Origin of the sequence: Anaerobium acetethylicum (assembly GCF_900096945.1) — a bacterium.
GTDB classification, from domain to species: domain Bacteria; phylum Bacillota; class Clostridia; order Lachnospirales; family Lachnospiraceae; genus Anaerobium; species Anaerobium acetethylicum.
On the sequence record NZ_FMKA01000012.1, the window covers coordinates 1 to 57,671 of the forward strand.

At 45.6% G+C, this 57,671-nt stretch carries 46 protein-coding genes and 1 pseudogene (1 of these 47 running past the window's edge); 36 read left to right on the top strand and 11 right to left on the bottom strand.

What is annotated here, in order from left to right; translation table 11 throughout:
- The first annotated feature begins 181 nt into the window (after window positions 1-181).
- The 6 genes from BJR36_RS10485 (at window position 182) to BJR36_RS10510 (ending at window position 9,004) form a co-directional block, all read left to right on the top strand.
- Complete coding sequence (locus BJR36_RS10485; protein WP_091233836.1) at window positions 182-889, top strand: LytR/AlgR family response regulator transcription factor; 708 nt, start codon at window positions 182-184, stop codon at window positions 887-889.
- Entirely contained in the window at window positions 889-2,175 is a 1,287-nt protein-coding gene (locus BJR36_RS10490; RefSeq protein WP_091233841.1) for an ATP-binding protein, read from the top strand. The genes BJR36_RS10485 and BJR36_RS10490 overlap by 1 nt, the downstream gene beginning before the upstream one ends.
- A 272-nt stretch (window positions 2,176-2,447) precedes the next feature.
- Window positions 2,448-4,880, top strand: coding sequence for a glycoside hydrolase family 2 TIM barrel-domain containing protein (locus BJR36_RS10495; protein ID WP_091233846.1), 2,433 nt, complete (start codon window positions 2,448-2,450; stop codon window positions 4,878-4,880).
- On the top strand, window positions 4,877-5,467 hold the full coding sequence (locus BJR36_RS10500) for a hypothetical protein (RefSeq protein WP_091233848.1): 591 nt from the start codon (window positions 4,877-4,879) through the stop codon (window positions 5,465-5,467). Before BJR36_RS10495 ends, BJR36_RS10500 begins: the two co-directional genes overlap by 4 nt.
- A 118-nt stretch (window positions 5,468-5,585) precedes the next feature.
- Entirely contained in the window at window positions 5,586-8,600 is a 3,015-nt protein-coding gene (locus BJR36_RS10505) for a beta-glucosidase (RefSeq protein WP_091233850.1), read from the top strand.
- The gene (locus tag BJR36_RS10510) at window positions 8,597-9,004 is read left to right on the top strand and encodes a hypothetical protein (RefSeq protein ID WP_091233852.1); all 408 of its coding nucleotides are present in this window, start codon (window positions 8,597-8,599) and stop codon (window positions 9,002-9,004) included. The genes BJR36_RS10505 and BJR36_RS10510 overlap by 4 nt, the downstream gene beginning before the upstream one ends.
- 209 nt (window positions 9,005-9,213) lie before the next feature.
- Here BJR36_RS10510 and BJR36_RS10515 read toward each other — a convergent pair whose 3' ends face one another.
- Complete coding sequence (locus BJR36_RS10515) at window positions 9,214-9,549, bottom strand: hypothetical protein (protein ID WP_091233854.1); 336 nt, start codon at window positions 9,547-9,549, stop codon at window positions 9,214-9,216.
- Between the two features lie 246 nt (window positions 9,550-9,795).
- Between BJR36_RS10515 and BJR36_RS10520 the strand changes: the two genes are divergently transcribed.
- Window positions 9,796-10,962 carry an MFS transporter gene (locus tag BJR36_RS10520; RefSeq protein WP_091233856.1) on the top strand — a complete coding sequence of 389 codons (1,167 nt, stop codon included), beginning with the start codon at window positions 9,796-9,798 and terminating at the stop codon, window positions 10,960-10,962.
- A gap of 157 nt (window positions 10,963-11,119) precedes the next feature.
- Window positions 11,120-11,398 (top strand): hypothetical protein, encoded by a 279-nt coding sequence (locus BJR36_RS10525; RefSeq protein ID WP_091233859.1) that lies wholly within the window; start codon window positions 11,120-11,122, stop codon window positions 11,396-11,398.
- Between the two features lie 220 nt (window positions 11,399-11,618).
- Here BJR36_RS10525 and BJR36_RS10530 read toward each other — a convergent pair whose 3' ends face one another.
- From BJR36_RS10530 to BJR36_RS10540, 3 genes are read right to left on the bottom strand one after another with little or no spacing between them, the layout of a single operon-like run.
- Window positions 11,619-12,002 carry a DUF1048 domain-containing protein gene (locus BJR36_RS10530; RefSeq protein ID WP_330387891.1) on the bottom strand — a complete coding sequence of 128 codons (384 nt, stop codon included), beginning with the start codon at window positions 12,000-12,002 and terminating at the stop codon, window positions 11,619-11,621.
- A complete protein-coding gene (locus BJR36_RS10535) occupies window positions 11,983-12,327 on the bottom strand; it encodes a DUF1048 domain-containing protein (protein ID WP_091233862.1) in 345 nt (114 codons plus the stop codon). Before BJR36_RS10535 ends, BJR36_RS10530 begins: the two co-directional genes overlap by 20 nt.
- Window positions 12,324-12,650 (bottom strand): PadR family transcriptional regulator, encoded by a 327-nt coding sequence (locus BJR36_RS10540; protein WP_091233865.1) that lies wholly within the window; start codon window positions 12,648-12,650, stop codon window positions 12,324-12,326. The genes BJR36_RS10535 and BJR36_RS10540 overlap by 4 nt, the downstream gene beginning before the upstream one ends.
- A gap of 453 nt (window positions 12,651-13,103) precedes the next feature.
- On the opposite strand from BJR36_RS10540, the gene BJR36_RS10545 reads away from it, so the two are divergent.
- The 6 genes from BJR36_RS10545 (at window position 13,104) to BJR36_RS10565 (ending at window position 17,849) form a co-directional block, all read left to right on the top strand.
- Window positions 13,104-13,937: a DUF5685 family protein gene (locus tag BJR36_RS10545; RefSeq protein ID WP_091233867.1), complete on the top strand. Its 834-nt coding sequence runs from the start codon at window positions 13,104-13,106 to the stop codon at window positions 13,935-13,937.
- Window positions 13,938-14,058: 121 nt separating this feature from the next.
- A complete protein-coding gene (locus tag BJR36_RS10550) occupies window positions 14,059-14,703 on the top strand; it encodes a DnaJ domain-containing protein (RefSeq protein WP_091233870.1) in 645 nt (214 codons plus the stop codon).
- On the top strand, window positions 14,694-15,230 hold the full coding sequence (locus tag BJR36_RS10555) for a hypothetical protein (protein WP_091233872.1): 537 nt from the start codon (window positions 14,694-14,696) through the stop codon (window positions 15,228-15,230). The genes BJR36_RS10550 and BJR36_RS10555 overlap by 10 nt, the downstream gene beginning before the upstream one ends.
- A 248-nt stretch (window positions 15,231-15,478) precedes the next feature.
- Entirely contained in the window at window positions 15,479-16,060 is a 582-nt protein-coding gene (locus tag BJR36_RS10560; protein WP_242875530.1) for a transposase, read from the top strand.
- Between the two features lie 140 nt (window positions 16,061-16,200).
- On the top strand, window positions 16,201-16,335 hold the full coding sequence (locus BJR36_RS20890; protein WP_278276585.1) for a hypothetical protein: 135 nt from the start codon (window positions 16,201-16,203) through the stop codon (window positions 16,333-16,335).
- A gap of 347 nt (window positions 16,336-16,682) precedes the next feature.
- Window positions 16,683-17,849 (top strand): iron-containing alcohol dehydrogenase, encoded by a 1,167-nt coding sequence (locus BJR36_RS10565; RefSeq protein WP_091233874.1) that lies wholly within the window; start codon window positions 16,683-16,685, stop codon window positions 17,847-17,849.
- A gap of 69 nt (window positions 17,850-17,918) precedes the next feature.
- On the opposite strand, the gene BJR36_RS10570 is transcribed toward BJR36_RS10565, so the two are convergent.
- On the bottom strand, window positions 17,919-18,281 hold the full coding sequence (locus BJR36_RS10570) for a winged helix-turn-helix transcriptional regulator (RefSeq protein WP_091233875.1): 363 nt from the start codon (window positions 18,279-18,281) through the stop codon (window positions 17,919-17,921).
- A 103-nt stretch (window positions 18,282-18,384) separates the two neighbouring features.
- On the bottom strand, window positions 18,385-18,834 hold the full coding sequence (locus BJR36_RS10575) for a hypothetical protein (RefSeq protein ID WP_091233877.1): 450 nt from the start codon (window positions 18,832-18,834) through the stop codon (window positions 18,385-18,387).
- A 331-nt stretch (window positions 18,835-19,165) separates the two neighbouring features.
- Here BJR36_RS10575 and kduI point away from each other — a divergent pair, with 331 nt between their 5' ends.
- The 7 genes and pseudogenes from kduI to BJR36_RS10610 all read left to right on the top strand — a co-directional run bounded on the left by kduI (window position 19,166) and on the right by BJR36_RS10610 (window position 25,063).
- Window positions 19,166-20,008, top strand: coding sequence for a 5-dehydro-4-deoxy-D-glucuronate isomerase (gene kduI, locus BJR36_RS10580; protein ID WP_091233879.1), 843 nt, complete (start codon window positions 19,166-19,168; stop codon window positions 20,006-20,008).
- A 63-nt stretch (window positions 20,009-20,071) separates the two neighbouring features.
- The gene (locus tag BJR36_RS10585) at window positions 20,072-21,079 is read left to right on the top strand and encodes a TRAP transporter substrate-binding protein (protein WP_091234025.1); all 1,008 of its coding nucleotides are present in this window, start codon (window positions 20,072-20,074) and stop codon (window positions 21,077-21,079) included.
- A gap of 73 nt (window positions 21,080-21,152) precedes the next feature.
- Entirely contained in the window at window positions 21,153-21,647 is a 495-nt protein-coding gene (locus BJR36_RS10590) for a TRAP transporter small permease (RefSeq protein ID WP_091233880.1), read from the top strand.
- A 2-nt stretch (window positions 21,648-21,649) separates the two neighbouring features.
- Window positions 21,650-22,957: a TRAP transporter large permease gene (locus BJR36_RS10595; RefSeq protein WP_091233882.1), complete on the top strand. Its 1,308-nt coding sequence runs from the start codon at window positions 21,650-21,652 to the stop codon at window positions 22,955-22,957.
- A gap of 38 nt (window positions 22,958-22,995) precedes the next feature.
- Window positions 22,996-23,100: pseudogene (locus BJR36_RS21030) on the top strand (gluconate 5-dehydrogenase); the annotation flags it as partial.
- A 178-nt stretch (window positions 23,101-23,278) separates the two neighbouring features.
- Window positions 23,279-23,971 carry a GntR family transcriptional regulator gene (locus tag BJR36_RS10605; protein WP_091233883.1) on the top strand — a complete coding sequence of 231 codons (693 nt, stop codon included), beginning with the start codon at window positions 23,279-23,281 and terminating at the stop codon, window positions 23,969-23,971.
- A 345-nt stretch (window positions 23,972-24,316) separates the two neighbouring features.
- Window positions 24,317-25,063: an alpha/beta fold hydrolase gene (locus BJR36_RS10610; RefSeq protein ID WP_091233886.1), complete on the top strand. Its 747-nt coding sequence runs from the start codon at window positions 24,317-24,319 to the stop codon at window positions 25,061-25,063.
- 82 nt (window positions 25,064-25,145) lie between these two features.
- On the opposite strand, the gene BJR36_RS10615 is transcribed toward BJR36_RS10610, so the two are convergent.
- Window positions 25,146-26,123 (bottom strand): AraC family transcriptional regulator, encoded by a 978-nt coding sequence (locus BJR36_RS10615; RefSeq protein WP_091233888.1) that lies wholly within the window; start codon window positions 26,121-26,123, stop codon window positions 25,146-25,148.
- 313 nt (window positions 26,124-26,436) lie between these two features.
- Here BJR36_RS10615 and BJR36_RS10620 point away from each other — a divergent pair, with 313 nt between their 5' ends.
- Together BJR36_RS10620 and BJR36_RS10625 are read left to right on the top strand one after the other, a co-directional pair.
- A complete protein-coding gene (locus BJR36_RS10620) occupies window positions 26,437-27,855 on the top strand; it encodes an MFS transporter (protein ID WP_139133539.1) in 1,419 nt (472 codons plus the stop codon).
- A 206-nt stretch (window positions 27,856-28,061) separates the two neighbouring features.
- Window positions 28,062-31,250 (top strand): glycosyl hydrolase, encoded by a 3,189-nt coding sequence (locus BJR36_RS10625; RefSeq protein WP_091233890.1) that lies wholly within the window; start codon window positions 28,062-28,064, stop codon window positions 31,248-31,250.
- A gap of 188 nt (window positions 31,251-31,438) precedes the next feature.
- Here BJR36_RS10625 and BJR36_RS10630 read toward each other — a convergent pair whose 3' ends face one another.
- A complete protein-coding gene (locus BJR36_RS10630; RefSeq protein ID WP_091233892.1) occupies window positions 31,439-31,903 on the bottom strand; it encodes a hypothetical protein in 465 nt (154 codons plus the stop codon).
- 238 nt (window positions 31,904-32,141) lie between these two features.
- Here BJR36_RS10630 and heR point away from each other — a divergent pair, with 238 nt between their 5' ends.
- From heR to BJR36_RS10675, 9 genes are all read left to right on the top strand, one after another.
- A complete protein-coding gene (gene heR / locus BJR36_RS10635) occupies window positions 32,142-32,933 on the top strand; it encodes a heliorhodopsin HeR (RefSeq protein ID WP_091233894.1) in 792 nt (263 codons plus the stop codon).
- Window positions 32,934-33,213: 280 nt separating this feature from the next.
- Window positions 33,214-33,999: a hypothetical protein gene (locus BJR36_RS10640; protein WP_091233897.1), complete on the top strand. Its 786-nt coding sequence runs from the start codon at window positions 33,214-33,216 to the stop codon at window positions 33,997-33,999.
- Between the two features lie 240 nt (window positions 34,000-34,239).
- Window positions 34,240-35,256, top strand: a complete 1,017-nt coding sequence (locus BJR36_RS10645; protein WP_169823664.1) for a LacI family DNA-binding transcriptional regulator — start codon at window positions 34,240-34,242, stop codon at window positions 35,254-35,256.
- 48 nt (window positions 35,257-35,304) lie between these two features.
- The gene (locus tag BJR36_RS10650; RefSeq protein ID WP_091233901.1) at window positions 35,305-36,180 is read left to right on the top strand and encodes a carbohydrate ABC transporter permease; all 876 of its coding nucleotides are present in this window, start codon (window positions 35,305-35,307) and stop codon (window positions 36,178-36,180) included.
- Window positions 36,181-36,212: 32 nt separating this feature from the next.
- Window positions 36,213-37,025, top strand: coding sequence for a carbohydrate ABC transporter permease (locus BJR36_RS10655; RefSeq protein WP_091233904.1), 813 nt, complete (start codon window positions 36,213-36,215; stop codon window positions 37,023-37,025).
- Window positions 37,026-37,037: 12 nt separating this feature from the next.
- Window positions 37,038-38,312: an ABC transporter substrate-binding protein gene (locus BJR36_RS10660; RefSeq protein ID WP_091233907.1), complete on the top strand. Its 1,275-nt coding sequence runs from the start codon at window positions 37,038-37,040 to the stop codon at window positions 38,310-38,312.
- Window positions 38,313-38,356: 44 nt separating this feature from the next.
- Complete coding sequence (locus BJR36_RS10665; RefSeq protein WP_139133540.1) at window positions 38,357-40,216, top strand: glycoside hydrolase family 15 protein; 1,860 nt, start codon at window positions 38,357-38,359, stop codon at window positions 40,214-40,216.
- An 11-nt stretch (window positions 40,217-40,227) separates the two neighbouring features.
- Window positions 40,228-43,263: a glycoside hydrolase family 31 protein gene (locus BJR36_RS10670; RefSeq protein WP_091233911.1), complete on the top strand. Its 3,036-nt coding sequence runs from the start codon at window positions 40,228-40,230 to the stop codon at window positions 43,261-43,263.
- A 1-nt stretch (window position 43,264) separates the two neighbouring features.
- A complete protein-coding gene (locus BJR36_RS10675; RefSeq protein WP_091233914.1) occupies window positions 43,265-44,875 on the top strand; it encodes a glycoside hydrolase family 13 protein in 1,611 nt (536 codons plus the stop codon).
- 123 nt (window positions 44,876-44,998) lie between these two features.
- Here the strand turns inward: BJR36_RS10675 and BJR36_RS10680 are convergent, their stop codons facing one another.
- Entirely contained in the window at window positions 44,999-48,211 is a 3,213-nt protein-coding gene (locus BJR36_RS10680) for a glycoside hydrolase family 2 TIM barrel-domain containing protein (protein WP_242875531.1), read from the bottom strand.
- Window positions 48,212-48,483: 272 nt separating this feature from the next.
- On the opposite strand from BJR36_RS10680, the gene BJR36_RS10685 reads away from it, so the two are divergent.
- Window positions 48,484-49,383, top strand: coding sequence for an AraC family transcriptional regulator (locus BJR36_RS10685; RefSeq protein ID WP_091233916.1), 900 nt, complete (start codon window positions 48,484-48,486; stop codon window positions 49,381-49,383).
- A 214-nt stretch (window positions 49,384-49,597) separates the two neighbouring features.
- Here the strand turns inward: BJR36_RS10685 and BJR36_RS10690 are convergent, their stop codons facing one another.
- Window positions 49,598-49,951, bottom strand: a complete 354-nt coding sequence (locus tag BJR36_RS10690; protein WP_091233919.1) for a hypothetical protein — start codon at window positions 49,949-49,951, stop codon at window positions 49,598-49,600.
- 212 nt (window positions 49,952-50,163) lie between these two features.
- On the opposite strand from BJR36_RS10690, the gene BJR36_RS10695 reads away from it, so the two are divergent.
- The 3 genes from BJR36_RS10695 (at window position 50,164) to BJR36_RS10705 (ending at window position 56,473) form a co-directional block, all read left to right on the top strand.
- Window positions 50,164-50,739 carry a hypothetical protein gene (locus BJR36_RS10695; protein ID WP_091233921.1) on the top strand — a complete coding sequence of 192 codons (576 nt, stop codon included), beginning with the start codon at window positions 50,164-50,166 and terminating at the stop codon, window positions 50,737-50,739.
- A 399-nt stretch (window positions 50,740-51,138) separates the two neighbouring features.
- Window positions 51,139-54,285, top strand: a complete 3,147-nt coding sequence (locus BJR36_RS10700; RefSeq protein WP_091233924.1) for a polysaccharide lyase 8 family protein — start codon at window positions 51,139-51,141, stop codon at window positions 54,283-54,285.
- A gap of 166 nt (window positions 54,286-54,451) precedes the next feature.
- Entirely contained in the window at window positions 54,452-56,473 is a 2,022-nt protein-coding gene (locus BJR36_RS10705; RefSeq protein ID WP_091233927.1) for a DUF2264 domain-containing protein, read from the top strand.
- A gap of 131 nt (window positions 56,474-56,604) precedes the next feature.
- On the opposite strand, the gene BJR36_RS10710 is transcribed toward BJR36_RS10705, so the two are convergent.
- On the bottom strand, window positions 56,605-57,671 hold the 3' portion of the coding sequence (locus BJR36_RS10710; RefSeq protein ID WP_091233929.1) for a response regulator transcription factor. It continues 547 nt past the right edge of the window; only the last 1,067 of its 1,614 coding nucleotides appear in the window; its start codon lies beyond the right edge, outside the window; the stop codon is at window positions 56,605-56,607.

Here is a 57,671-nt window from a genome sequence, read left to right on the forward strand (position 1 = left end):
AGCGTTGGAATATAAATTGTAGAGCCGTATACGAGACCCGTACGTACGGTTCAATGAGAGGGAAATAATACTAGCTATTATTTCTCTACTCTATTGATATACTAATGTAGCAGTTTATCATACCAGATGGTCTTGGCAGTTAAGGATAGTGCTGTGCAAATTATATCTTGGGGGAAGAAAAATGATTCATATTGCAGTCGTAGAGGATGACAGGAATTATCAGGAGCAGATCGCTGAGTATCTGAACAGATACCAGGAGGAGTTTTCGATAGAGATTGAGACTTCCGTCTTTGAAGATGGGAAAAAGATTGTGGAACATTACAGGCCTTATTACGATATCATATTGATGGATATTGAAATGCCGAATATGGACGGCATGAAGGCGGCAAAGAAAATCCGGGAGATTGACTCGGAAGTAATGATCATCTTCATCACCAACATGGCAAGGTATGCGATAAAAGGTTATGAAGTAAAAGCGCTGGATTTTGTGCTGAAACCGATCAACTATTTCCTTTTTTCTTTAAAGATGGAAAATGCCATCAAGATGCTGAAACGCAGGGAAGCGAAAAGCATACTGCTGACCACGGAAAACAGCATTAAAAAAGTGAATACATCAGATATATATTATATTGAAGTCATGCGGCATGATCTGTATTTTCATACCATTGACGGAGTGATCAAACAGCAGGGCTCCCTGAAGGAGATTGAACAGGTATTGGCGGGAGAGCCTTTTAAACGGTGCAACAACTGCTACCTGGTCAATCTCAGGTATGTTACAGGGATCATGCAGAATACAGTGATGGTGGCAGGCGAGCCGCTGCAGATGAGCCGCCCAAAAAAGAAGGAATTCATGCAGGCGGTAGCTGATTATATAGGGGGGATCAAGTAATGTTCGGTTATGGATTTTTGGAAGGCGCCAATTATATGTTGGAACTGTTTGCGGCCTGCAGCATGTTCATTTTCCTGCTGGAGAAAAGGCCGCATTTCTGGAGGCGTTATATTGTAGCGACATTGGCAGGACTGGCGGCAGCCGGCTTCCTGTGGCAGCTTTATCCTGTTTCCGGCCTGACGGGCATATCCTTTTTGTTCTGGGCGGTATTTTTCTTCTTCTGCATTCCCTACATCTGGTTCAGCTGCGCGCTGACCCTGGCAGAGTCTGTTTACTGCGCCATCTGCGGGTTTGCCATACAGCATTTTGCTTCCGAGAGCAGCCTGCTGTTTAAGCTTGCCGTTGGCGAAACGAAATGGATACTCGGCATTTATTTGATGATTTATATCATCATTTACACGCTGTTCTATCATGTGGTCGTGAAGAAGCTGGTCGAGCGTGGAAAGGTGGATTTCAGGGCAAAAAAATCAGCAGTGCCCCTGATCGCCATCATATTGATCGTCCTCATTATCAGCGTGCTCAAGAAGCATTTTTATACGGAAGACACAAGGTATCTGGGAATGGTCTGCCAGATTTATGATATGTTTGCCTGCGCATTCCTTCTGTGGGGACAGGTAAGCCAGAAGGAAGCCCTCCATCTGCAGCATGAGCTTGATCTGATGGATTATATGTGGCACCAGCAGCAGGATCAGTTCCAGCTCACCCAGGAAAATATCGATATCATCAACCGGAAATGCCACGACCTGAAACATCAGGTGAGGGCCCTGGGCACCATGAAAAATGGCGCGCAGAAGGATGCTTTTATCAGCAGCATGGAGGACGCGATCATGATCTATGATTCTTCCGTAGATACGGGAAATAAGGCCCTGGACACGGTCATCATGGAAAAAAGCCTGTTTTGCAGGGAACACGGGATTACATTATCCTGCATCGCGGACGGGACGGAGCTTGACTTTATTGACATCATTGACTTGTACACCATCTTTGGAAATGCCCTGGACAATGCAATTGAAGGCGTGGATAAGCTTGAAGACGAAGAGAAGAAAGTGATTGTCGTTAAAGTTTTTACAAAGAACGATCTTCTCATGATCCAGGTTGAGAATTACTTTGACACAGAACTGACTTTTCAGGATGACCTTCCCCTTACCACGAAGGAGGAGACATACTTCCATGGGTACGGCATTAAGAGCATCCAGTACACGGTCCAAAAATACAACGGGTGCATTACGATCAACACGGAAAGAGGCTTGTTCAGGCTGCAGATACTGATTCCCCTGCAGAAGTGAGCAGGTTATGTAGTCGAAAACGACAGGCTGTGCTGAACATATAGAAAATTAAATAGCAGTATTATATACTTCCTTCAACAGTTTCTGCCAGAGAGCAGATGTTGAAGGAAGTTTTTTTATTGTATGACTGTGCCGCAGCTGGCGACTGTGCAAATTGACGAAGCCGAGGTTTACGATGTGCTTTTGACACTCCAATAAAAAAACGCAGGGCTGTTGCTTATTTGCAGGCTAACTGTGCGCCTGTCCAAGAAATAAGAATTTAGGAGAAAGATATGAAGTGTATTAATTTTAATGAAAACTGGAAATTCAAACGCCTGAATCAGGATGGCGATGACAATGAAACAGCTGTAAAAGAAGTGAATCTGCCCCATGATGCAATGCTGTCTGAGAAGCGATCGGAAACAAATCCCGGAGGAGGCAACATCTGCTATTTTGACGGAGGGGATTATCTTTATTCAAAAACCTTTTTTGTGCCGGAGGAATACAGGGACAAGAATGTGATTTTTGAATTTGAGGGAGTATACCGCAATGCCGAGGTATTCCTGAATCGTGAGAAAGCAGCGTACCGCCCTTATGGATATACGAATTTCTATGTGGAGGCAGACCGCTTTTTAAAATATGGCGAGGAGAATCTGATCCAGGTCGTGGCCCGGAATGCAGACCAGCCCAACAGCCGCTGGTATTCAGGCTCCGGAATATACCGCCCGGTGCAGATGTATGTTGCGGATAAAGCCCATATACTGCCGACGGGAATCAGGATCCGTACGCTGGGCATCGAACCTGCAGAGATTTACGTCGAGGTGGCGACAACGGCTCCCGGCGAAGTGAAAATCGAACTCTATGACGGAGATGTGATGGTTTCAGGGGCATCAGCCGTGACCCACGGCAGCTGTTCCGTAAAGATGAAGGTTCCCAATGCGAAGCTTTGGAATCCGGAGCAGCCAGATCTGTACCGGTGCAGGGTTACCTTTGGGACGGACATAAGGGAAGAGCGCTTTGGAATCCGTACCCTGAACTGGGACGGCAACGATGGATTTTCGATGAACGGAAAAAGGGTGATTCTCCGCGGCGCCTGCATCCACCATGACAATGGCCTTCTTGGCGCCTGCTGCTATCCGGAAGCGGAAGAGAGAAAAGTGAGGATCCTGCAGGAAAATGGATACAATGCGATCCGTTCCGCCCACAATCCATGTTCGAAGGCGCTTCTGGAGGCCTGTGACAGGCTTGGAATGCTGGTGATGGATGAATATGTGGACGTGTGGTACATCCACAAGACGGAATATGATTATGCGGGCTATGTGTCTGACTGGTGGAAGGAAGATCTGAGGGACATGGTAAATAAGGATTATAACCATCCCTGCGTGATCATGTATTCCACCGGCAATGAAGTTTCGGAAACGGCCCAGGAGCGCGGCATCGAATTTACGGGCCAGATGACGGAGTATCTGCACCAGCTGGATTCTTCCAGGCCGGTAACCTGCGGAGTCAACATATTTTTCAACTACCTGAGCTCGATCGGGTTCGGCGTCTACAGCGATGAAAAAGCAAAGAAGAATGCGGAGAAAGCCGTGAAAGAAGGCCAGGACGCCGGCAACGGGAAAAAGAAGAAAAAGCCGGTCGGAAGCGAATTTTATAATATGCTCGCCGGCCTCCTCGGGGACAAGACAATGAAAATCGGTGCCACCCTTCACGGGTGCGATGTGAAGACGAGAGATGCCTATGCGAATATGGACATCGCCGGATATAACTACGGAATCCTCCGCTACGAACACGACCTGAAGAAGTACCCGGAGCGCCTGATCCTGGGCAGCGAGACCTTCTGCAAGGACGCATATGCCTTCTGGGAACTGGCAAAAAAGAATCCAAGGATAATCGGCGATTTTGTATGGGCGGGCATGGACTATCTCGGCGAAGTCGGAATCGGTGCGTGGGTGTATGAGAATTATGCGCCAAAGGGCGCGTCCCCTGCCGGATGGATGACTGCAGGAAGCGGCCGCATCGATATCACAGGAAAGCCCCTTGCAGAGGCGGCATACACGAAGACGGCCTTTGAATGTGCAGATACGCCTATCCTGGCAGTACGCCCCCTCGGGCAGAAGGGAAAGCACTCGCCGTCGGCATGGAAAATGACGGATGCAGTACAGTCCTGGTCCTGGGAGGGATGTGAGGGAGAGAAGGCATTCATCGAAGTATATGCCAGGGCATATCAGGTCGAGCTGTACGTCAATCAGAAAAAGATCGGCAGGAAGAAATTCAAAAAAGACTGCGTGGCGCATTTTCAGGCAAGATACGAATCAGGTGAAGTGACGGCTGTCACCTATGACCGTGAGGGAAATGAGATCTCCAGGTCCACGCTGCAGTCGGCAGGGAAAGAGACGCTGCTGCGGGCTGTTCCGGAGGCAGACCATGTGAAGGAAAACGGACTGCTGTACGTAAGGCTCCAGTACTGCGACGGGAAGGGCATTCTAAAACCATTAGAGAGAAATATGCTCCATGTAAAAGTGGAGGGAGGGACGCTTCTTGGGCTTGGAAATGCCTGCCCCTTTAATCCAAAGGGATACCTCCACACCTATACGGATACCTATTACGGGGAGGCTCTGGCAGTGATCAGGTCAGGCGATGCAGGGCAGGTTACAGTCAGCGTTGCCGATGTGACCCGTGATACCAGCGTCACCGTTCCGATCAAAAGGGAGGAAGGGAAATGACCATTTCTGTGAAACTGAAGGACGTGTGGCGGGGATTCCAGGAGAACCATCCCACCTTTGCCGAATTTATCGTGTTCTTCGTGCTGTCGAATCTGATCACAGTGCTTCAGCTGATGCTTATGCCGATCCTGAAAGGGATATTTTTAAAGACGGCACTTGCAGATGTCAGCTTTCAGATCCTGCAGGCGGGCCATAATTTCGATGGAAGCCCCTATTATATCTTTGATTATCCGTCAGGAATACTGGCGGAAGGGGGCGGAGGCGGCCTGGCATATTTTCTGGCGGTGCAGCTGACGCTGGCCGTCGCCCAGGTCATCAATTTTTTTGCACAGCGTAACGTGACCTTCAAATCGAAGGGAAGCATCAGGAGGGCGGCGTTCTGGTACGTCGTAGCATTTTTCCTGATCACCATCGGCGCAGCCGCCCTGCAGGGACTATACAAGGCGCCGGTCTACAACCTTCTGATCAACACCTGGAATATGGGGACGGCAGGCGAGACCCTGGCAGATATGATCTCAATGCTGATCAACTGTGCGGTTTCCTTCTGGGTGTACTTCCCGATCCTGAAGATCATTTTCAAGAAATAGGGGCGGGCTGCAGGTTGTGCGCAAGATATAGAACCTGCAGGAAATCCTGTGTCAGCATTAAAAAATAAGATCCGGAAACTCCGGTTTCTTATATATATATCATGAAAGGGGAAACATTATGAAAAAGAACAAACTGTGGACTGGCCTTGCATCTGTCTTTTCGTTTCTGTTGTGCTTTGCAATCATCGGAACGAATTGTGCAATGAGCTATGCCGGCACAATCAACGGGGCTCTTGGCATCACCACAAGCAAGCTTGTGAGTACGGGAGACGAGGAAGCAGCTGATACCGAATACTACAAGAGCGGGTACGGAGAGCTGAATGGGGAGAATCTGAAGAAACTGATTGCGGATACCCATGAACAGACAGTAACGGAGGAGGAAGAAGGGGCGGTACTGCTCAAAAATGACAACAGTGCATTGCCTCTGTCTTCGGACAAACTCAGCGTCACTTTGTTTGGACACGCAACTGCCCAGCCGCTGTTCAGAAACAGCTCGGCAGGTTCAGGCGCCTCCACGACGGAAGAGGGAGTCGGCCTTTATCAGGCATTAAAGGATGCAGGATTTGAAATTAATGACACCTTATTCAATGCGTATGTGGAAAGCCCGACAAAACGCAGTACGGCAGGCTTTAATTTCGCCACGAAAGAAACGACCACATGGGCATTCGGAGAAGAAGATATCACGTTCTATACGGATGAACTGAAAGCCTCCTGGCAGGACGACTATCATGATGTAGCCATTGTCATGCTGGCAAGACAGGGCGGCGAAGGCAGTGAATTATTCATGGAAGATCCTGAAGAGGGGATCAGCCAGCTGGCGCTGCATCAGAAGGAAAAAGACATGCTGCAGATGATCCAGGATTCTGGCAGGTTTGAAAAGACCATCGTTCTGATCAACAGCGGCAATCCGATGGAACTTGGCTGGCTGGATGAATATGGCGTGGATGCCTGCCTCTGGATTGGCTGTCCCGGCGAAAAAGGATTTGAGGGCGTTGCAAACATTTTGACAGGCGAAGCAAATCCATCCGGACGTCTGACAGAAACCTATGCAGCAAATTCCATGTCTGCACCAGCCTGCGTAAACAACAGCTATAGCAATCAGACCTGGACTAATCTGGATGAAGTGCTGGCCAATACAGGAGATCTGGATAAGGAAGCCTCCTACTACGCAGTCCAGGCGGAAGGCATCTACATCGGTTATAAATATTATGAAACCAGATATGAGGATCTGGTCCTCGGCCGCTACCATGCGGACGGATCAGCAGGATCCTCCACGGGAAATGCCTGGAACTATACCAAGGAAGTCATTTATCCATTCGGATACGGACTATCCTATACCACTTTTGACCAGACGCTGGATGGCGTTGAAGTAGGAGAGGACACGATCACGGCAACGGTTACAGTAACAAACACAGGCAATGCAGCCGGAAAATCTGCGGCTCAGATTTATGCCCAGACTCCTTACGGCGAATACGAGCAGGAAAACCAGGTCGAAAAATCTGCGATCCAGCTGCTTGACTTCGGCAAGACAGGGCTTCTTCAGCCGGGCGAATCCGAAACGCTGACTGTCGAATGCGATAAATACCTCCTGGCAAGCTACGATTATGTCGGTGCAAAAGGGTACATCATGAGCGGGGGAGAGTATTACATTTCCGTTGGCGACAATGCCCACGATGCATTAAACAATGTGCTTGCAGCAAAGGACGCCCAGGGAATGGTCGATTTATCAGGAGCTGCGGCAGCAGGCAATACACAAAAAACCTATACCTGGGAAGAGAAGTTCGACGCAGAAAAGTACAGCACTTCGGAAGCAGGAGTTAAGGTCACGAACCAGTTTGAAGATGCGGACCTGAACCATTGGATTGACGGGGCAGTCACCTATCTGTCCAGAAGCGGGTGGCAGGAAACCTACCCGGTTGCCGTCGAGGTAACCATGACAGAGGAAATGATGGAGATCTACAACGGAGAACTCTACCAGAAACCTGAAGATGCCCCATCAGTAAGTGATTTTACACAGGGCGATAATCAGGGGATCTCACTTGTGACGATGCATGGAGTGGACTATAACGACACCCAGTGGGAGACCTTCCTGAACCAGCTTACGATTGAGGAAATGGCTTCCCTGATCGCGGATAGTTTCGGCACCAAGGAAATCGTATCCATTGACAAGCCGGCAGTAGCGGTAGGCGACGGTCCTGATGGAATCGGCGGCATGGTTTCAGCTTTCGACGAAGCGAAATACGGCTTCACCGCTCCCACAAACTGCTACACAAGCGAGAGCATCCTGGCTTCGACTTATAACAAGGAGCTGATCGAACGCCGCGGCGAGCTGCTGGGCGAAGAAGGTCTGTTCCTCGGAATCATGGAACTCTGGGGTCCGGGCGGAGATTTGCACAGAACGCCTTTCGGCGGACGAAACTTCGAATACTTTTCAGAAGATGCAAACATGAATTATCTCTGTGAGATACCATACATAACTGCAATGCAGTCAAAGGGCGTGAATGCCGGGGCAAAGCATATTGCAGGAAATGACCAGGAAAACAACAGGGAAGGCGTTGCCTGCTTTTTCAATGAACAGGCATTCCGTGAAGGATCTTTAAGAGGATTTGAAGCAGCAGTTACAGAAGCGGATGGGCATGCCCTAATGCAGGGCTTCAACCGCCTCGGCCTCATCGGATGTTCCTCCAGTGCAGCATTGAACAACCAGGTGATCCGCAACGAATGGGGCTTCACAGGACACATAGAAACAGATGCGACAGCCGGAGCGACAGAAGGCTACAAAGCCCACTACACCACAAATCTTACTGCCGGTACTGATTCCTACTGCCTGGATTTCTCCGGAACCAGCGCGCGCGTCATAACAGAAGCTATCACGTCAACAGATGACGGATACCTGCTGGGCAGCCTCAGAACCGCAGCAAAAAACATCCTGTATGTCACTGCAAACAGCAATGTTATGAACGGCTACAGCGCAGATTCAAAGGTCGTATCAGTCACCCCATGGTGGCAGCCGGTGATGTACGGAGCAATTGCATTATTTGCTGTGCTTGATTTATTAAGCATTTTCAAGTTAACACGGATTATTATGAAAGATAAGAAGCAGAGTAGTGAAGAGGAGGTAACGGCAGCATGAAGGAGATTTTAAGTAAAAAAACAGCAGGATTCTATTTTGCGGCATTTGCCGGCCTGATCGCCATCGTCTCGATCATTCGTTATGTAACATGGGCTTCGGCTCACAATGCCATGAACACGATAATCTGGGGTGCATTAATCCTCGGCCTTGCGATAGACATAGTCCTGGTTTTCTACGATAACGACTATCTGATCATCGCCGCTACGGCATGCTACAGCGTGGCCCTGTTCCAGCTCCTGGCGGACTCGGTTGGTTCCTTTGTTGATCTGTTTCAGGGAATCGTCATGTTTGGGGATTCCACGCAGGTTGGAACGATTGTTTCCATCAGCAGCCTGATTGGAGTGAGCATATTGGCTTCGATCATTGCGAGTTTTATGAAGAGGGTACCTGATGTTGGTGCCTGACACCACCACGTTATTGGTACCTGACACCATAAAAAAAATATAAAAAAACCATAAAAAAACCATAAACAAAAACATACCATGAACAAAAAAAGTAATTCCGACCAGGCATATTTATCGTCCCTGATTGGAATTACTTTTTTGTTAATGCAAACATATTGGTACCTGACACCATAAACTTTTCTTTATGGTGTCAGGTACCCGATTATCGTTTATTTTAAAATACTAGCAATCACTGCATCTTCCGTCTGAGATATTCTGTCTTTCTTCCATGCATCCCCAGCATTCCGGGCCGTTTCGTAATTGTGCTCTTCAACACGGCCATTATAATGTTTCACTTTTTTGTAAAAGATCTCCAATTGATTTTTTGTTATGATTACAAGCTCAAAACTATCCTCATCATATTTTGTTATTGTAAACATCTTTGCAATATAAAATAAAAATGGTTTCCACGCAACCTGCTCTCCTGCCAGAGTACACATGAATTTTCTTCTTACGTGATTATTTCCTTTATAAAACCCTGGACCGATCTGCTCTCTATTTTCCATAAGAAGCCTCCTTTTTAGCCTTTTCAAATATTCTAGGCTCATCTAGTATATTAGCCCCTGGCTTATATTAAGTCAAGAATGACATTGGTACCTGACACCATAAACTGGAGTTTATGGTGTCAGGTACCCGATTTGAAAACCAGAAACGAAAATCATTAGCATAAAACAAAAAATGATGATACACATTTGGCGGCCATGATGGTATGGTAATCTTATAGATAAGATTAAGAAAAAGTGGTGAGGACTATGATAGTAAAGCAATTGGATAGGAATCTTAAAATTATATATTTTAGCATGTTCGGCTCTATGGCCTGTTTTTTCCCCTTTTTGGCCGTTTATCTCCAGAGCAAGGGGCTGGATCTGAAACAGATTGGAATCATGTTTGCCCTGTGGTCCGTAACAGGGGTGGTGGCAAATCCGATATGGGGCTTTTTTACAGACCGGTATTCTTATAAGAAAGCCTCCATCATGATCACGATGGGGCTGAGTGCTTTTGCGATATACGCCCTGGTATTCGCGGACAGCTTTTTTGCAATTGCTGTAGCTATCGTGCTGTTCTTTGGCGTTCAGGCGCCAATCAACACGATTACGGATGCCTATACCTATGAGATTATCAGCCAGAATGAGGAATTGCATTTTGGAAAAATCAGGTTCATGGGATCTCTGGGATACGCACTGGTATCTTTCAGTATGGGCATGGTGGTCAAGATGCTGGGAATCAATACGAATTTTATTGGATATTCGATTGCCGTAGTCATTGCCCTGCTTTGCGTCAGCCGCATCAATTATAAGGGACAGACTACAGGTGCGATCCTCCAGGTGAAGGATGTGGGAATCCAGCTTCGGGACAGGCGTTTTCTGTATTATATACTCCTAATCGTATTCCTGAGCATTTCCTTTGGCGCGAACAACGCGTACATGAGCATTCTGATCAACCATAATGGCGGAGATTTTTTTCAGCTGGGACTTGTCGGATTCGTTATCGCCATGAGCGAGTTCCCTTCGCTGCAGATGGGGTCGCGGCTGTTGAAGTGCTTCGGTGATATCAACATTCTGCTTGCGGGCCTGTTCTTCTATGCGGTCCGCTATTTCCTGAATTCTGTCGGCACCACATCGGAGATGCTGATAGCGGTCCAGGCCATGCAGTCCCTGACCTACCCGTTATTCCTGATATCCACCTATGATTTTATTGCGCGGACGACCCCGCAGGAAATGAGGACGACGGCGCTGACTATCAATGCGGCGGCAATGGGGGTAGGAAGTCTGATCGGAAACGTGGGAGGAGGAGCTGTGCTGGAATTTGTGAGCCTGTCCGGGCTGTACAAGATGCTGGCTGTGATCTGCCTTGTGAGCTGTCTTTTCGTATTCGGTCTGAAGAGGCTGGATGCAGGGTATGGAAACGGAGGTACCTGACACTGTGCCATTTGGTACCTGACACCATAAACTGGAGTTTATGGTGTCAGGTACCCGCAAATACGGAAATAGAAACAGTATGCTGAAATGATTGACAACAACCATTGGAAACGGTAAAATGACAGAAAATAAGGCGTGAGAGGAGAGGGTGAGGGGTATGCCATCTGATGACACGGACGGAAGAAAAAGCGGGGAGCGCAGAGAATTCGAAGATACCGTAGAAGAAGAGAAATATGGATTATTGGGTCCTGTAATCATTGGCGTTTTGGTGATGGCAATCGCAGTTGTATTGGCTATGCAGACAGGCTTTATCAAAAAGCCTCCGATCGACAAAATTCTGAAAAGCTGGCAACATGATGCCTGCGAGGAGATATCTGACTGGGAACAGCATATTTATGAGGATTATCGGGACTGGGCGGTTGAAAAAGATGGATAAACGGCGTGCCGGGTTAATGGTGTCAGGTACCAACCATGTCATATTGGTACCTGACACCATTAAAAAAGTATAAACACGCAGGAATATGCTTGACAGAAAATCACAGTGTGTTGTTATGATAATGAAAGTATAAAAAATGTACTCAATGGTGAAAAATACCAGAGTATAAAAGAGAAATATATTAAATAAACGCCATTAAAAAAGAAAAGTTCGCACGCATTTATTTCATTTTCCCCATCATTTTTTTCATAGCCTTATCAACGTCCCGATCAGCAGATTCCTGCCAGCTGTCAGCATAGGTCTTCGAATCCTTGATCAGCTCGTCGCAGAAAGCAGCCACGTCACTGCCCGTCACTTCGAGCACGCCTTTACCCAAGGCCGCACCCTCTTCAAAAAGATCGATAATACCCGAGAGCAGTCCGATCCCACCAGTCAGCTCAACGGGGCCGACCTTGAAGAGATATTTCTGAATCTCTTTATAAACAGTCTGATAATCCTGCGGGAGCTTTTTGACACGTGCCACGTGCGCCCGCCACTTTTTCTTGTCTTCGATGATATCCTTTATGATCATTTTTCTCCCCTTCTCATCTGATTTTTTTTGCAATATTATTGTTGAGCTGCTCGCGCCACTTGTCGCGATAGGAATTTGCCCCCTCTTCGCCTGCCAGCGCTGAACAGAAACCTTTGATATCGTCACCCAGAACCTCCCGGACACTCTGGCCGTCCGCCGCCGTTTCTTCGAGCATGCCAAGCACACCGTCAAGAATTGGAATCAGGTTGCGGCCGGTGAAATCTGCGTGCGGCCAAAGAGCTGCTTTTATTTCCTCCCATGCCGCCTGATAATCGGCCGGCAGCTTTTGTGCCCGCGCTTCAAATGCCTTCAATTCTTTGGTCATATCGCTTCCAGTGGCTTTTTCCCCAAAATTCATGATAATTCCCCCTTTAACCCATTGATTTTTGATGATACGAACTCCCATTTTTCCCAGAACTTCTGTAGTTCCCTGCGTCCCGCGTCATTGAGTGCGAAAAACTTTCGAGGCGGCCCCATATCGGATGGCCTTTTCGTGATTTCCACCAACTTGTTTTTCTCAAGGCGCACCAGGATGGTATAAACGGTCCCGTCCACAACATCCGAAAAGCCAAGTGCGTTCAACCGGCGCGTGATTTCGTAACCGTAAATTTCCTCGTGGCTGATGATTTCAAGAACACAGCCTTCCAACACGCCTTTGAGCATTTCTGTAAGATTCTCCAATGTAACTCCCCCTGTCTATTCTGTATGACTTGTATGCAGTATTACTTATTACTGGTATATAGTAACACGGAATAGCGTGTTTGTAAATAGATGCTGGTGATTGCGTTAAATGTCCAGTCCCCCTGCCACGCAAGTAGCCTGAATAAATTTTAAAAACTTGATTTCGGTCAAGGTAGACGGTCGAAAATTCGATTATTATTGAACTATCACAAAAGCCATTCATTGCATAGGCAATGTAATTGTGAAAAGGCATATGAGAAAAAACGGTACCTGACACCATAAACTGCAGTTTAAAAAACGGTACCTGACACCATAAACTGCAGTTTATGGTGTCAGGTACCAAATCACAATCACAAGGCGCCAAATTTTATTGTTTTTTAATAGCATTCCTGTCGCCATTGGGATTATAATGTCCATGAGGCAGTAAATACGAAAGGAAAAGAATCGGATCTTATGTTTGGCTATGTAACGGTGAATAAACCGGAATTAAAAATGAAAGAGTATGACAGATATCGTGCATACTATTGCGGATTGTGCAATGTTCTTCAACAAAGGCATGGAATAGCCGGACAGATGACGCTGACCTATGATATGACATTTCTGGTCATCCTTCTTTCGTCGTTGTATGAACCTGAGATTGCTTGCGAAAAAAAGCGCTGCATGGTACATCCGGTAAAAAAGCATACTTTTTTTACAAATGAAATCACAGCATATGCAGCAGATATGAATGTTGCGCTTGCCTATCATCACTTCAGGGATGACTGGCAGGACGAGAAAAAAATAAACGGGCTGGCCGGAATTGCGATCTTAAGAAAAAAATACGGCAGGATTGAAAAGCAATATCCACGTCAGTGCGCAGTGATAGAATCTTCTTTGAAGCAGTTGCAGGAATATGAGGAGAAAGGCGAGAAAAGCCTGGACCTGGTAAGCGGATGCTTCGGCACGCTGATGGCAGAGCTGCTTGTATATAAAAAAGATGCCTGGGAGGAAACTCTTCGCAGGCTCGGTTTTTTTCTGGGAAAATATATTTATCTGATAGATGCCTATATGGATCTGGAGGATGATTTGAAAAACGAAAGCTATAATCCATTGATTGATTATAAGGACAGGACAGACTATGAGGAGTTCTGCCACGAAATATTGAAAATGATGATTTCGGAAAGTGCAGCGTGCTTCGAAATGCTTCCCTGTGTGGAAGATGCAGAGATTTTAAGGAATATTCTGTATGGCGGTGTCTGGACCAGGTATTATGCCAAAAAAGGAAAAAAGAAAATAACGGTTCAGTAGCCCGGCGGAAATCGTGTCGCAAAAGCGCCCGAGCCCAGTCCTGGAGTCTGCCAGGGCGAAGCAATTTTGTGCTGCTGACTTTGCATAGAAAACGAAACAGTAATGAGAGGAACGAAAATAAATGACTACAGATCCATATCAGATATTAGGAGTATCACGCAATGCATCGGAAGATGAAATAAAGAAAGCATACCGGGAATTAAGCAAAAAGTATCACCCGGATACAAATGCCAATAACCCGTTGGCACATCTTGCAGAGGAAAAATTCAAACAGATCCAGGAAGCATACCAGCAGATCATTGACGGAAGAGCAAATGGAGGGCAGGGAGCATACAGGTATTCCTCGCAGAGCACATCATCACAGTATAATTCCGGGGCATACCAGTCCGGAGAGGACAGCCAGAAAATGTCTGCTGCCGCCAATTATCTCAATGCAGGGCATTACAGAGAAGCGCTGCGTGTCCTTTCGGAAATATCCAGCCACAGCGCACAATGGAATTACTACAGCGCAATTGCGCAGGCAGGTCTTGGAAATAATATAGAAGCAATGAATCATGCCAGAACGGCTGCCAGTATGGAACCAAACAACCGTGAATACAGCGACCTGCTCAACAGGCTTCAATGGGGAAACGGAAGATATCAAAGCAACAGCACCGGCTACGGTTATGGCGGTTCCTCCTGCGGATCGGGAAATTTCTGCTGTGATTTATGGTGTGCGGATACCTTGTGCGAGTGTATGGGAGGGGATATCTGTTCATGCATGTAAAAGCAAAGCAGGCAGCTGTTCTGGGACTGCTGGCGGCGATTATATCGATAATCCTGGTGCTGTCGGCAGTGATCGAGAGCAATACCTTGTTTTTTCTGGCTGCTGCTTCATATCTTGTGGGAGCCGCAGTGCGCGAATACGGACTACGCATGGGAACGGCTTTTTTTATTGCCTGCGCACTGCTCGGATTTCTCCTTGCTCCAAACAAAATGTATGTTGTAACCTTCGCCGGGCTTTCGGCTTATATTTTAATGAGGGAGGCCATGTATCTTCTGCTTTTGAGAATGGATATCATAAAATCGAAAAGAATTGCATTCTTTTTGACGAAACTGGCTGCATTTAATCTGCTTTACATACCGGCGCTACTTTTTCTTCCGCAGCTTCTATTCGCCGGTGATATAAGCGCAGACCTGCTGGCCATATTCTGGGCTGGAGGACAGATCGCATGGTTTGTCTATGATAAGGCATACGATTATTTTCAGACGCAGATATGGGGAAAATTCAGAGCAAAACGTATTGGTACCTGACACCATAAACTGCAGTTTATGGTGTCAGGTACCAATCGATAGATGCCAAATAAATCACATTTGTTGTTGAAATTTTCAAATTCATAAGGTAATATAAACATATCTACAACCCATTTCTATTCAAATCTTATAAAAATCTTATTAAAATCTTATTAAAATCCAACCAAACCAATCTGAATAAATTATCAGGAGATGATGAAATCACGAGAAAACCAAGAGTGTGGTATCCCGGGGCAGTTTATCATGTAATGAACCGCGGGAACCGTAAAGACCAGATTTTTATTGAGGAAGAGGACTATATAATTTTCCTGAAGATGTTGAAAAAAGTGCAGCGCAAGTATCCGTTTCGTTTAATATCTTATTGTCTAATGACAAATCATATCCATCTGCAGATCCAGACGATCAATACGCCAATCGGCCAAATCATGCAAAGCCTCCTGTTAAATTACACAAAATACTTCAATCAGAAGTACGATCTGAGCGGCCATCTGTTCCAGGGAAGATTCACTTCGGAACTTATCGAGACTGATTCCTATATGATGCAGACCAGCAGGTACATTCATCTGAATCCGGTCAAGGCGAAGATGGTAAAGATGCCGAAGGACTACAGGTGGAGCAGTTACTGTGTCTATTTGGGGAGGCGAAAGTGCGAACTGACTGCCGATGAAAAAATATTGGATTATTTTTCCGGGAACCGGATACTGTATAAGCAGTATGTAGAGAACAATCTGTACGCTGAAGATGTTTCGGAAGAAATATTGAGATATGAGGAACGGGTGGGCCACGATAATGGCGAGGATCAGGAACCGCCTCCCGATATCCAGAATTGAAAAATTGAAGGAATTGAAGGAATTGAAGGAATTGAGGTACTACCTCCAGGGGCAGAGACCGGTATGGTTTTTTTGCAGTCGGCTATGCTATAATAGTTTTGGTGTACAGTCACCGATTAATTATGAAAGGAAATGACAGTATGAAAAAGAAAATTCTTTCTGTATGTATGCTTGCTGTCCTTCTGGCATTCCTTCCGGTCACAAACCAGGGGCTTGTCATTGATGTTCCTTCTGCAGGGCTTGTCATCGACGTCACATCTGCGGGAATCAGGTAAAAAGCGCAAACAAAAAAACGGTACCTGACACCATAAACAATATTTAATGGTGTCAGGTACCAATTTTTTCTTCTGCAGGGCTTGTCATCGACGTCACATCTGCGGGAATCAGGTAAAAAGCGCAAACAAAAAAACGGTACCTGACACCATAAACAATATTTAATGGTGTCAGGTACCATTTTTTTAAAACCCCAGGAATCACGCAATTCACACCTTTTAGTAACTTTCCTACCGAAAAGTGCCCTCTTTTAAAACATCCACAATCGCTCTATACTTACATTTGTAACGAGGACAGTTAAGAAATTCGAGCAGAATTTCAAGTTTATTGATTTAGGAGGAAACAAAAAGTGCAAAGATTTACAATTCCAAGAGATGTTTATTTCGGTGAGAATGCGATAGAGTATTTGAAGTCAGAGAAGGGAACGAGAGCGATGCTGATGATCGGTTCTGAAAGGTTGATAAAGGATGGAACAGTTCCTGCAATACAGGAATTGTTAAAGGAAGCGAATATTGAAACATCCGTATTTTCGGGTGTTGAAAATGACCCTTCTGTTGAAACCGTTCTGAAGGGTTCTGAAGCAATGAAGGAATTTAATCCGGATTTAATCATCGGTATTGGCGGCGGCTCTCCAATCGATGCAGCAAAAGCAATGTGGATTTTCTATGAGTATCCTGAATTCACATTTGAAGAAGCGGCTAAGCCATTTAACCTGCCGGAATTAAGAAAAAAGGCAAGATTTATCGCTATTCCAACCACAAGTGGTACTGGTTCAGAAGTAACAGCATTCTCTATCATCACTGATGAGAAAACAGGCATCAAATATCCAATTGCCGACTACAACATCACTCCGGACGTCGCAATCGTGGATACGAACTTAGTTCAGAGCATGACGCCATTCCTGGTTGCCAATACCGGTATGGACGCCTTAACGCATTCCTTTGAAGCTTACGTTTCGACCGCTAAAAATGCAATCACGGATGCCGTAGCCATGAAATCAATCGAGATGACTGTTGAGCACTTAGTGAAATCATTCAACGGGGATGAAGAAGCCAGAAAAGAGATGCATATCGCTCAGAGTATGGCGGGTATGGCATTTTCCAATGCAATCCTGGGAATCGTTCACTCAATGGCTCATAAGACAGGTAAGATTTTCAACATTCCTCATGGTCTGGCAAATGCAATCTATCTGCCGTATGCAATACAGTTCAATGCAAAATCTGCTAGGGCGGCTTATGCGGATATCGCCAGGAGACTTGGTCTGAAAGGTGAAACAACAGAAGAATTAGTTCAATCCTTAATCCAGATGGTGAAAGAGTTCAGAGTTGCCATGAACATGCCGGCGACTCTTAGGGAATTCGGAGTCTCAGAAGAAGACTTCAAGTCAAACTTAGATCTGATTTCTGAAGGTGCAGTAAGGGATGCCTGCACAGGTACAAATCCAAGAGAGATCTCTGTGGGAGAAATGAAAAAATTATTTGAAGCCACTTACTATGGAACAGAAGTAAACTTCTAAAGTTATGAAAAAGGCTATAGCCGGTATATGAACCAGCTATAGCCTTTCTTTTTCCCAGGATCGTATCACCTAGTGCTTCCGTGTGTGTTTGAAGCTATCAACAAAGTGCTTGCCCCATTGATCCATTGCATCCAGAATGGGAATCAACTCTTTTCCCAGTGGAGTAAGAAAATATTCTACCATTGGGGGAACCTGGGGATAAATCTTTTTCTCAATGAGCCCATTTTTTGCCAGATCTCTTAACTGCTGTGTGAGCATTTTCTGAGTGATCTCCGGAATCAGCCTTTTGAATTCATTGAATCGAATTGTTTCATGATTGTGAAGATTCCAGAGAATCAGGGATTTCCATTTTCCGCTCAGGATTTCCAGGGTAACTTCGATCTCACATCTATAGTTGCTGCAGCTGACTTTATTTAATCTATCTTCGGGCATAAGTTCACTTCCTTATCTGATACGGTATACCAGGGTACGTGACCCCGGGGATTTGGTACCTGACACCATAAACAGTATTTAATGGTGTCAGGTACCTTTTTTTTCAGGCTCGCGGCCAGGCGTATGCGATTCCCACCACAACCGATATCGCCGCAGCATAATAATAGATCCAGGGCTTCTTATACCTGTACAGCAGGAAAAGACAGCAAACTGCGATTGCCGCTGTGGATACTGCCGCTACGACTGGTGTCAGGTAAAATGCCAGGATCACGGCAATGATCAGCATGGTCATCGGACCAATAAAAATGATTGCTTTGATAAGGTCTGATATCTTTGTGCGAAGCAGGGCAAAATAAAGTAAAAGGAGCACAACAGTATACGAATTGCGAATAATGCCTGCAGGTACTGATGTGGGTGCATCATGGAAGAACACAGATTCAATCAGCATGTAGACAGCAAAATAACCGATGTAGCATAAACCAAGTACCAACAAGCCACCAAAAGGAATTATGACCCATGGCGGAATTATGGAATTGGAATCAGGGTTTTTCATAAATGCCTCCTTGTCTTTTCTTCTTGATGTTTACGTTTGTTACAATTCAAGCGTACTACTATTGCTATTGAAATACAAGCGGTATTAGGTACCTGACACCATAAACTACAGTTTATGGTGTCAGGTACCTTTTTGAAACACTTTTTGGTAATATCAACTAAAAATTCAATGATTTTTGTAGCAATATGTACATTGAATGGATAAATACAATATGTTAGTATGTATACAACAAAAGAGACTTGTATACAAACTACATTATAAGAATACAATTAAAACAACCATATACAAAAGGCCGGCGGGATATCATATGGGCTGATTTCAGGAGGGATAAATGGAGATTCGCTATACAGTAAATCAAAAAGATATAAAAAGGTACACAACAGAAGAACTTCGTTCAGAGTTTCTGGTGAACGGCTTGTATGAAGAAAATGAAGTAAAGGCAGTATATTCACACATTGACCGCATGGTTACACTTGGATGCATGCCAACGACAGAAACCGTTGCTATTGACAAGGGAATTGATTGCTGGAAAAACTTTGGGACTCATTATTTTCTGGAACGTCGTGAAATTGGTATTTTCAATATTGGCGGAAAAGGCAGCATTGAGGCAGATGGCGTAGTATATGAAATGGGATATAAAGACTGTCTTTATATAACAAAAGAAACAAAAGAAGTGTTGTTTAGAAGTGATGATGCCAAACATCCTGCAAAATTTTATATGGTAAGCGCACCGGCACACAGGGTCTGCAAGACAAAATTTATACCTATTGAGGATGCAGCAAAGAGACCGCTTGGAGAAGCAAAAACTTCAAATAAACGTACAATCAATCAATTTATTCATCCGGATGTATTAGAGACCTGTCAATTATCCATGGGGATGACAGTATTGGAATCTGGGAATGTATGGAACAGTATGCCGTGTCATACTCATGAACGCCGTATGGAAATTTACATGTATTTTGAAGTGCCGGAAGATCATGTTGTATTTCACATGATGGGCGAGCCAACTGAAACACGTCATATCATTATGAAAAACGAAGAAGCTGTGATCAGTCCATCCTGGGGTATTCATTGTGGAGCAGGAACTTCTGATTATACATTTATCTGGGCAATGGGTGGAGAAAATCAGGCATTTGATGATATGGACAATTTGTTACAGACGGAACTGAAATAAGACCCCACACTTATCTGATGGCAGATAAGTTTTGGATTATAAATGAAAGGGAATAGGGAAAAGATGAAGAAGAAAATAGCGGCAGTATTAGTAGGAATCATGGTGTTGTCTTTAGCAGGATGTGGAGGAAGTGCAAAAACCACAGAAAATGGTGCAGCAAAAACCACAACTCTGAAATTAGCATTTAATCAGTCGGAAAATCATCCGCAGTACAAGGCACTTGCTGAAATGAGCGATGAATTATATGAATTAACCGATGGGGCATATGAGATTGAAATCAGTCCAAATGAATTGCTTGGTTCACAAAAGGATGCATTTGAATTGGTACAAAGCGGAACAATACAGATGGCTATGGTAGCAAATTCAATTGTTGAAAATGTAAACGGTGATTTCGCTGTTCTTGGATTGCCATATGCATATGATAGTACAGAACATCAGAAAAAAGTATTTACAAGTGGTATACTTGATGAATTATTTGCAAGTACATCAGCAAACAAATTCAACGTATTAGCAGCATTTACAGCAGGTTCCCGTTGTATCTATACGGATAAGCCGGTCGAAACGCCAGAAGATTTAGCTGGTTATAAAATAAGAGTTATGGAAGCGCCTACTTCTATTGCTATGTTAAATGCGATGGGCGGCGTTGCAACTCCAATGGCGCAGAGTGAAGTATATACTGCAATTCAGCAGGGTGTAATCAATGGTGGAGAAAATAATGAAATTACATATGCAGATTTAAAACATTATGAAGTAGCTCCATACTTCTCTTACACAAGACATCTTATGATTCCAGACTTATTAGTCATTAATTCAGATATTCTTTCGGGAATGAGCGAAGAACATCAGCAGATCATGAAAGATCTATGTAAAAAATATACTGAAAGAGAATTCGAAATCTGGGATGAACAATTACAGTCAGCAATTGATACGGCAACAGAAGCCGGAACCACTTTTACTGAAGTTGATATTACACCATTCCAGGATGCAGTACAGCCTGTAATCAAGGAAGTTGTAGAAAAGAGCGAAAGCGCACAGGCCTTGTACGATTCAATTAGAACTTTAGCAGAATAAGTTTAATCGATAAATGGATTCCTTCAATTTGAGAATCCATTTATCCTTATAATAGAAAGAGGTAATGAGATTGATGGAATCTATCAAACGAATAATTGATAAAATACTGGCATGGGTTTGTATTTTTCTGTTAGCAGCCATGACTGTATTAGTAACCTATCAGGTTGTCGTACGCTATTTTTTCAATAGTCCTAATTCATATACGGAAATAGTTTCGAAATATATGTTTGTCTGGATGATTATGTACGGTTCAGCTTATGTATTCGGGTTGCGTGAGCATATGAATATTGCATTTGTGAGAGATAAAATGCCCGCAAAAGCACGCATTATTGTTGAGATGATTGGGGAACTGATTATCGCATTGTTTACAGCCATCGTTTTAATATACGGCGGATACACGCAGATGATCGATCAAATGGTACAGTTAGACGCAACGTTACAGATTCCTATGGGAATTATTTATTCAGCAGTACCTGTCAGTTCGATTTTTATATTGTTTTATTTTATATATACAGAAAAGAAACTTTTTAATGAGTTAACATCAAATAGCATGGAAGGGAGAATATAATTATGGATCAGGCGTTGTTTATAGGTTTGATTATGCTGATTTGCGTTGTGATTATGCTGGTTATGGGAGTACCGATCAGTATTAGCATCGGAGCGGCATCAGTAATAGCAATGTTGGTTATTCTTCCTTTTGAAAATGCAATGACTACAGCCTCGCAAAAAGTTTTTTCCGGTGTGAATTCATTCTCCTTGCTGGCGATACCATTTTTTATACTTGCTGGTAATATTATGAATAATGGTGGTATTGCAATAAGGCTTGTAAATTGCGCAAAAGTGTTAAGCGGAAGAATGCCTGGTGCATTAGCGCAGACCAATGTTGTTGCAAATATGCTTTTTGGAGCAATCAGCGGTTCAGGGGTTGCGGCGGCAGCAGCTATCGGAGGTACATTAGGACCGTTAGAGGAAAAAGAAGGATATGCAAAAGAATATGTTGCAGCTGTCAATATAGCATCTGCACCTACGGGAATGTTGATTCCGCCAAGTAATACATTGATCGTATATTCTACTGTTGCCGGCAGTGTCTCCGTATCTGCTTTATTTATGGCAGGATATATACCGGGACTTGTCTGGGGACTTGGTGTTATGGTAATAGCAGGTTTCATGGCTTCAAAACGTGGCTACAGAGCCAATGAAAAACTCACACTGAAAACTGCTTTAATTACTTTTTTAGAGGCAATTCCCAGCCTGCTGCTAATAGTAATCGTAATTGGCGGTATCTTAAAAGGCGTATTTACAGCTACAGAAGGATCTGCCATTGCAGTCGTATATTCGCTGGTATTGAGTTTTTGCTACAAATCTCTTAAAGTAAAGGATCTGCCGCAAATATTATTAGACAGTGCAAAGATGAGCGCTATTGTAATTTTCATGATTGGTGTTTCTTCTATCATGAGCTGGGTGATGGGTTTTGCCCGTATTCCGGAGATCATATCAAATGGATTGATCGGATTAACGGATAACAAGATCATCATTCTGCTTCTCATGAATCTGATTTTACTTCTTGTTGGTACCTTCATGGATCCAACACCAGCAGTATTGATTTTCACTCCGATTTTCCTTCCGATCTGTACAAGCTTTGGTATGCATCCGGTTCACTTTGGTATCATGATGGTGTTTAATCTCTGCATTGGAACAATTACACCACCGGTTGGACCAATTCTATTTACGGGATGCAAGGTGGCAAATGTTAAAATAGAAGAGGTATTTAAGATCCTGATACCTTACTTTGCTGTCACAATAGTCTTGCTATTATTGGTAACATTTGTTCCGGAATTATCTATGACGGTTCCGAATATGCTTGGATTAATAAAATAACAAAATGAAAAGTAAAGGCTGGTGCGTCCCGTGGTATCGGACCTGCTATATTCCTTGCTTCGGATGCATCTGACTTTGTAAATGGACATATACTTTATGTGGATGACGGTGTTTTGCTTAATATTGGAAAACAACTGAAGTAAGCTGAAACTTATATTATCTTATTGGGAGCAAAGAATGAATATTTATTCTTTGCTCCTACTATTTATTTAATAATAGACGAATCTTATCTATAAAATTACGTTCAGGATATGTAACATATGATTGTCGGGCTTAACTGAGTGTGATAAAATATACAAAAATGGGAGTGTGTATAAAGGTATGAGTAAGAGTCTGGTTAAAAGTCGTAACCATTTAGTATATGAAGGATTAAAACGTAAAATTCTGAATTTAGAGTTGATTCCGGGTCAGGCTATTAGTGAGAACGAAATATGTCAGATGTTTGACGTATCAAGAACTCCGGTAAGAGATGCATTTTGGAGTCTTCAGGAGCAAGGTTTTATTGAAACAATACCATATCGTGGAACCTATGTAACAAAATTAAACTATGATGAAATAAAACAACTGATTTATATGAGAATTGCTGTAGAAACCAATGTAATATGTGACTTTGTTGATATTGCAACGCCTATGATATTAGAAGAAGTACGCTATCTGATTCGAAAGCAGGAAGCAATTATCCAGGGAAAAGATTTTACGGCAGAACAATTCTATCATCTTGATTCGCTCATGCATGAGGTCTGGTTTGGAGTAACCGGTAAGAAGAAAATCTGGGAGGTTCTGCAGGAAGCGCAGGTTGATTATAAAAGATATCGAATGCTCGATCTCGAGACTGAAACAAATTTCACACGTATTATCAAAGAGCATAACGGTTTATTTGAACTGATTCAAAAAAAGGATAAGGCTGGGTTGACGGAAGCATTAAAGACCCATTTGTCATATAACATAATACGAATGAAGCATCATGTGGAAGTAGAGTACAAGGATTATTTCGAAGATAATTCGGATAGCTGACCCCTATGGAAAACGGAAAAACGGGTACCTGACACCATAAACTAAAGTTTATGGTGTCAGGTACCCGTTTTTGATGTAGCATAAACCGAGTACCAATAAGCCCCCAAAAGGAATTATGACCCATGGAGGAAGCGAGGAACTGTGATCATCTTTTTTCATAAATGCCTCCTTGCTTTTTCTTCTTGATTTGCAGCTGTTCAGGACGATATCCTTCCTGGCTGCAAAGATGCATACAAACTGGAGTTGGTTTTTTTGAAGTATTTTTGTATAATTCTATTAAGAGTCAATAATGAAAATAGAGTAATAATTCGGTTGGCTGGTTCTGCGTGAAGGAGGAATTGTGATATGAAATTCCATGTATTTGGGAAACAAAATGGAAAAACGGTTATGTTTATTCATGGGCTTGGAACCACATGGGATAAGAGTTTCAGCAAAGTAATTGCATTGCTTCAAGGTGATTTTCATGTTATTGCGGCCGGACTGGATGGGCATGACCCGGAAGAGAAGACAAATTACATAAGTGGAGAACGTGAGGCGGAACAGGTTGAGAGATTTATTCGGGATAACCTTGGTGGAAGGATCGATGTGATTTATGGTTCGTCTCTTGGATGTGTTACGGCACTTTTGACGGCATACCGTAGGAATGTAACAGTAAGCAATATCATCCTTGATGGTACAGTGGATACGTCGCTTGGTATATTAAATAAACCAGTATCAAAATTTGCGGGATGGTTCGGTGAACAAGTACTGAAAGGGAAGATGAATTGGTTTCTAAAACTTGGAGGTGTTACTCCTGAAATGCTTAATGAACTGTTATATAGCGGTATTTCAAGAACAACACTTAAAAATGCTTTCTATGACGGTGCATCAATGTTCACATATGTTAATAAAATGGAACCTTGTAATGGCGTCAGACTTGCTTGCTGGTATGGAACTAACGAAAAGTCGGCTGCCAGGGGTGCAAGAAAAATAAGGAAAGCATTCCCGAAGGGTAAGGATACAATATTCGAGGGGTTTGGCCATGGTGAAATACTGCTCCATCCTGAACAATTCTGCAAAGAATTGCGAAGAATTTTGAATTTTGGTGCCTGACCATATGAAAAAGGGAATGTGAAAAAGGTACCTGACACCATAAACTGTAGTTTATGGTGTCAGGTACCTTTTTGGTTTTTTGCTATTTCCGATATCTCCTCCTGTACTCAGAAGGAGATATCCCATACCGCTTTTTGAAATTCTGGATAAACCAGGTCTGGTTGCTGCATCCTACATCTTCGATGATGTCGGAAATAGACGTGTCGGATTCCGTCAGCAGCTGGCAGGCCCGAAGAAACCGGAAGGCATGGAGCAGTTCGGAAAAGCTGTTCCCGGAATACTTCTTTATGACCGTAGAAAGATAGGCGCAGCTGTAATTGAAGTGTGCAGCCAGGTCCTTCAGGGTGATGTCTTTGTAATGGGCAAAGATATATTCGGTGATTTCCGTGATTTTGTACTTCTTCAGTTCTTCTTTACTGGATGCATCCAGATTGCTTCCGTAAGTTCTGGACAGCTCTATAAGCATCGAAGAGAAAAGAAAATTCAGCAGTACCTCTTTGTGGCTCTTCCCTTCGTAATGTTCATGGATAATATGCTCGATCAGATCCTGGTAGGTGTTATCCGGGCTGTTTTTGAACAGCACATAATTATCCTTAATCTGCTGATTGATCATGGATTCCAGGAAAAAATCGAAGATATATTCGTTGTTCGGCAGGCAGGCAAGACGGAAATAGCTGCTGTTGAAATATTCCGGCTTCACGATAATATTGAAAATGATATTCTCACTCCTGGAATCGACATCGATGCTATGCTTTGCCTGCAGATTGAACAGACACATGTCTCCGGCCTTCAGTTCAATATCTGCTGAATCGATGTGCATTCTGCAGCCGCCACGGTATACATACGCAAATTCAAAGAAGTCATGGCAGTGTGCCCATAAATCAAAGTCGGCAGGGTGCGGATAGATCGTCAGAGGACCTTTATCCGTTGTGAGACTGGCCCATTTCAATTCATAATCAGAAGGTGGATTGTCAAGGCCTAGCTCGTACAGTTCCTGGTGATTTTCAATGTCCCTATATATTTGTTCGACATCCTTGTAATAATAGTTTGTTAAATCCATCCTGATAATCCTCCTGTTAAAGAAATCCCAATACGCCGATTATAGCACAGAAAAATTGAAATTGACATAATGATGATAATTTCTGGCAAACAGCGAATCATTTGATACAAATGACATAATGAAATGACAATGTAAAAGGAAATGAAATGTCTTATTATACAAGTACGAAGCGGATTGATGAATTTCATTGGCAAAACATGACTATTCAGGACTATGTCCTTCATAGTTACAGGGGTTCGGTGGCTGCAGGTACAGAATCTTGAAATCATGAATTGGCGAACGCAAACTGTTAGAATTTTAAGGAGGTTTACAAATGGACAAGAGAGAAAGATTGAATAAAATTTCAGTCAGAGAAAAAGTGGCATTTGGAATGGCAAATATGGGAAACATCCCGATTATGGCTCTGGTAGGCACTTATCTGCTGATTTTCTATACGGATATTGTGGGACTCAACCCTGCTGCAGTCGCAACCCTGTTTATCTTTTCGAGAATTTTAGACGGCATCAATGATCCGATTATGGGATTTGTCATTGACCATCTGCCCAAAAGCAGGATGGGAAGGTTCCGTCCGTATCTGATTATCGGCGTAATCCTGTGTGCGGTCAACTATCTGATGCTGTGGTTCGCGCCTCTGCTTTTTCCGGGAATCAAGCTTGTTGTTGTATATATCACCTATCTGCTGATCGGAATCAGTTTTGATATGATGGATATCCCGTTAAATGCCATGATTCCGGTAATGACGGATGACGAGAAGGAAAGAGGTTCCCTGAGTGCAATCAAAGGTGCCAGCTACATGGTGGGGATTCTTGGCATAGGTATGGCAGCCCCGTTGATCATTCAGAAATTCGGAAACAGCGTAACCGGGTATTTGGTTCTGGTAGGCGGAGCAACTGCAATCGTTTTAATTTTTTCTATCATAGGTGCGCTGGGAATCAAGGAAAGGGTTCAGCCGACCAATGAGGAAAAATATAAGTTCAGGGATCTGTTTTCGATTTTAAGAGAAAGGCCGGTAGTGATAAGCTTTGTAGTCTCTCTTCTTGGCGGAGTTGCAATGACCACGGCAAGCTCTAGCAATATTTATTTTGCGACCTATATACTGGATAACAGAATGGACGTACTGAGTTTTTCCAGCCTGATATCCATGGGCGGCATGTTTGCCGGTATGTTTCTGACTTCCAGGCTGATTGGAAGGCTCGGAAAGAAAACATTATATGGAGGCAGCATTGTACTGTTCGGAATATTCATGCTGATCCGCCTTTTCAGTGTTACCAATATTCCGCTTATTTACCTGACAAGCCTTCTCGGCGGTGTCGGAAGCGGAGGAATGATGGCCCTTTCCTACGGTATTCAGGCAGATAATGTGGATTATATTGATTTCAAGAGAGGGACACGTGCAGAAGGAGCACTGGCGTCTTTGAACTCCTTTGTAATCAAGGCGGGCCAGGGGTTTGGCGGTGCGATTCCCGGATACGTACTGGCAGCAACCGGATATGCGGCAAATCAGGCACAGATCGGCAGCGCAATTACCGGAATCATAGGGATAACCATACTGATACCAGGACTCATCAACATTGTCAGTGGGATTATATTTATAGCGGGATATAATTTGGACAAGGACAAGATGAGTGAGATTACGGATACGCTTCGCGCCAGAAGGAAAAGCATGGAAAAAGAGAAGAAGAATAGAGAAACTGTTAGCGGAAATCCTGCCTTTGAACAGGCTTCTATATAAGGGGAACGGAATAAATAAGGAATGTGAAAATGATTCATAACTATTCAGAACCTCAGTCCTGCGAGGCACTTTTATGCATGTTTTGCATAAAAATCCAAGTTCAGCATGCGCCTAATTGCTGGTTTGGCAATGTGTGCTTCATATTTGACTATGAAGGACATAGTCCAGAATAGTTACAAGAATTTTTAATCGGAAAGGTGAAATATATGGCAATACAGAAAGAACAATTACAGAACCCGGAGATGGTTTACCGCCCGGAGGTCCGCTGGTGGCTTGCAGAAGGCTTCCATACGGACGAAACGTTAAAAAACGATGTGAAACTGCTTCATGAAGCCGGATTCGGCGGGGCAGAATTCCTTGCCATGGGGGAACCGGGGGCCGATTCTTCGGTCTACGGATGGGGATCGGAGGAATGGGTGCATGACTCCCATCTGGTAATCGACCAGGTGACAAAACACGGCATGGGCGCAAGCGTGACCAGCGGCACAAACTGGTCCAATGCGAACCTGACTACCATAACCCCGGACGACAAGGCAGCTGCAAAAGAGCTGGATTTTACGGCGGAGACAGTGAAGGCTGGGGAAACCAGGAAGGGAATCCTTGAAACATGCAGCCTCACCATGCCGAATATTAAGGAGCAGGAGCTGATCGCAGTTGTTGCAGGAAAAGTGTCAGGCCCGGATGGGCAGGGCATGAGGATGGATGAGGACAGTATCGTAGTTCTGACGGATGCGGTCAGTGAAGGAAGCCTGACCTGGACAGCGCCTGATGACGGAGATTACGAACTGCTGACCTTCTGGATTCATGGAACCGGTCAGACGGCGGAACCTTCCGTCAGCACCTCCTATACCGTAAATTATATTGACAAGTATGGCGTAGAGGCGCTTATCGAATATTGGGAAAAGGAAGTGCTGACTCCTGAAATGACCGATGTGATCAAAAAGAACGGCCGCGTCATGATGTACATGGATTCCCTGGAGCTATGCACATTTGGAAAAGGCGGGGTGTTCTGGGGCTATCATCTGCCGGAGGAATTTGAAAAACGGCGAGGATACAGTCTTGTCCCATATCTGCCTTATCTCATAAAAAGTGCACCAGGCATGATGATGCCGGGAATCTTCTATTACGAAGCAGAAGACAAGAGGAAAATTGATAAAGTCAGGAATGATCTATACCAGACAATGACCGACCTGTACATGGAAAATATGCTGAAACCCCTCCAGGAGTGGCTGCACAGCGCAGGTATGGAACTGCGTGCCGAGATTTCTTATGGTATGCCGTTTGAAATATCCCAGCCTGGAAAATACGTGGACGGAGTTGAGACGGAGTCGCTGGAATTCGCATCACAGATTGATGCCTATCGCGGCCTTGCCGGTACGGCCCACCTTTATCAGCATCTTTTCTCCAGTGAAACAGGAGCGACCCTGTTCAATTACATGCTGGGACTGGATTTTTATACGCAGATTATCTATACCCAGTTTGCAGCAGGCGTGAACAAGACAGTTCTCCATGGATATTCAAGCATTGCGGGAGCAGATGAATCTACCTACTGGCCGGGGCATGAAGGCATGCTTCCCATATTCTCGGAAAGATTCGGCTGCAGGCAGCCTGCATGGCAGCATTATAAGGATTGGACCGACATGATGGCAAGATACCAGATGATACTCCGCCAGGGCAAACCCCGAATGGACATAGGAATCCTCAGGCTGGATTATTATTTCAACAACATGTATATGCTCTATGGAAATGAAAAAGATACGTATGAGAATAAGATGATGCGTGCCAACGAGGGCGTTTACTGGAAGGATATGAACCTGCAGAACAACGGCTACACCTATGAGTATTTTGCACCCCAGATCCTGGAAGAAGACGGAATCGGGTTCAGGGATGGCGAAATAGCACCGGACGGCCCGGGATACCGGGCGCTGATCATCTATCAGGAGGCCCTGCCAATCAGCAGCGCAAAACGGATACTGGAGTGGGCGATGGAAGGCCTTCCTGTCGTTCTGGTGGATGGCGTGACGGAAACCATTCATGTCGGGAAAGACAAATTTCACGAGAAAGCCGCAATTATGACTATCTCCAATGATGGAAAAGACAGGGAATTAGAGGCTGTAATCAAAGAGCTTGAGGGACTGGGGAATGTTGCGAGAGTAGCGGATCAGAGCAGGACCAGAGAAGCGCTGGCCGCTCTCGGTATTCTTCCAAGAGTTTCGTTTCTGGAAGAAAACAAGAATCTGCTGACCTGCATGCGTGAGGATGAAGATACGGATTATGTATTCGTATATCATTATATGTATACACAGACAGAAGCATTTTCAGCAAAACTGAAGATAAAAGGAAGCGGAAAGCCTTATATCATTGACTGCTGGAATGGAACGGAAGCGGAAGCGGCAGTCTACGGGCAGGCGGATGGATACACGACGGTTGAAGTTACATTGATGCCCGGCGAAGCGGCAATGGTTTCGCTTCATAAAGATGAGGCGGATGCGGTGCATGCTATAGCGGTTGATAGGGCCGATGCAGTACATGTGGTTGCGGTCAATCGGGCGGATGCGGATGCCTCAGAGACGGATGTTTCAGATGCGGCAGGCATTAAAGTCAGGAATTTCGGCGGTCTGCGCATGGAAAATAACAGGTTCTCTCTTGCAGCGTTTGAGAGCGGTATCTATAAAGTTGTATTCAGTAGCGGAACCTTTTTGGAAAAAGAAATCGGTGTTCCGGACAATATTGTGCTGGAAGAATGGGATCTTGAAGTGGAAGACTGGAACGAAGGAGATAAAGTCACCATAACGGAAGACAGGGGACTTGGCAATATAACAGAGGAAGTCTATTATGAAACAAAAAAAACCAGGATTCCGGTTGGAAAGACTGCATTGAAGCCGTGGAAGGATATTCCGGAAGTCGGTCCGGAGGTTTCAGGGGTGGGCTACTACACGACAACCGTGAATCTTCCCGCGGACTGGGCTGCGCATAACGGAGCAGTTCTGAAAATCGGAAGCACGAATGGCAATTCGGCAGCGGTTTATGTGAATGGCCAGAAAGCTCCGGCAGTGGATTTCAACTGCCGGATGGTGGATATCAGCCCGCTTTTGAAACCGGGTGAGAACAGGATACAGGTTGAAGTGTCGAGCACCCTGAACAACCGGCTGATAGCAAGGAATTATTATGCAGAGAAGGCAAATCCCATGTCGATGCCTGGCAGTGAGATGTTCGGTATGGATGATGAAGCCGTGAAGGAAGCGATGGCAGGGCTGCTTGCCGGATTCCCTACAGCAGAGGTGCAGGATTATGGAATGACTGGAAAGGTGGAACTGATTACTTGTACGGTCCTAACAGTTGGTACTTACCTATTTGGTACCCATTTGGTACCTGACACCATTAAAAAAGTATAAACAAGCAAGAAGATGATTGACAGCTATTGAATGCCAGGTAAATCCAATTATTCGGATTTACCTGGCATTTTTTCGCCCTGGGAAAAACAAATGGCGGAGGGAAAAAAGTCCAAAAAACGGTACCTGACACCATAAACTGCATTTAATGGTGTCAGGTACCGTTTTGTAAATATGTTTGATACTATTTGCTACATAGGAGCTAATATTGCAGCTTCTAATTTTTTTAAATGTGGATAGTATATAATCAGTCTTCTATTTTTTTCGTTAGCTACATCAATGAGAATCGGCATATCTGTCTGGTCTGAAATATCAATAACGGACTCAAATGGAAGAGATTCGATATGCACAAATCTGTCAATCAGAGAAAGAGCGTGCAGATAACGGAGATGTTTTTTACAGTCATCCATATTTGTAAATACAATTAGTTTATTTTCCTCACATAAAACACCATGTACAGATTTAATGCCATTTGTTTGATTTCCAATATTTACCGTTATTATATCATGTGAAGTCAGTATATTTTTAATGATTGTCCAGTCAGATTCTTTGCGATGGCTTTTGCCTAGTTTGATTTTTAACAATGCGGACTCTTCTTTTGAAATAATATTTAATTCTGGTTTGTCTGCGATATATTCATCGAATGATTTTGACATGTTTTTTGATCCCCTTATTATCTTATTTTAAAATTTCACTGTATGTTAATCATAACATCAAAAAAGGTACCTGACACCATTAAATTTTCATAAATTAATGTTGTAATAAGAGGTTTCAGGTGTTAAAATTCAGAATATAAGGCAATTATTTCTTGGTGGTTAACACAACTGGATAAAAGTGTTGAAATCAACAAATAAAATGTCTGAAATATGAAAAATTTTAGAAGGAGGAACACCTATGAAAGAACTATCAACCGTCAAACTCAGAAGATTCAACAGGATCATGGGCAGTTTACATTTCATTCAAGGCTTGATTATGCTCGTTCTGGCGACCAGCGTCATTCAGAATATTGCAGAATTCAAACCGGAAATCGTACAGTTTTATCTGGCTTTTAATCAGGAGACCAGGTCTCTGGAATCTGCATCAAAGGTTTTGTTTGAACTGCCCTTTGGAATTATGGTGGCCCTCTTTTTGTTTATTTCAGCCGCTGCGCATGCCCTGATCTCATTTCCGGAGAGATTGAATGCCAAGTACAATGCGGATCTGGAGAAAGGCATCAACCAGTTCAGATGGTTCGAGTATGCCTTAAGTTCATCCATCATGATTGTGCTGATTGCAACCTTGTTTGGAATTTATGACATTGCGTCATTGCTCCTCATCTTTTTTGTCAATGCGTCCATGAATCTGTTCGGCCTTGTAATGGAACAGCTGAATTCGGGAAAAGACAAGAATCAGGTGAACTGGGGTCCTTTTGTATGGGGGTCGATTGCCGGAATTGCACCATGGATTGCCATTTTGCTTTATATGTTTGGAAATGGAAATTTTGACAGGGTTCCGTGGTTCGTATGGGCAATTGTAGGGACATATTTCGTAGCCTTTAACACCTTCCCTATAAATATGATCCTCCAGTACAAGAAAGTAGGCAAATGGAAAGACTACATCTATGGGGAACGTATATACATTATACTGAGCCTTGTGGCTAAATCCATATTGGCGTGGCTGGTGCTGTTTGGTGCAATGCAGCCATAAAAAAACGAAAAACGGGTACCTGACACCATAAACAAAAGTTTATGGTGTCAGGTACCTTTTTTCGCATTCGTTTTTCGTTATAATATACAAACGGGCAGTTGCCAAATTGTTGCAACTGTAGAAATATTAAATAAACGTAAAAAGTCCATTGCTTTTTTCATAAAGCCGTAGTATAGTTTGAGCATAAAAGTTAACCGGTTAACTAAATGAGCAAAGTAGTTTTTTATCGCCTGTTTATTGATTTCTGGAGACCGAAAAATAGGAAAAGGAGAAGTATCATATGAATAAAAATACAAGAGCGGACATGAGCATCTGTTCTCTTGCCAGAATGGATGAGCTTACAAAATTTTTCAAGCGTTATAATGGGGTAAAAGCAATCATGGGGTTTGGGTCGTTAGGAGATTTGCGGAGATTTGATGATTATTCCGATCTGGATTTTCTGTTGGTCTGTACATCTGAAACAAGGACAGAATTGCTTGAAAACCTTGATAATATGCAGGCAGTTGCGCCGATTGCCTACGCAGGCATTGAGGGCGAAGATACCGTTAAGCTCCTGTTTATGGATGGGGTGTTATGTGATTTCGGAATAGTGACTGAAGAGCAATTGCAGGATATCCCTCATACCAGCGGCCGCTTTCTGTGGAAAAAAGACGGGTTTTCTGATAAATATGCGGATTCAACGGTTACACAAAAGGAAAAAATAGTAGAGGATAACTGGTGCGGAAATGTACTGATTGAAGTTTATGTCGGTCTGCTGAGGGAACTGCGTGGTGAAAAGGCAGCTGCATTTGAAAAAATTCAGTATGAGGCGGTCCGAAAACTATTGTCCGGATTATACGGGAATAAGAATCGCGATCTGGCAGATGAGTTTTCATCTCTCAGGCGTGCTGAACAGCTTGGTGCAGCCGAGAGCATTTTGAAAGAAATCATGCCTGGATATGGAAAAAATGCAGAAGCAGCAAGGGCTATCATAAGGTGTCTGCCGGAAGGTGAAGATCTGCAAAAACTTTTGGAGCATGTAAATGACTTGATAAAGGCATGTGAGGACAGGCAAACGCAGGACTGACCCCAAAAAGGTACCTGACACCATAAACAAAAGTTTATGGTGTCAGGTACCCGTTTCCCCGTTTTGGCAGATGCTAGTGCACGCATTTCATGTGTTGTTAACACTATACAAACAGAGAGCGGATAACTTGTGGAAAGTATACAAAATATAATGGAAACAAAAAATCCTATTGCGTTTTTCAGAATATCGTAGTATAGTTTGAATATAGAAGTTAACCGGTTAACTAAGGAGAATACTGACGTGAAGAGAGTAACGATAAGCGACATCGCTAAAGTGTGTGAAACAACCAAAACAACGGTTTCATATGTGATAAATGGAAAACTGAATAAAGTGTCACCGGAGATGGTGCAGAAAGTAAAGACGGCTATGAAAGAGCTGGGGTATGTGCCGAGCCATAGTGCAAAGTCCCTGGCAGGAAAGGGATCCAACCTGATCGGCGTTATAGTTCCGCAGGTGGATGTCACCCAGAAAATGATTTTTGATAATCCTTTCTACAGTGAATTTATATCAGGAATAGAATATTATCTCAGGAATTCCGGCTACAGCGTTGTGCTCAGCGTTGTGAACAGGGAGAACTGTTTTGAAGACATGATGATGAAATGGAATCTGGATGGTGCAGTCGTTTTCGGAATCGACAATGATGAAATGGTCAAGATTTTAGGGAACTATGCAGTTCCGGTACTGCTTATTGATTCTTATATTACGAGCAGCAATTTTTACAGAATGAATTTACAGGATGAAGAAGCGGCTTATATGGCGACTAAATTCTTGATAGAAGAAGGACATAAGAATATTGCGGTCGTGACAGGGAAAGTTGAAAAAAGCATGCTGCTGGAAGCCAGGCTCGAAGGATACAAGAGGGCGCTTGGGGACAGCGGGATCGCATTCAGACAGGAATCTGTTTTTGAGGGAGACGTAACCTATGAGTATGGTTTCGAGGCGGCAAAGAAAATTGAAGAGGACCCGGATATTACAGGCATACTCGCATCGGCAGACATCGTTGCGTTCGGTGTGATCAATTATCTTCAGTCAAAAGGCAGAAAAATACCGGAAGAGTATTCGGTTGTCGGATTCGATGATACTTACCAGGCAAAAATCATGCATCCGAAGCTGACCACAGTAGGACAGAATATTTCGAAACGCGGGGAAAAGGCAGGAGAGCTTATTTTGAATATTATCATGAACAGACAGAAAGAAAAGGAAACATGGATGAAGTGTGAAATGGTGGTCAGAGAAACCACAAGAAAACTCAAATAGGGTTTTCATGCCGGTTGGTTAACCGGTTAACCAAAGGAGGAAGAATCAATGTATAAATCAAGAAAGAAAATTATTTTAACATTTTTGCTGCCCAGCTTTCTGGGGCTGCTTGTGTTCAAAGTATTTTCGATGCTGTACTCGCTGTATATCAGTTTTACCGACTGGAATCTTTTTGGAGATCCTAATTTTATAGGAATCAGAAATTATATGGATATCTTTCAGGACGAACGCTTTTACCAGGCGCTGAAGAATACCCTGCTTTTTATCACAGGCTATCTTCCTTCGGTACTGATTGTCTCCCTGGGACTGGCCATGCTGCTGAACAGTAAGGTTAAGAAAGTGACGCTGTTCAGAGGGCTGTTCTTCCTTCCGGTTATTTCTTCCTGGGTGGCAATTTCCATGATCTGGAAGGGGATGCTGAACCCGGAATTCGGAATCATCAATACGATCATCCGGTTCTTTGGAGGCAACGGGCCAGCCTGGCTGCAGAATCCATCCTATGTTATGCCGGCGATCATCATGACGAGCGTATGGAAGGATATCGGGTTCCTTGCAATCATTTTTCTTGGCGGGCTGCAGGGGATTTCACAGACATATTATGAAGCGGCACAGATTGATTGCGCAGGGCCATGGCAGCGGTTCACAAAAATAACACTGCCCCTCCTGTCTCCGACTACTTTTTACGTCCTGATTTTATCCATTATCAACTCCTTCCAGGTATTTGATCAGATCTGGGTCATGACATCGGGAGAGCCGACAGCAGATCTGGTTCCGGTTATGGTTACGGAAATCTACAGGAACAGCTTCCGTTATCAGCGGATGGGATATTCGACAGCATTGTCATGGGTCCTGTTCGGAATCATTATACTTGTGACTGTCATACAGAATGTATTGCAGAAGAAATGGGTGCACTATGACGATTAAGGCGAAGAGCATGAATATAGGAGGATATTGAAATGAAGAAGAAAAATGCGATTATCTATATATTGCTTATTCTGGGCGCACTTATGATGATTGTTCCGTTTGGCTGGATGCTTGTCGTGGCCTTTACGAATGCAGACATCACATACAATATGACCCTGAAGAATATCTGGAATTCCCTGTCCCTGAACAGCTTCAGAACAGTGTTCTCCCAGTACAATACAGGCAGATATCTGTTCAACAGCGTTTTTGTATCGCTGATGGCTACGGCAGGACAGATTCTGATCTGTGCCATGTCCGGTTTTGTATTTGCCAGAATCGAATTCAGGCATAAGGAAAAGCTGTTTCTGCTGTACCTGGCAACCATGATGATACCGGTGCAGGCAACCGTTATTCCGCAGTATATTCTGATGAACAAAATGAATCTGATCAATACGTATATAGCTTTGTTTCTCCCGGGAATGTTCAATGCGTTTGGAACATTCCTGATGAGGCAGTATTTTAAAAGCATTCCAGCGGCGCTTGAAGAGGCCGCATGTATAGATGGAGCAGGATTTATCAGGATCTTCTTTCAAATCATGCTTCCGCTTTCCAAACCGGGACTTGCAGTGCTGGCAGTAACCGGATTCATGGGAGCATGGAATGATTTCCTGTGGCCTTTATTGGTCGCTTCAGACGATCTGCATACAACGTTACCACTGTTCCTATCGCAGCTGCAGGGCAGATGGTATGTTGACTGGAGTGTATTAATGTCAGCGACATTAATAAGTGTCTTACCAATTTTACTTGTGTATATTTTTGCACAGAAATATTTTATTGAGGGAATCCAGAACACCGGAATCAAGTAGGAGGAGAAAAGGATGAGAAAGATGAACAAAAGAATGATGGCGGTAACATTGGCATGCGCAATGCTCATAGGAGCAGTGGGACTCACAGGGTGTGGAAAGTCAGCGGATGAAGGCAGCAAGGCAGGGGAAGAAGTTACAATCAAGTATACGACCTATTCGGCAGGACCAGACCATATCCAGGATCTGGAGAGTATGATTGCGGAATTTGAAAAGCAGAACGAAGGAATCAAGGTTGATTATGAAGTGATCGGCTATAGCGACTATTTTACAAAACTGCAGACACAGGCAGCATCAAAGACCCTGCCGGACGTGTTTGAAATCAATTACGAGAATTTTATCAACTATGCCCAGAACGGGGTGCTGCTTGATATGAGCACGCTGGCTGGTGATGATGAGGATTTCAAGCCTGAAATGCTCTCAGGAAATTCTATTGAATATTTCAAGTATGATGAGAAGCTATACGGTCTGACGGAAAAATTCTCTGACGTGGTCATGTACTACAATAAGGATTTATTTGACCAGGCAGGAGTGGAATATCCACAGGCGGACTGGACATGGAAAGAGGAACTGGAGGCAGCACAGGCATTGACAAAGGACGGCGTATACGGCTCCTATTCACCGGTTCAGTATTATGAACTTTACAAAACAGTGGCACAGAACGGCGGCGCTTTATTTGATGAAAAAGGCAATCCGACTATAGATTCAAAAGAAAATACAGAGGCAGTACAGTGGATGATGGACAAGATGTACCTTTACAACATACAGCCTACGCCGGAACAGATGAGTGGAAAATCACCTGAGGACATGTTCAAGAACAGTGAAATCGCCATGATCAGAACAGGAAGCTGGATGCTGTCGACTTTTGCAGATGCAGGGTTCAACTGGGATATCGCGCTGGAACCGGGAAACACAAAGAAAGTCCATCACGTTTTTGTTGACGGAATGGCAGCCAGCAAAACCACGAAAAATCCTGAAGCGGCCTGGAAATTCATCAAATTCATGTCTGTGGATCCAGCAGCTACGAAAATAAGGCTTGAGAGCAACTGGGATCTTCCTGTAGCCAATGATGCGACTGTAAAAGAAAAATTCATCGCCCAGGGCAAACCGGAAAGCAGAGAAGTGATTTTTGAAGCACTTGATACAGGAATCATGCCACCTGTTGTAAAAAACAATTCACAGGTACAGGATGCAGTCAATGAAGAACTCAACAAAGCACTAATCGGCCAGGCAACGGTCGAAGAAGCATTGAGCGCAGCACAGGAAAAAGTAGCTAAGATCATAAAATAAATAGAAGACTCCTACGATAGGAGAAGATGAAGGCAGGATTGGTTATGAAGACGAAAACATATACAGGTGTCGGATTGATTGGAAATGAAAATGTGGCAGCCATTTATACGGTGAATAATGGGATTGCAGATATCAATGGCACAGGGATTTATCACTTGTTTTATAAAAAATATGACCATGATCTGATACAGTCGGCTGCCACCATGGTCAGAGTGGAGGATACGCTCTATTATGGGAACCGGAAATGGCAGGAACATACCCATCCGAATCATCTGGTGCCTGTCCATACACATGTGGAAAAATCATTCCGTTATGTAGATGAATTCGAACTGATTGACCACTGTTTAAGGAAAACGGACAGCGTCTATGCATATGGAAAAAACAGGATTACGTTTGAAACCCGGATATTCAATGAGGGTAATCATGCTAAAACAGTATCCTGTTTCGCCTATGTGGCAGTCCGCAACGACAGACAGATTGAAAGCAGCATTTCAGGCGCAAAAGATATCATGATTCATACTGGAAATGCATATTTTGCTTTAATCACAGAGGATTCCGATGAATTCTATATGATCGAAGACTCACCGACAGATTTCTCCTATCAGACATTTTTAGATATCATGGAAAAGAAAGAACAGCGCAAGGCAGTCAGGACATCCCGCAGGCTGGGTGCAGCCCAGGGAAAGGAATTCGTGATCCCGCCCGGCGGGAGCATTACCTACCAGTGGTCCCTGGTTTTCGGGGATTCGGAAGCGGAGCTGGAACGGGAAATTTCCGGCTTCCATTTTGAAATCCAGAGGACGGAGGCGGAACAGTACTGGGATGAATGGATCAAAAAAGGCGAGAGCCGGGTAGAACATATGCAGGAAAAAGAAGACAAGTTCAGGGAGGCGGCGCATACGAATCTGACAGCAATTAAGGCTGTCTGCCTGAACGGATTCATTCCGGCTGATCTGACGGGACACTACTACAGCAACAGGATGCCCTGCTATTATGCGAGGGATTCCATAATGGTGGCTAGGGCATTTCTGATGGCGGGGCATTATGAAGAATGCGAGGAGATCGTCCAATACCTGATAAAAAGAGAGCGGAAGGGAAACGGGGAGTTCTACCAGCGCTATGACGGACTTGGAGAACCCAACGAAGGAGCCAACAACAACGTATTCCACCAGATTGACTCTGTCGGATATTTCGGGAGAATCGTCTGCGAGTTCTACAGGAAAACAGGCAGGCTGCTTGCGGAGGAAGGACTGCTGGCTGAACTGCTTGGCGTGATCGAGCAGGCTGAGGACCGTAAGGGCATGGCCGGCCCCGAGGGCGGAGTCAATGAAGGCGTTTTTGGAGGAGCCTTCATCACTTCTTCCAATATGTTCATCTACGGCGGGATACTTGCAATGGAGGAGCTGTTTGGAATGCTTGGGAACCAGGAATGTGCCGCAAGATGCCAGAAAGTATGCAGGCGGATCTATGAAGGAATCCAGACGACCTTCAATCAGAAGCTTGGAAGATATGATTACGGATATGTAGACTATTGTGATGCCGTAGTAAGAAAATATGACACACCCCAGTATTTCGGACCTGTCTATGGGTATCCAAATGACGCGCATATGCAGGATACCCACAGGTACCTCCTGAAAAACGCTTCCTTTTTTGAAGATGGAATCGGCTATTCGGAGCAGGAATACCACCACGGGCCATGGCTGTTCAATACGCTGGCCTGTGCGGAATACTGCAAAATGTATGGGGAACATGATGAATATTTAAAGAAAATGGATTGGGCAGAGAAGCATGCGAACGCCTACGGACTGCTTCCGGAAGCGGTAGATGCAAATGATGAAAATATCTGTTTTATTAATCCGCTGACCTGGGCCTGCGCGGAATTCGTGGCAAGCTATTATAGATAGGAGGATATATTTTGAAAAACCGCGAAATAACAATCAAATTATTGAAAGCAATCCACCAGTGCCTTCGAAAGGATATGCCAGGAGTCAGGGAGATCTGCAGGGAATTATTGGAGCGAGGAGGTCTGGATTACCAGGACAACTGCTTCCTGCTGTTTGTGTTTGGCGAATACGTGAGAATTACGGAAGACCTCCGGTTTTTAGAAGAAATGCGCCAGAGGGCAGAGAAGCTGCAGGCGCAAGTCATGGAAGAATGGCAGAAACCCCACAGCAGCCTGTCCGGAGAGGAAGCGGATCATTATGCATCGAATGCAGGCATGGCCTATGGAGGGCTTTACAACAGCAACCTTTACATAAAGAATGAGCAGATCACCAGGATGATCAACGGAATGAAGAATTATGCCTATGCAACTTATACAGATGCAGGAAAACTGGTGAGCGTGAAGGGAAAAAAAGAAGTGAAAGCAGATCTGCTGTGGGTATGCGTTCCTTTCGGGCTTTTCAATCCGGAGGATCTGGTGCTTGTAGAAGCGGTGAAAGAAATGACAGGCCAGCTTTCCGCATATGAAAACGCGCTGCTGGGATGGTATTTTGCGGAGAAGGCTGACTACCCAAGGGCAAAAATGCATCTGGAAAAAGCAGGGGATGATGAAGCAGCGACCGCAGTAAAAGAGATTATTCGTGAAAAGCTCATGCAGGCGGGGGCAATCAAGGAATCTCCGGTCATACATGTTCCTTATGGGAACTTCAACCGATACCAGCCCCGGAATTATGAAAGATGCCCATGGAATCCGAAAGACGGGGAAGAGGTAACCGTCTTTGCAGCTACATGGCCAATCCGTTATGACGAGCCAGTTTACGTTCTGGCAGAAACAGATGGCGGTCAGAGGAAAGAGATACAGGGAATCTACAGGGAAGAGACGGGAAATTACAGCTTTGCACTCGGAGCATTTCAGGGAGGAACGAGGATCAGCTACTCATTCCGGGCAGGGGATTTCCGATCCGAAACGTATGAGTTCCGTGTACTGAAAAAGGAAAGTATCAAGGATATTGAGATTCTGGATATAAAAGAAGACAGGATTGCGCTTCTGCTGACATCCGTTTCAGGAAACGGCTATCTGGGAGAGCTTCGGAATGAAGGCGGCAGGATGGATTTTGGAATCAGGGATGCTGTTGAAAAAGCGGAAGTCAGCCATGTTTATCAGGAAAAAGACTGCAAGATCAAGGCTTTACCTGACGGAAACGGCGGGATGGCAATCGAAAAGGACGGCTTCCGGATCAACATCGAAAACATCTATTTTTGGATAGAAGACCAGACCGTGTTTTCTACCGGAATCAAAATTGCTTCCGGTGAGGAGGAAGGCTTTTATGGATTCGGGGAAAGGTATAACCATATCAATCAACGGGGAAATCTGGTAGACGTATATGTCTACAACCAATACAAGGACCAGGGAATCAAGACGTACATTCCAATGCCTTATTTCCTCAGTTCGGACGGATATGGGATTCATCTTCCTACGAACTGCTATACCACCTTCGACCTGTGCAGGAGCTTTGAAAAATCCTATGTGATCGAGACGCAGATGCAGAACTTTGAAATGAACTGTTTTATCGGGACACCCAAGGAAGTAATCGGGCAGTTCACGGCGCTGACAGGAAAGCCGGAGATGATTCCGGAATGGGCATTCGGACCCTGGATGTCCAGCAACAACTGGGACAGCGAAGCAGAGGTCAGAAAGCAGGTAGAGCTTACCAAACAGCATGATATTCCATCCACAGTGCTGGTCATAGAAGCATGGAGCGACGAGGCGACCTATTACATCTTTAATGATGCGGTATATAAGGAGAATGACGGAGGAAACGCCTTCGGATATGAAGATTTTCATTTCCCGGAATGGGGAAGATGGCCGGATCCGAAAGGAATGGTATCCTATCTCCATGAGAACGGGCTGAAATGCATCCTGTGGCAGATTCCGATTATCAAATATATCAATTCCCTCCACCATCTGCAGAAAGACAAGGATGAGGCCTATGCCACAGAGCACGGCTATTGTGTAAAGAAGAAGGATGGTACGCCTTACCGCATGCCGGAGGGATGGTTTACGAACAGCCTGCTGTTTGACTATACGAGCGAAGAGGCTTCAAAATGGTGGTTCGACAAAAGGGATTACCTGGTCAGCGATATCAAAGTGGACGGATTCAAGACGGATGGCGGAGAATTCGTTTTCGGGGATGAGCTGCAATTTTCAGATGGAACCACGGGAAAAGAGATGCGCAATGAATACCCGAATCTCTATATCAGCAAATATTACGAATATATCAGGGAAGCAAGGAAAGGGATGGTTTTCAGCAGGGCAGGTTTTACGGGAGCTGCGAAGAGTCCGGCACACTGGGCGGGAGATGAAAAGTCCACATTTTCGGCATTTAAGAGAAATTTATGCGCAGGAATCAATGCCGGCATATCAGGCGTGCCTTTCTGGGGATGGGATCTGGCCGGATTCAGCGGAGAGATACCAGGCGCAGAACTGTTCGTACGATCCACCGCAATGGCAGCATTCTGCCCGATCATGCAGTATCATGCGGAAAGCAAGGCCGAATTCAACCAGGACAGAACGCCATGGAATATAGCGGAGCGGAGAAATGCACCATGGGTAATCGAGGATTACCGCTACTTTGCGAAGCTGAGAATGGCCATGATTCCGTACATTATGGAGCAGGCTGAAATTTCCGCAGAAACCGGAATTCCGCTTATGCGGGCGATGATTATCGAATTTCCGGAAGACAGGAAGTGCCGTGACATATTTGACCAGTATCTGTTTGGCAGCGATCTGCTGGTGGCTCCGGTCGTGGAAGAAGGAAAGATGGAAAGAACTGTGTATGTTCCTGAAGGAATGTGGATAAATATCTTCAACAACAAGGAATATGTGGGTAACAGGGAATATACCATGGAGTCAGACGTTCATGAAATTATAGTGCTGCAGAGAGCCGATTCGAAGTGGCATTTTGAAACTGACAAAGAAAAAATGAAGGTTTATAAAAGGGAGAAGTAGTATGGAGTGGTGGAAAAAATCTATCGTATATCAGATTTATCCGATGAGCTTCAAGGATAGCGATGGAGACGGAACAGGAGACATCGGAGGAATCATCGAAAAAGTGGACTATCTGAAGGAGCTGGGGGTAGATGTCATCTGGCTGACGCCGGTCTACGAATCGCCCATGGACGACAACGGCTATGATATCAGCAACTATTACAGGATCAATCCCCTGTTCGGGACCATGGAACAGCTGGAAGAGCTGCTGGAGAAGCTGCACGACAGACGAATGAAGCTGATTATGGATCTGGTCGTGAATCATACCAGCGATGAGCATGAATGGTTCAAAGCGGCAAGGGCGGATAAAAACAGCAAGTACCACGATTATTATATCTGGAAGGATAGTCCGGTTACGGACCAGCAGTCATTCTTCAGCGGCTCGGTCTGGGAATACAATGAGGAAACAAACGAATACTACTACCATCTGTTCAGTAAAAGGCAGCCGGATCTGAACTGGAGCAACAGAGAGGTCAGGGAAGAAGTCTATAAACTGATCAACTGGTGGCTGGACAAAGGAATCGACGGATTCCGCATGGATGTCATAGACCTGATCGGGAAAATTCCTGAAGAGTCCGTCATGGTCAGCGAAAAGAGCCACACCTATCTTCAGGAAATGTACAGGAACTGCTTCGCAGGCAGGGACGTATTCACAGTCGGAGAGACTCCATTTTCAACGCCCGAAACGGCACCGCTGTATTCCGCTAAAGAACGGAGAGAACTTTCAATGGTGTTCGGATTTGAGCATCTGGGACTCGACGAGATAAGGGGAAACGGCAAATGGGATCTGAAAAAAATGGAAGTGAACGAACTGAAGAGGGTGTTCGAAACCTGGCAGAAGGCACTCCATGAAAAAGGCTGGAACAGCCTGTTCTGGTCAAATCATGACCAGCCGCGAATCGTATCCAGGATCGGAAACGATACTGTCTACAGAAAAGAAAGTGCCAAAATGCTGGCAATGATACTTCACGGCATGCAGGGAACCCCCTACATCTACCAGGGCGAAGAAATCGGGATGACGAATGTCAGATTCCCGCTGGAAGACTACAGGGACATCGAAACCATCAATATGGTGAAGGAAAAGCAGGAAGCAGGATGGTCCATGGAAAAAATCATGGAAGGAATCTACGCGAAGGCCCGCGACAATGCAAGAACACCAATTCAGTGGGATGACAGCGAACATGCTGGATTCACGGACGGAACCCCATGGCTGAAGGTCAATCCAAACTACAAAGAGATCAACGTAAAAAGAACTCTTCAGGAAACAGATTCGATATTCGCATTTTATCAGAAACTGATTCAGATCCGAAAAGAGTACGATGTCATTACGACTGGAGATTTTGAACTGCTATGTGGGGAAGACGAACGGATTTTTGCATATGTACGGAGATCGGGAAATGAAAAGCTGTACGTAATCGCCAATTTTACTGATAAGATGGTGGATTGCGGAAATTGCAGCAGCCTTTCGTTTATGGAAGGTGAATGTCTGCTTGGGAACTATGAACCAGAGAAGGGGAAAGACAATCTGCTGTTACGGCCGTATGAATGCAGGATGTACGCTGTGGGATTCTAAAAACGAAAAAGCGGTAAAAAATCGGTACCTAAAATCGGTACCTGACACCATAAACTTTTGTTTATGGTGTCAGGTACCATTTTTGCATTTAATGGTGTCAGGTACCGTTTTATAAGTACCGTTTTAGTTTGGAATCAGGCTGACCGTAAATGAAAACTCCGTCTCATCAAAACGGTATTCCTTAAGCAGTTCGGGGCCGCAGCTGTTGGAGCCGATGCCGTTCTGGCGGTAGTCCACGCAGAAAACGGTGTAAGGCGACTTCTCGAGTTCATAGTTATGCATTTTCTGTGTCAGTTCTTCCTGGGTGTATGGCGATGCATTGAAGGAGAACGGGGTACGGCTGACCGCAGAAAATGCACATCTTGAATCGGAAACGGTCACATAGTCACAGTCGTGGTGGCTTCCGTTTTCCTGGGGGCGGATGTAGTCTTCGTGGAGGTCCGACGTATTCGTGTGGAAAACGCCGTGATAGCCGGCCCTGCATTTGTCGGGATAGCTTTCCACGGGGCCAATGCCGCAGTAGGATACCTCAGACATTTCTTTCGGCAGGAACAGGCGCAGGCCAAACCTTGGAAGCATGGGGAATTCAGGGTCTTTTTTTACGTCCAGCCTGGTTTCGAGGGTGCCGTTTTCATGGATGGTCCAGGAAGCATGGATGTCCAGAATCCGCTGGGTATAGATGGCGGAGACGGATAGTACGGTATTGATTAGGATGTGGTCGCCCTCGGTCGTATAGGTGGTTGTGTATGCTCTTGTGACGGACTTGTCAAAATTTGCCCTCATCCAGGTGTGCCTGATGTTCCGGTCATTGTCCGTAGGCGCCCTCCAGATGTTGATCTCCATAGGCTTTTCCAGGAGCTGGTGGTTTTCAAATACCATGCTTTTCCACATGCCGGTATGTTTTTCGTAAATATAGTGGAAAGAAGCGGTTTCTATATACAGGTACCGGTCATCTTCCGTTACGGTGAAGGGATTCTGGTCACTTCCGGCATTCAAAGGACTTCCGGCAAAATCCGCACTTCCGGCATTCAACGCACTTCCGGCATTCAACGCACTTCCGGCATTCAACGCACTTCCGGCATTCAACGCACTTCCGGCATTCAACATACTTCCGGCACAACCCGCACTTCCGCCGCAATTCCCCCCATCCAGCATTTCCAATACCTTCTGGTTGCGCATATCCCCATTTTCCAGCAGGATTTCATCAAACCCAAGAGAGAACCCTTCGGGCAGCAGGCCTGTCCTTGATTTCAGTGAATAGTGCAGCAGCAGATAGCACTTTCCGGCCGCCGGAAGATCATACTGCAAAGTGACCAGAGCCTGGCCGTGGGGTGCGATAGCGGGCATGTCCTCATCTTCAACCCATCCCTTGTAAACGGCTTCCCCGTCGCAGGTCACGGTATAGGCGATGGAAACATAGTCCTTCAGGTCCAGGAAATCCATTGTATTTTTCAGAAGCACCTGTCTGCTTGCCTGGTCGAAGGAAATGACCCTGGCAGGGCGGTGCGCGTTTTTAAATTCCAGAAGCCCGGTATGGGGCGTCCTGTCGGGATAGACAAGCCCGTCCATGCAGAAGTTGCTGTCGTGGGGATATTCGCCGTGATCCCCGCCGTAGGCGTATTTTTTCCTGCCTTTTTCAGTCCGGCCAAGGTCTATGGCGTGATCGCACCATTCCCATACAAATCCGCCGCAGGCGCCGTCATACTGCTGTATCACCTGGAAATAATCTTCAAAATCGCCCGGGCCGTTGCCCATGGCGTGGCTGTATTCGCACATAATGTAAGGCTTGTCCGGATTGCTGGAAAAAAAATCATGGATTTCTTCCAGCGAAGGATACATGCGGCTGTGAAGATCCAGGTTGGAATAATCATACTTTTTGTCAGAGTTTACATAGCGTGCGCTTTCGTAATGGGTGAGCCTTCCCGGATCGAATTCCTTCGTCCATTTCAGGGCTGCCTCAAAGGTACAGCCGTAGGCGCATTCATTTCCCATGGACCAGATCACGACGCATGGCCTGTTCTTGTCCCGGTGGACACAGCGCATCGTCCTGTCCAGAGTCGCCTCGATAAAGTCGGGATTGTCAGCAATCGGCCTGTTCCAGAGGCTGGCCCGCTCCTCCCAGGAAGCGTCCTGCAGGAAAATGTCGTTGGTGCCATGGCTTTCATTGTCAGCTTCATCGATGACGAAGAAGCCGTATTCGTCGCAGAGCTGGTAGAACTGGGGCGCGTTGGGATAATGGCTTGTCCTGATGCAGTTCATGTTATGCTGCTTCATCAGCAGCAGGTCCTGCTTTATCTGGTCCAGGCTGATGGTAAATCCGGTTATCGGATCGCTGTCGTGGCGGTTTGTGCCGTGGAATTTGATTTTTGACCCATTGAGATACACGACGCCATCCGTCACGCAGATTTCCCGGATTCCGATCCGCTCCGTGATGGCTTCATTTTCCCATTCCAGTGCCAGTTCATAAAGATAAGGCTGTTCCGCGTTCCACAAAATGGGGCTATGGACCAGGAAGACCAGTTCCTCAGCTTCGCTGTCCGTATCCTGAGATGCGATCAGGTTTCCTTCCCGGTCATATAAGGAAGCACAGAGTGGAAGCTTCTGGTCAAAATAGGTGAGGGAAATCCGGATTTCTCCGACAGTCTCGTCCTCCAGGTTGTTGATGGCGGTTTTCACGAAGTAGTCAAAGATGCCCTGCTCAGGCCGCTTCAGCAGATAGACGTCCCGGAAAATCCCGTTCATGCGGAACTTGTCCTGGTCTTCAAAATAGCTGCCGTCGCACCATTTCAACACCAGTACGGCCAGAACGTTGGTCCCTTCCCGTAAAAGGGAGGTGACGTCAAACTCGCTGGTTGAATGGGATACCTGGCTGTACCCCACATAATCTCCGTTCAGCCATACATAGAAGCAGGAATCCACGCCTTCGAAATTCAGGAAGGCCTTTGGAGCTGCGGCATCCTTTTCGTAGGAGAAGCTGTGCAGGTACGCGCCGCATGGATTTTCGTGGGGCACATAGGGCGGATCCATAGGGAACGGGTAGCGCGTGTTCGTGTACTGATGGCTGTCATAGCCGAAATTCTGCCAGCAGGAAGGCACCGGTATTTCATCAAAGCAGTCAGCGTTGTAAGTCTCTTTGAAAAATTCCTCCTTCAGATCATAGATGCTTGGAAAGTATTTGAACTTCCAGGTACCGTTCAGGGAGCAGAAGCGGTCGGAAGCGTCCCTGTTTTCTGAAAGGCCGCCCATCGGCCTGGAAGCGGGGATGTAATAGGAGCGGTTGGGCATTGTATTCTCGTGCAGTATATGCAGGTTTTCATAATGTTTTGGTACTATCATAATATTGACCTCCTGGTATTCCTGGTTGATTTGCAACTATTCAGGACGATGTCCGTTATTGTCGGAAATGGCTTGAACTCTGAACAGTTTCGCTAATTTAATTATAAGACAGAAGTCATATAAATCCATATCCTGTATTAGACAATACATGCACAAAATGATACAATAATAGGCAAAACGGATATCCGGACTCCGCTGAAGCTACTTGTTTGACAGCGTTAAAAACGAGGAAAGAAATGGTCTTGGACCGCACAGGAAAGGAATGAAGGGATATGTATACAAATACGGGTTTTCTGGATAAAGAGGAAGCAGACCTGACAGACCGGGCGCATCCCCTGCGTATCAACAGCTGCGGCAATTATAAAATGATTTCCAGAAGCGTCATGTCGACCTTCAGGCCGGAGGGACGGGAGGATTATCAGCTGCTCTATATCGCCGCCGGGAAAGCATGGTTCATGTTCGGAGAGGAAGAGAAAGAGGTGCAGGCCGGAAATATGGTGCTGTACAGGCCAAATGAACCCCAGTCCTACTGCTATTATCAGAAGGATAAGCTGGAAGTGTACTGGATCCATTTTACCGGTTACGATGTGGAAACCTGTCTGGAGAAATGTGGATTGGGAAGCGGATTCATCTTCCCGATGGGGATATCTTCGGAATATCAGGAACTGTTCCTGAAGATCATCAGAGAATTGCAGATTAAGAGGGCCTCCTTTGGGGAGCTTTGTTGCCTGTATTTCCAGCAGCTCCTGACCCTGATGCACCGCCGGATCCAGGAGGGGCACGGGGAGGACAGCCGGATGCCGAAGGAAATCGAGGGCGCAGTCATTTACTTCCACGAGAATTTCCCCAGGGACATTAAAATCGAGGAGTACGCAAAAAGCCAGCATATGAGCACCTGCTGGTTTATCCGGAGCTTCAAGCGCTATATGGGGATGCCGCCCCTGCAGTACATCACGTCCCTCCGCATAAACCGGGCAAAGGAGCTGCTGCGGGATACGGATTACTCGGTTACGGAAATCGGCAGCCTTGTGGGCTATGAAAATCCCCTGTATTTCAGCAGGATATTCCGGGGAACCGCAGGCATGTCGCTGCGGGAATGGCGGTGCCCCGCGGAGGTACCTCCTGCGGTGGTACCTCCCGCGGTGGTACCTGACACCATAAATAAAATTTAATGGTGTCAGGTACTATAAACTGCAGTTTATGGTGTCAGGTACCAAAATATGAGGTACCAAAATATGGATTCCAAAATAAAAATGTCAGGGTATACGAAAGTCAACTCGTACACCCTGACATTTTTTATCATCTGTTATCAGTGATTAGCTGATAGATTCCTAATCGTGGCAGGAGAAATCCCATTTTTTCGTACCGGACATTTATTGTGGATACCTATTCCGCTGCAGTGTTGTCACAGACCCCATCGCCATTCGCATCTGCAAAATTCTGTCCTTGTCCGCCAGCGCCTCTGCGCATTCCTCTTCCACAGTTTCCGCTTCCCTTGTTGTCACAGACTCCATCGCCATCGGCATCTACAAAGTTGCGGCCTTGTCCTCCAGCGCCTCTGTATTGTCTTCCTTCACAGGTTCCATTTGCCATATTGTCACAGACGCCGTCGCCGTCTTCATCCACATAGCTCTGCTCCTGAGTTACGTCTTCGCTTTCTGCTGCATAGACATTTCCCGCAAATGCTGTTCCAGCAAAGATTAATCCTGCTGCGAATACTCCTACAAATAATTTTTTCATGATAATTGCTCCTTCCGTTATTGGTGATGCTGTTTGTTGTTTGCTATAACTGTATTATAGACGGAAGTTGTGATAGAACTATGATAGAACTATGATGAAAGTAAAAGTTTTTAAACCTGCCCCTAAAAAGGCTGATTTATATATTTTAAAAGCATATAATAGACATATGATTAAACAGGATTTCTGTACATTTGCAAAGGAGGCGGAATACAATGATACCAGTTAAATTTTCAATCCCGGTTTCAATGGATATCTATGACGTCAAAGAAATGTTTTCTCGTTATTATGTCGATCCCGAAATTGCGAGAAAGAATGTGCCTTCAAAATGGAAAATCAAGATTCATGAAAATGGGAAGGCGTTGCTCCTGGTCATGGTTCAGGATTGCAAAAAAATGGTACTCCAGCGCTTGCTCAATATTGGATCGGTCAGGATGTCGCACATCTGGATAGAGTTGGAGGGGCAGCCAGAGCTCATTGACTCCTTGCCGGGAACATCTCGAACGCTGCCGACCTGGTACTGGTATATTCAACCGCATCAACTTGATAAGCGGCTGGCAGTTTTTATGTTCAAAATGGCCGGCGTTTCAGCACAATATGTCAGTCATATTTCCCTGGGAGGCAAGCCGGGCGGAGTGCGATCCGGTAATGTGAATGAGCGTAAAACACCTGATGTTTCTTATAACTGGACAGAGAGAAGTCAGCTCTATCCGGAACCGGATATCATCACTGGAAGCCATCGCTTTTACCGTAAATATGGGAATCGTGAATCGGAAGCCCATGTCACATGATTCACCCATTTCCTTGGGGATTCCCAGGTTGAACTATATACCTCTAAGAATTCAACTGTCAGAAAACTGGGGTTTGGCACCAATCTCAGGGGATTCTCAAATCCAGTGTGGGTCAAACATTGTCATGTCCGGTATCGGGTCAAATTCCGATGAATGCGATGGTACCTGCGGTGGTACCCCCTTATTGGTACCTGACACCATAAACATTATTTAATGGTGTCAGGTACCATAAACAAATCATAAACAGGAAAAAGTAATCAAATATGAATAAAGTAACAGAAAGAAAACCGGCCAAATCCAGATACCCGAAATAATATATGTTTATCATGCCAGAGTATATTCAACTAAAAAAATCCTCCTGATATAATTTTGAAAAAACATATCAGGGAGGATTTTTTTATGAAATGGGAAAAAGCAGCAATTGTCATGTTACTCTTATCCTTAACCGTGGGGATGATTCCTGCATCTGAGATCCATGCAGAAGCGCAGTCGCCAGAAATGCTACAGACGTCAGAAATGCAAACGCAGGATATGGGAGAAGTGTCCCTCGTGAAAGGCGATTCCCTCCAGCTTACGGTTCCGGATGGTTTTCAGGGCGCCGTCACCTGGTTTTCGGGAAATGGGGTCAGGATTGTGGGGGTCAGCAAAATCAAGCGTCCTCTGGCAGATGGCGAGTCCGATGGCGGCAGGACTGCTGGATGGGCAGACATGAACCATATTGCCAGTGTCGAACAGGGAATGGTTACCGCGCATGAAAAAGGAACTGCAATCATCACGGCGACGGATGCGGACGGAAGAGAAGCGCAATGGACGGTTCATGTCCTTTATGCGGATCCGGCCACATTCCCGGCCCCGGAATCCGCGGATTACGCACAAATGCGTACAAAATGGAAAGAGTCCATCGTCGGGAAGGATAATGACCTGACCAATGGAAAGGTTGCGGAAATTATTGCAGGAATCCAGACAGCCTGCGAAAACGAGTGGAATACCTACCTTTACAGGGGGCAGGAGTCCTGTCCCGATGTTCCCTGGGAAGCGCACCTGAAAGACGCAAAGGGAATCGTGCGCACAAAGGAGGAGTATCAATATGATGCGGTGCTTTTCCGGAAATCCTTTGTCAGCGTTGAAAAGATGGCAATCGCTTATGGAACCCCGGAATTGAGTCAGTATTATAAAAATCCCGAACTGCTGAAGGATATCCGGAATATCATGGATTATCTTACCACAACCTGCTATACGAAGCGTTCCCAGACGGAAAACTGGTGGACCTGGGAAATCGGCATACCAAAGAGCATCGTTCCGATATGCCTCTTCATTTTCGATGATGTTGAGCATGAAAAAATCGAGCAGTATACGGAAGCGCTGATGTTCTTCCAGCCGGACCCCTTCCATGAAGGAGCAATCGGACAGGCCAGCACCCATGCCCAGGGTTACAGGATCAATAAAGCGGCAAACCTGATGGACTGCTCGGTTACGGCAATGGGAATGGGAATTCTGCTGGAAGACAGCGAACAGCTTGTCATGGCAAGGGATGCGGCTTCCACGCAGCTTGTCCTCCAGCCGGCAGGGAGCCGCAACAACGGCCTCTATGCCGACGGATCCTATCTGGATCATTTTGTAGTGCCATACATCAACTCCTATGGAATCGAATTCATCAAAGGATCTATAAAACTGCTGACGCTTCTGGGCAACACGCCGTGGTCTCTGCCTGAGGAAAAGGCCGCCATCATGAATACGTTTGCCCTGGAGGGGTGTACAGCGGCGGTATACCAGGGGGCGGCCCTTGACATGTTCCGCGGCCGTGCGGTTGCAAGGCCGGCACTCAGCGACAGAAAGGCGGCAGCCGATATCATAGGCGTCCTCCTGAAACTCGCGGACGCAGTTGATGAAGAGACTTCGCTGAAAATAAAGACTAACGTGAAGAACTGGATCGTCAAAGAAAAGCCGGTCTTTGACTATATGGCGCAGCTGAGCGATATCGAACTGATTTTCAAGGCGCGGGCGCTTCTGAACGACGATTCGATCGGGACATCCGTCGGGACGCTGCACAAGAATTATCCGCTTCTGGACCGTGCCGTCCACCGCCAGGAACATTATCTGGCAGGACTATCCATGTATTCCAGCCGCATTTCCAACTGCGAAATCATGAATCATGAAAACCGCAGAGGATGGCATATGGGCGACGGAATGCTTTATATCTACAACAGCGACCTGAACCAGTTTACCGATAACTTCTGGAATACGGTCAATCCCTACAGGCTTCCGGGAACGACGGTAGTGCCCGTGGATATCGGAAATGGAACGAAAGACTCTTCGGGATTCTACCAGGCGGGCGATTACCTGTCGCGGGAAGACTGGGTCGGAGGCACTTCCATAGGTGATTACGGAATCAACGGCATGGCATTGAACGGGGACACCATCGGGAATGGAGACGGAGCGGCATTGCCCTATGCGCCGGAGTTAAGGGCTTTCAAATCCTATTTCATGTTTGATGATGAGATCGTCTGCCTTGGCGCAGGAATCAGCAACAAGGATGAAAGCCTCCCTACGGAGACAACCATAGAGAACAGAAAGATTAAGGAAGATAATTCAAACAGAGTCACCGTGGACGGCGAAACCGCGGATGTGGAGGTGCAGAAAGAGATTGCTGCCGGATGGGTGCATTTGGAAGGGAATGTCGCAGATTCTGATCTTGGCTATTATTTTCCAGATAAAAGCCAGAAGGTAAATATCCGAAAAGTCGCCAATACGGGAGACTGGACCGATATCGGAACAGGAAGCGGCATTGCATCGAGGAACTATCTGGAGATGTGGATCGACCATGGGACAAATCCAGCTGATGCGGATTATGAATATGTCCTCCTTCCTGGAAAAAATGAGCAGGATATCTCCGGGTATGCAGATGAGCCGGATGTAGAGATTCTGGAAAATACAAAGGAAATCCAGGCCGTGAGGGAAAATTCCCTGCAGATTACAGGGGCAAATTTCTGGACGGACGGAGAAAAAAAGGTTGCAGAAATCACCTGCGACAAAAAGGCATCCGTCATGATGCGGGAAGAGGGGAACGTCCTGACCATTTCAGCATCCGATCCGACCATGAAAGGGGAAGGATTGATCAATCTGGTAATCGACCGGAAAGCAGACCAAGTGATAGCCGCAGATCCTGAAGTGGCTACATCCATCGAGGGAGGAAAAATATCCCTCAGCATCAATTCGAAGGACAAGTTCGGGTATCCTTCAGTGGTAAAAGTAATCCTGGCTGATGAGGAAACTCCTGCACCGGGTACAGAACCGTCAGAGACGCCGCCTGGAGAGCAGCCATCAATAGGGAATCCGGAGAATCCATCCGGTGGAGAAACAGCGCAGAAGCCGGGAGCAGCGAACATATCTGACACCGCTGCAGGAAAGCCATCCGGGGCAAACGCAGAGAACCCTGCAACGGGAGACGGAGCGGACATCCTTTTTTATGTGTTTGGGATTGGGATCGCCCTTCTGTCTTTATTGGTATCTTCTTTATTGGTACCTGACACCATAAACAAAATTTAATGGTGTCAGGTACCATAAAAGGTACCATAAAAGGGACCATAAACAGTATCATAAACACTTCATGCCCCATCAAAAGAAGAGAGTTGGAGAAAAAAATTTAATGGAAATTTAATGGTACCTGACACCATAAACACCTGACACCATAAACAATTGGAGAAAAGAAATCATGAAATACATTATAGAAAAACCCGACTACACCTTGAGCCCCTACACGGGAATGATCAAAAAGCACTGGATCGGGGCATGCCACTTCCTGCTGGAAGGGATTTTTATAAACGTAAAGAGTTTTGAATCCCCGATCGTTCTGCCCGGTGCAGGAGATGCAGTAAGCTATCCAAGGCCCGATTCGCCGGAGTGGAGATATCACGCCGAACGCTTTGAAGGCCTGGCAAGGAGCTTCCTGATTGCGGCGCCGCTGCTTGCAAACGAACCGGATGCAGTGATTGCCGGATACCCGCTGAAGGAGTATTACAGAAATCAGATCCTGGCCTCGGTGACCAGAGACACGGACAGCTACCTGCTCAATCTGCAGGAAATCAAAGAAACTGCGGATAAAAACGAGCATGCCTTCCAGCATACCTGCGAATGCGCATCCCTGGCAATCGGGCTGCAGATGTGCGAGGAAGCGGTATGGGAGCCGTTTACAAAGGAAGAGAAGGACCGGATCGCAGCCTATCTCAGGGAATTTGCAGAGGCACGGACGGGACACCACAACTGGCGCCTGTTCAATATGCTGATTCTGGCTTTTCTTCAAAAGCACGGATACGAGATCGACAGGGGCATGATGCGGGACCATGCCTCCTGCATCCTGTCCTATTATGCCGGCGACGGCTGGTACCGGGACGGCCACAGGTTCGACTACTATTCGGCCTGGGCCTTCCAGGTCTACGGGCCTATATGGAACCAATGGTATGGCTATGAAAATGAACCCTATATTGCAGGCAGGATAGAAGCCTATTCCAATCAACTGATGGCCCATTATGCGAACCTATTTGATGAAAACGGACATTCGATCATGTGGGGAAGAAGTGCCATATACAGGAACGCCGCATCGGCGCCTCTGGCGGCCAACTGCCTGCTGAAAAACAGCGAAGCCGACAGAGGAACTGCCAGGAGGATCCTGTCGGGAAACCTGCTTCAGTTTATTGGGAAAGAGGAAGTCTTTGTGAATAACGTCCCATGTCTTGGATTTTACGGGCCTTTCGAGCCGGCGGTCCAGTCCTACAGCTGTGCGGCCAGTCCCTTCTGGATTGCAAATTCCTTCGTGTGCATGATGCTTCCGGATTCTGACGAGCTGTGGAATGCAGTGGAAAAAAACGGAGAGTGGGAGAACTGGGAAGACGGCAGCAGGAGCAGATCCATTACGCTGGATGGTCCCGGCATGACGGTCACCAATTATAGGACTACAGGAGCTGTGGAATTGCGCACGGCAAAGGTTTTTGCACAGGAGGAGGATCCCATCCTGCAGGCCTACTCCAGGCTGAGCTTCCACAGCGCCTTCCCCTGGGAGGCTTACGGCTATACAGGGCCGGAGGCGATGCAGTACAGCCTCCGGTACAATGGAAAAAACAGGACTGAAATTCCGAATATCATCCTGTACGGGGGCGAACGGGAAGGGGTCCTGTATCGGAAGGCCTATTTCGAATTCGGGGACAGCTTCCAGAACCTGGCCGGCATAGATCTGGCGGATTTTGCCGTTGGAAACGGGCTGGTGAGGGTCGACCGGGTACGCATCCCGGATAAGCCCTATACACTGTATCTGGGCCATTACGGTCTGCCCCTTGACGGTTCGGCTGCCGCAGTAGAGGAACGGGAAAAAGACGGCATCAGGGCCATCATCGTAAAATCAGACAGGCACCAGCTGGCGATTGTGAACTACCGGGGCTTTGACTGCCTCGGATACGAAGAGGCCAGCGGCAGGAATCCGGCAGCAGCCTGCAGCATTCTGCCTTATGCAGAAAGCAGGCGCGATGCGTATTATGAATACAGGGACTATGTGATGATCACTGCATTGCTGCATAAGACATCTATGGAGCCGTGGAGCGACGAAGACCTGTTTCCAATCAGCAGGATTGCCTTCGAAGACAGAGAGCAGTGCGGCGGATATGGTAAAATTGTGATCGAGACCAGGGACGGGCAGAACCGAACGGTCGATTTCGAGGGACTGGAGGGAAGAGTCAGCATATAAGGGTACCCTTATATTGGTACCTGACACCATAAACAGAATTTAATGGTGTCAGGTACCAGTTACCAAGGAAACGGGTGTCAGGTACCAGTTACCAAAGAAACGGGTACCTGGTACCATAAATGAGGTGCCAGTTACTTCAAGTTATTAAGCTCATACTCCCGTGGCGAGATCCCGGTAATCTTCTTAAAGACCTTGCTGAAATAATAAGGATTATCAAACCCGAGCATCTCCGATATCTCATACATCAGATACTCATGGGTATCGATCAGCTCCTTGGCCTTTTCGATTTTGACAAAGGAAATGTAATCGGAAAAATTATAGCCGGTATGCTTCTTGAAGCTGCTGCTGATGTAGCCGGCGCTGAAGTTCAGGGCGTTTGCAACGTCTGAAAGGGTGAGCTTTTCCTTGTAATGGTTATTGATGTAGCTTTTTACAAGCTCGATGATCTTGTCAGTCCGGGTCGTTTTCCGGGAATCCAGATAGTCGCAGAGGATCTGCTGGAAGGACCGCATATATTTCGTAAGCGCTTCGATGCTGTTGATCTGGTTGATATGCTCCATGATGCTCAGGGTGTCGGGGAAAATGTCCGTGGCGGGCTGGTCGTCAGATTCGAAATAGGAATGGATGTAGGTGTAAAGGTTGATATAGGAATTCACCGCCTGTTTTCTGGAGGGGGTGTAGGTTTCCAGAAGTCCGATCAGCTCATCGAAAATCTCCTTCACCTTCTCACTGTTGTTCTGCTGGAAGGCGATGGACAAATCCTTTTTCAGGAAATTGATGTTAAAGTTGTCCCGGGAACTGCAGGTTTTTGGGAGCGATGAATAGAAACTGATGGAAGAGGAAGGATTGCAGTAGTAGTATTCTACGGCCTCTTTTGCCTGGTCCAGCTGGGTCTTCAAATCGTAGAGGTCTTCGGCAGCCTCGCTGACGCCCATCACGACGGAAATTTCAAAATAATTTTTTAAGACCTCGTTTACTTTTTCGTTGAACTGGGTCAGCGTCCCGGGGATGGAGGCGAGGCCCTCCGTGGAGGCGATGATCAGCAGTTTCTGCTGTTCAAACGGCAGGATGCAGGAGTTTTTGAATATCCGCCCCGCCATCTCGCTGATGATTCCGGATGCATAGGTCATCACCTGCTTCAGGTCGGATTTCTTGTTTTCAGAGAGGTAGCTGGCATCCGAATAGCTGATGTCGAGGA

What these genes read in the sequence shown, in the direction of transcription:
- BJR36_RS10515 (WP_091233854.1), bottom strand. Translation starts at nt 9,549, where the DNA reads ATGGAAAATAGAGAGCAGATCGGTCCAGGGTTTTATAAAGGAAATAAT.
- BJR36_RS10665 (WP_139133540.1), top strand. Translation starts at nt 38,357, where the DNA reads ATGAAGACGAAAACATATACAGGTGTCGGATTGATTGGAAATGAAAAT.
- BJR36_RS10610 (WP_091233886.1), top strand. Translation starts at nt 24,317, where the DNA reads ATGAAATTCCATGTATTTGGGAAACAAAATGGAAAAACGGTTATGTTT.
- BJR36_RS10525 (WP_091233859.1), top strand. Translation starts at nt 11,120, where the DNA reads ATGCCATCTGATGACACGGACGGAAGAAAAAGCGGGGAGCGCAGAGAA.
- BJR36_RS10595 (WP_091233882.1), top strand. Translation starts at nt 21,650, where the DNA reads ATGGATCAGGCGTTGTTTATAGGTTTGATTATGCTGATTTGCGTTGTG.
- kduI (WP_091233879.1), top strand. Translation starts at nt 19,166, where the DNA reads ATGGAGATTCGCTATACAGTAAATCAAAAAGATATAAAAAGGTACACA.
- BJR36_RS10485 (WP_091233836.1), top strand. Translation starts at nt 182, where the DNA reads ATGATTCATATTGCAGTCGTAGAGGATGACAGGAATTATCAGGAGCAG.
- BJR36_RS20890 (WP_278276585.1), top strand. Translation starts at nt 16,201, where the DNA reads ATGAAAAAGAAAATTCTTTCTGTATGTATGCTTGCTGTCCTTCTGGCA.
- BJR36_RS10680 (WP_242875531.1), bottom strand. Translation starts at nt 48,211, where the DNA reads ATGATAGTACCAAAACATTATGAAAACCTGCATATACTGCACGAGAAT.
- BJR36_RS10640 (WP_091233897.1), top strand. Translation starts at nt 33,214, where the DNA reads ATGAATAAAAATACAAGAGCGGACATGAGCATCTGTTCTCTTGCCAGA.
- heR (WP_091233894.1), top strand. Translation starts at nt 32,142, where the DNA reads ATGAAAGAACTATCAACCGTCAAACTCAGAAGATTCAACAGGATCATG.
- BJR36_RS10685 (WP_091233916.1), top strand. Translation starts at nt 48,484, where the DNA reads ATGTATACAAATACGGGTTTTCTGGATAAAGAGGAAGCAGACCTGACA.
- BJR36_RS10545 (WP_091233867.1), top strand. Translation starts at nt 13,104, where the DNA reads ATGTTTGGCTATGTAACGGTGAATAAACCGGAATTAAAAATGAAAGAG.
- BJR36_RS10700 (WP_091233924.1), top strand. Translation starts at nt 51,139, where the DNA reads ATGAAATGGGAAAAAGCAGCAATTGTCATGTTACTCTTATCCTTAACC.
- BJR36_RS10705 (WP_091233927.1), top strand. Translation starts at nt 54,452, where the DNA reads ATGAAATACATTATAGAAAAACCCGACTACACCTTGAGCCCCTACACG.
- BJR36_RS10550 (WP_091233870.1), top strand. Translation starts at nt 14,059, where the DNA reads ATGACTACAGATCCATATCAGATATTAGGAGTATCACGCAATGCATCG.
- BJR36_RS10505 (WP_091233850.1), top strand. Translation starts at nt 5,586, where the DNA reads ATGAAAAAGAACAAACTGTGGACTGGCCTTGCATCTGTCTTTTCGTTT.
- BJR36_RS10615 (WP_091233888.1), bottom strand. Translation starts at nt 26,123, where the DNA reads ATGGATTTAACAAACTATTATTACAAGGATGTCGAACAAATATATAGG.
- BJR36_RS10660 (WP_091233907.1), top strand. Translation starts at nt 37,038, where the DNA reads ATGAGAAAGATGAACAAAAGAATGATGGCGGTAACATTGGCATGCGCA.
- BJR36_RS10555 (WP_091233872.1), top strand. Translation starts at nt 14,694, where the DNA reads ATGCATGTAAAAGCAAAGCAGGCAGCTGTTCTGGGACTGCTGGCGGCG.
- BJR36_RS10495 (WP_091233846.1), top strand. Translation starts at nt 2,448, where the DNA reads ATGAAGTGTATTAATTTTAATGAAAACTGGAAATTCAAACGCCTGAAT.
- BJR36_RS10585 (WP_091234025.1), top strand. Translation starts at nt 20,072, where the DNA reads ATGAAGAAGAAAATAGCGGCAGTATTAGTAGGAATCATGGTGTTGTCT.
- BJR36_RS10570 (WP_091233875.1), bottom strand. Translation starts at nt 18,281, where the DNA reads ATGCCCGAAGATAGATTAAATAAAGTCAGCTGCAGCAACTATAGATGT.
- BJR36_RS10630 (WP_091233892.1), bottom strand. Translation starts at nt 31,903, where the DNA reads ATGTCAAAATCATTCGATGAATATATCGCAGACAAACCAGAATTAAAT.
- BJR36_RS10690 (WP_091233919.1), bottom strand. Translation starts at nt 49,951, where the DNA reads ATGAAAAAATTATTTGTAGGAGTATTCGCAGCAGGATTAATCTTTGCT.
- BJR36_RS10695 (WP_091233921.1), top strand. Translation starts at nt 50,164, where the DNA reads ATGATACCAGTTAAATTTTCAATCCCGGTTTCAATGGATATCTATGAC.
- BJR36_RS10625 (WP_091233890.1), top strand. Translation starts at nt 28,062, where the DNA reads ATGGCAATACAGAAAGAACAATTACAGAACCCGGAGATGGTTTACCGC.
- BJR36_RS10620 (WP_139133539.1), top strand. Translation starts at nt 26,437, where the DNA reads ATGGACAAGAGAGAAAGATTGAATAAAATTTCAGTCAGAGAAAAAGTG.
- BJR36_RS10605 (WP_091233883.1), top strand. Translation starts at nt 23,279, where the DNA reads ATGAGTAAGAGTCTGGTTAAAAGTCGTAACCATTTAGTATATGAAGGA.
- BJR36_RS10520 (WP_091233856.1), top strand. Translation starts at nt 9,796, where the DNA reads ATGATAGTAAAGCAATTGGATAGGAATCTTAAAATTATATATTTTAGC.
- BJR36_RS10655 (WP_091233904.1), top strand. Translation starts at nt 36,213, where the DNA reads ATGAAGAAGAAAAATGCGATTATCTATATATTGCTTATTCTGGGCGCA.
- BJR36_RS10650 (WP_091233901.1), top strand. Translation starts at nt 35,305, where the DNA reads ATGTATAAATCAAGAAAGAAAATTATTTTAACATTTTTGCTGCCCAGC.
- BJR36_RS10675 (WP_091233914.1), top strand. Translation starts at nt 43,265, where the DNA reads ATGGAGTGGTGGAAAAAATCTATCGTATATCAGATTTATCCGATGAGC.
- BJR36_RS10560 (WP_242875530.1), top strand. Translation starts at nt 15,479, where the DNA reads ATGAACCGCGGGAACCGTAAAGACCAGATTTTTATTGAGGAAGAGGAC.
- BJR36_RS10535 (WP_091233862.1), bottom strand. Translation starts at nt 12,327, where the DNA reads ATGAATTTTGGGGAAAAAGCCACTGGAAGCGATATGACCAAAGAATTG.
- BJR36_RS10500 (WP_091233848.1), top strand. Translation starts at nt 4,877, where the DNA reads ATGACCATTTCTGTGAAACTGAAGGACGTGTGGCGGGGATTCCAGGAG.
- BJR36_RS10575 (WP_091233877.1), bottom strand. Translation starts at nt 18,834, where the DNA reads ATGAAAAACCCTGATTCCAATTCCATAATTCCGCCATGGGTCATAATT.
- BJR36_RS10590 (WP_091233880.1), top strand. Translation starts at nt 21,153, where the DNA reads ATGGAATCTATCAAACGAATAATTGATAAAATACTGGCATGGGTTTGT.
- BJR36_RS10490 (WP_091233841.1), top strand. Translation starts at nt 889, where the DNA reads ATGTTCGGTTATGGATTTTTGGAAGGCGCCAATTATATGTTGGAACTG.
- BJR36_RS10510 (WP_091233852.1), top strand. Translation starts at nt 8,597, where the DNA reads ATGAAGGAGATTTTAAGTAAAAAAACAGCAGGATTCTATTTTGCGGCA.